Below are 57,671 nucleotides of genomic sequence, written 5' to 3'. Positions count from 1 at the left end.
GATCAGTCTAATGCAGATGATCGACCACAAGTACAATTTTCAAAACGTGCGTGGTCAGCGGCATTAAAGTGGACTGAGGTGCGTCCGGGTTTATCTATTCGAATTGTTGATCCTGCAAACGAAAAAAGTGGTGATTTACGCTCAGAAGACATTGATTTTGCAGCACCGGGAGAGTTGGTGGTTCAAAGTATCCGACTGGGTTTGTTAACTGAGCCACCGAAATCAGCTGGTCATTACATGTTGCTAGAACCTGAGAAGGCAGGCACGGATTATTTTCAGACCATTCCAGCAGCACGCATGATTGTCAGTAAATATGAAGATATGAAGCTTGACAAAGTAATGGTGGCAAGTGGTGTTATTTATAACTCAGCGAGTGCAACCACGGGTGATGTGTATAGTGGTGACATGCGTGAAAATACCGCTAAATCTACCTTTAGTACGGGCATTAACCTTGCAAACTGGGGCATAACCAGCTCATCTATGCAGAGCCAAGAACAACCGCAACTAACCCAAAGTGTTGTTATTCATCATGCGAGTGGTAATTATAGCAATGGTGTACAAAGTCATGGGCTAAGTGGTGGTAATGGTATTTTGACTTTATATGATTCAGTTGGGAATGAATTTAGTCATGAGATTGGCCATCATTATGGTTTAGGGCACTATCCAGGTGAAAAAGATGGAAATTATTTCTGGGCCGCACATCATGCCGATAGTGGTTGGGGTTATATTGCCTTTAGAAATAAAATGCGCGGAAATTTAAATTGGCGAACCACCAATTTGGGTGATGGTACAAATGGTGTGCCCAACTTCCTTGGTAAGTATGCATATGGTTGGGATGCCATGTCGGGTGGTGCGACAGCCAGCTCGATTTCACGTTATACCCACTATACTGGATACAGTACGCAACAAAAAATTCAGCCTGCATTTGATCGTGATGTTTGGGCCGAAGACTCTGCGACGGGTTATAAAAAGTGGAATAAAACAACGCGAATGATGGAAGTGTCGCAGCCTAAAGTACCGACGAAATCGAGTAATGTTTGGTATAACAGTGCGGATGGAAATTATCTAAAGCCGCGTTTATTTAGTGTACCTGTATATACCATTGTGGGTGGATATGATCCCGTCAATCAGTCGGGTTTAATTTATCCTGCGGCACGAGGTAACTGGGGGAATGTATTTGATTTACCGCAAGCCAATACGGGCAGTACAGCTGAAAATTGTTGGTTGAAGGTACAGTCTGTCAGTGGTGTGCAAAATATTGCATTGGCACCTAATCGTATGCAAGGCAATAGTGTTAATAAATTCCATATTAATTTAGCACAAAGTGAGCAACCTCAAGCAGTTGATTTATATTGTCAAAAAGCCAATGAGCAAGCGCTCAAACTTTCAAGTATCGCGATTCCTGTCAGTGCAGACCTTATGTCACCGTATGTGAGTATTGGTCAGGAAGATGGTTATTCCGCTTTAAAACGTGTTGAAATGCCAGAACTGGATCAAGCATTTGTGCAAAATAAGGGTAAGGAAATCGTTAATTTATCGCCGACATTTAGACTATTTTATGATTCTTATCGTCGCTTTAAAGATGAGTTCTCTCCAGATGCTCAAACTGAAATGGTACGTTATACCCAGCAACAAATTAAAATTTACCGTTTGAATCGTTGGGTGAATGTTTATTATAACGACCTCAGTAATGGTAATACTGAAGCATTAGACGAGTTTCATAAATTTGTTGATAGTCTTGGTCTGAAGAATGATATTCCACTTGCCAATGCAAGCATGTTAGTCATGCCAAAAATGGGCAATAGCTGTCTTAAAGTCGAGAAACTTGATACTGGAATATTGAATGTTTATATGAGTGGGAAAAATGGTTGTACAGGTGAAGCATCGACGTTATGGGTGCATGATGCAATTGGTAAAATTCACAGTCAACAATATCCAAACTTATGCTTAACCAACGCTACAACACTGTCTTTATGTAGTAATGATGTACAGGGTCAAATGTGGCAAGCCACTGTAAATGGTGATACACAACAACTGCGTCAAGGGAATAGTTGTTTAGACTTGAGTGGTGGTCATACACCAAGTGCTGATGGGCGCGGTGAAATTATCATGTATGGTTGTGGGGGTGGTAATAACCAGAAATGGAGTATTGTTCCACAAAGTCCTAGTCTAATTTTGGCGATGTCGAATGGTAAAAATTTACCGTTGGTATCGAAAATTTTAGCAAAATAGTCATACTGTAAATTGTTGAGTGAATAAAATAAGCCCTATATAGGGCTTATTTTTATGATATGAATAATGAATAGACACAAAAAAAGCCCTATATAGGGCTTCTTTCATATGCATAAATTAGTTAGCTAAAGCTTTAATTTGTGCATTTAAACGGCTCTTATGACGAGCAGCTTTGTTTTTATGGATGATGCCTTTATCAGCCATACGGTCGATTACTGGTACAGCAGTTTTGTATGCTTCTGAAGCAACAGCATAGTCACCAGCAGCAATAGCAGCTACTGTACGTTTTAAATAAGTACGAACCATTGAACGTAAGCTAGCGTTGTGTTTGCGTGCTTTAACGTTTTGACGGGCACGTTTTTTAGCTTGAGCAGAGTTTGCCACTCGTGCACTCCTTGAAATAGATTGGTCTGGGCGGGCTGAAATTGCAACTGAAAACCTTCATCAGAAGAATTATCACCAGCCCGTAAACAAGTGCCATATTGTGATTAAACTATGACGTTAAGTCAAGTCTTGACTTGCTTTGACAACATTTTAGATGCATAAAAATTCCAAAGAAACCGTTAGATTAGTAATAACCTCTAGAGATTGTTTAAAAAATGACTAAATCAATTAAAAGTGTAATTGTAATTGGAGCAACAGGTTTAGTGGGGCGGGAACTGCTAAAACAACTTAATCAGATTGAGAGTTGTGAGAAAATTACAGCCATTGTTCGACATGAAGATATAGAGCTTAAATCTTTAAAAAAAGTACAACAATTTATTTTAGATGATTTTCTATTGTTGAACGATGAAGATGCGAATGGTTATAGTCATGCATTTAGTTGTTTGGGAACAACGCTGAAAAAAGCAGGATCTAAGCAAAATTTTTATAACGTCGATTATGAAATGAATGCCCATTTTGCCGATTTATTTGAAACGACAGATACTCATTACTTACTCATTAGTGCGATGGGTGCAAATGCGCAGTCAAAAATTTTCTATAATAAGGTGAAGGGTGAACTAGAAAATCATATCCAAAGTTTAAATCTTAAATGTGTGTCCATCTTACGTCCTTCACTGTTATTAGGTGAACGTCAAGAACAACGCGCTTTGGAGGATATGACTCAGAAGTTGTATCGAAAATTTTCGCATTTGGTGCCTAATACATTCAAATATAAGCCAGTGACAGCAGAACAAGTGGCTCATACTATGGTCGATGCAGCGCGAACTCAAACGGATAAGTTTGAAATTTATGATAATTTACGCATACAAACGTGCAAATAAGGGAGATAAAAGTGTCTAATGTAGCATTCGTAACTTGCGATTTATTGGATGATCATCCAGAGAAAGACCTTCAAGTGGTTACACCATCGATGGATGGTAAATGCTTTAAAAGTTATGGGGCGCGTAAAAGTTTTGGCGGGCAGGTGGTGACGGTAAAATGCTTTGAAGACAATTCACGTGTTAAAGAACTATTGGCAACCGATGGTACAGGTAAAGTGCTTGTGGTCGATGGTGGTGCTTCAATGCGCTGTGCTTTAATGGGGGATATGATTGCAGAATCAGCCGTTAAAAATCACTGGAATGGTGTAGTGATTTATGGCTGTGTCCGCGATGTTGATGCGATTGCTGAATTAGATTTAGGTGTGCATGCATTGGCTGCCATTCCTCAAAAAAGTAATCGTAAAGGCATTGGCGAAGTAGATTTAACTTTGTATTTTGGTGGCGTGACCATCAATTCTGGTGATTATCTTTATGCAGATAACAATGGAATCGTGATTGCAAAAGAAAAACTAGTCGATTTATAACGAAAATTATTAAATTAAATAAGGATAAAAATGGTGAATCATCAACTTAAAGTTGTACAAGCTTTAGCTTCAGCATTGACCGCAGGTGGACGTGGCGTGAGTGGCACAGCTTTTCCCAAGCAGCCTGAAAAATCACTTAAACTTTATGAGTTTGAAGGTTCACCATTTTGTCGTCGTGTACGGGAAGTATTAACCTTATTAAATTTAGATTACGAGGTTTATCCATGTCCAAAAGGTGGAGCGAAATATCGTAAAATTGTCAAAGAAAAAGGTGGGAAATTACGCTTTCCATTTTTAATTGATGAAAATACAGAGATCGAGATGTATGAGTCGAAAGACATTATCGATTATCTATTTAAGTATTACGGCAAAAGTGGTAAGACGCCAAAAAAATATTCAGACTATCCTAAATATCCTGTCGTTGCATTTGCGGGTACTTTGATCAATGGCGCACGTGGGGTATGGATTAATCAAAAAATTATTGATCGGGAAGCACCTGAGCAACTTTTAGAATTATGGGGTTTTGAAGCGAGTCCATTTACTCGAGTTGTACGTGGTGTATTAACTGAACTGGAATTACCTTTTAAGTTTCATAATGTGCCCAAAGAGCGCTGGCAAGATATGGGGCCAGCAGTGTTACGTTTAAAACCTGGAAAATATCAACCGTTAAAAGGTGGTAAGCGTGAAAAAGTGATCGAAATTATGGGGCGTGATATTCAGGTTCCGTATTTGGTCGATCCCAATACAGATGTGAAGATGTTTGAGTCTGCAAAAATTGTGAAATATTTAGAAAAACAATATGGTTGAATGATCAGTTTGAAATAAGGAAACAGCGTATTTCGTTGTTTCTTTACAGCGTGATTGGTCTATGAATACATGGACTCACCCCCTCAAACTTTTTATTTTATCGTGCTAAATTGAAATGATAACGCTTAGAAAGACTGCAATATAATTTTAATGGTCAGTAAAACTCCTTGCTTTCAGGGATATGCTTTTCATTGTATTTGTCGTTATATTGAGTGGTCATAAAAGGGGATAGTTTGTGTCAGGATTAGAAACGATTTTACCTGTACCTGTTTTAATTGTTGAGGATGAAGATCTCATTCAAGAACGATTAAGGAAGATCTTGGCAGAATTGGGTTATGACAATGATGGACTCATTTTTGCTAAGAATCTGAAAGAAGCATTTTTACACATCGAACAGCAGCATATTTCCTTGGCATTGGTTGATTTAGGACTGCCTGATGGAAATGGGATCGAATTGATCGAAAAGCTGCGTGCGCAAGATAGTAGCGCCCTTATTTTAGTAATTTCAGCATGGAGTACCCAAGAAAGTTTATTTTCAGCAATTAAGGCGGGTGCAACAGGTTATGTTTTGAAAGAACGTGATGATGCTGAGGTTTTGTTATCTATACGAAGTATTTTGCGTGGGGGCGCGCCTATAGACCCTTTTATTGCACAAGAAATTTTAAAGCAGATCTCAGCTTCTGTCATTACAAGATCAAAGGGTGATAAGTCTTCGGATTCTGAAGTCGCACTTTTAACCAATCGTGAGACAGAAATCCTTGATTTGGTGGCGCAAGGGATGAGCAATAAAGAAATAGCAGAACAGTTGTTTGTCTCTAAATATACGGTTGAAAGTCACATTAAACATATTTATCGAAAATTATCGGTCACGAAAAGAACGAAGGCTGTGAGTACCGCGAGATCCTTAGGGATTTTATGAAACCTTCTGTTTTACATTGTTTTATTCTTTTTTTGCTATGTTTAGTCAGCAGAATCAGTTATGCAGAAATAAAACAAAGTGTTAATAGCCAATGCTCAGTGCATATAAACGCTATCTCTGCCGTAAAAACACCTTCACAGTTGGTTTTACCTAAGTATGGATGGCAGTCGGTACAATTACCAGATAATTGGGCGAAGCATTGGCAAGATTATAGCGGAAGTGCTTGGTATAAGATTCAGTGGAAATTATTATGCCAAGAGAATACAAGGCTTGCGGAACCCATTGCGTTTGCAGTTGATTATATTAATTCTGCGGGTGCCATTTTTTTAAATGGTGATTTACTTTGGCAAGACCAAAACCTGCAAGAACCGTTATCAAAAAGTTGGAACATGCCACGTTATTGGATCTTACCTGCATCAGGATTAAGGTCTGATCAAAATGAAATTTTGATCTATGTAAATGGTCATGCTTTTCAATCTGCGGGGTTGGGCGAAATTTCCTTTAATAATGTGCAACAAAATTATCAGCTGCATCAAAAAAAAATATGGAATTCTAGAACTTTATTTGAAATTAATATTATTTTATCCATCACTTTTGGCATTATCTGTTTTGTTATTTGGTTGTTAAGACCCAAAGAAACGACCTTTGGCTGGTTCGCATTAAGTTCATTGTTATGGGTATTATTTATTTCTAATGTGCTTATTACAGAGACATGGCCCTACTCAAACAGCTTAAGAGCAACCCAAGCCAATTTAGTTTTTTTTATTTTGTATATCTTGAGTTTTTGTATTTATTTACTCAGATTTATCCAAACACATTTTGTTAAAATTGAAAGAGCGATTGCTTTAGGGACTGTGTTTACCATCATTGGTATCTTTCTAACGCCACAGCATGCTGTTCGTTTTATTTTCCCACTGATATTTTTAAGTTATGTTAGTTTGTTTTTTATCACTTATTTGTATTTAAGCTATCAAGCCGTTAAATTGAGAAAAATGGAGTATGTTTTTTTAGCGATTAGCCTAACAGGAATCGTTATTTTTGCTGTACTGGATATTATATTATTATCATCGGAATCCATGTCCAACACCCAATCTTTATTGCCGTATAGTGCCCCGATTATTACTTTCTTTGTGGTGATGATATTGGGGTTGAGGTTGGTTCGCAATATAAAAAAAGTAGAAGCATTTAATGCAGAATTAGAAGTTAAGGTTAAGCAAGTAAGTGATGATTTAAGTTCAAGCTTAAATGAAAAACATCAGTTGGAAATTGAAAATGTAAGGTTACAAGAAAGAATACGCTTATCACATGATCTACATGATGGATTAGGTTCTTCATTGGTTCGTTCCATGATTTTAGTCGATCAAAGCGCACACAATATTCCAAATAAGCAATTTTTATCGATGCTTAAATTACTCAGAGATGATTTAAGGCAAATTATTGATAGTGGATCATCTGTAGATAATAAGATTCCAGTCAGTCCAATTATGTGGGTTGCTCCAGTAAGACACCGTTTTAGTCAGCTGATGGATGAACTAGAGATCTCATCTAAATGGACTTTTCCTCGTGAGTGGCAAGCAGTTCCCACGGCTTTGCAATGTTTAACCTTGATTCGTGTGTTAGAGGAAAGTTTAACCAATATTATTAAGCATAGTCAGGCAAAAAATGTAACAGTATCGATGGTTTATCTTCTAGAAAATCAGTTAAGTTTGCTTGTGCAAGATGATGGCGTGGGTTTTGATACTAATTGTGTGGAACAACAAGGGTTAAGTATTGGTATGCGCAGTATGAAAATGCGTTTAGAGCGAATCAATGCTGGGCTTAAATTGTCGTCTGTTACTGGATGTACCATAATACAAGCGATTGTTCAGCTTAAATGATTTCAGGTTGCTGAAATTAACCTTGCGACATATGGGGTATGATTGGAAAAATAAAATAATTCATAGCCTTTAAAATATGGGCTATTCAGTGCTTTATGTAAAAGAAAAAATATAATTCTAGATTTTAAAAAGTAAATACGCTGGCTAGGGGGCGAAGGGAAATAATGAATAATAATCTAAAATTACATACCAATATTCAGGAACTTAATGATTTAAAACGTTTTAATATTAAAGAGTTGAATCAGCTATTTAAAACAGGCAGATGTCCCAAGCTTGAATCTTTAAATGGTAGTGCAAAAGGTATTGTGATTAAACCCGCTTGGTTTGAGCGTTTAAACCTTTGGCGAGGTAAAGTATTCAATATTTTAGCTACGGGAGAGTTAACTGGTCTTAATCGATTAGGAATTGGAAAAATAGAAACTCAAAGGTATCAATTTAATGCCCATATCGGAAAATCACTTTTTAGTGATCAGGATGTTTTAATTATTAATCATGATTTATCTGTTAATCCAAATTGGGTTAGACGTTATCATGATGAAATAGTGCAGATAGATCCCCATATTTATTTAGCAACATCCCATTATAGAATTGGTAAAAAATTAAAAATTGTAAGTTATTTTGCTTTTGATTTTTCTAAAAAATAAACTTTAATTATTCTAGAGTATAAAAAGGGGAAATCTAATTTCCCCTTATTTTTGTGTTTATTCTTGGTCTGCCGCAGGTAATAGCATCAGAATCGACTCATTTAACAAGTTTACGATGTCTTCTAGCATATCTGGATCATCAAGTTTTTCATCGAGTAATATTGGATTGCCGTCAGCAATTTGTTTTAGAACGGGTGCAAATGCATCTGAAATACAAATACCTTCACCATTGGCCCAGAACAGCAATTGATCTTCGTCTTCGGTGTAGAGTAGACGCGATGCTGGTTCAAGGATGAGTGAATAGCCTAAATCAAGTGCTTCCTCTAAATCACCCGTACCAATTGCTTCAGCGTCTGGAATGTTTTCAGGATATTTCGCTTCTGACATTAGGCTCATGAGCGCATCTTCAAGCACGGTTGGATTTTGCAATTGTGCTAAAAGTTCTGCTTTTAAATACTCAAGTTCAGCCGGACTGATTTGACCAATTGGGCTGATTTTGTCGCGAATAATGTCCGCCAGTGGATTTTTAAGTAATTGATCAACAGCAAATTTATCACTCACGCGATCCATCATTTCAGCCACATTTGGCATACGGAAGCCAAAGGAGTAGGTCAGACATTCATCTTCAGCAACGCCATAGTGTGATAAACTCGGTGGGACATACAGTAAGTCACCTGGTGCAAGTACTTCATCAAAATTGACATCCATCTCTGGTAGTAATTTTAAGGGTTGACCTGCAACAAATTCGCTTTCTGCATCACACATTTGACCCAACTGCCAGCGACGATGACCGTAACCTTGCACTAAAAACACATCGTAAAAATCGAAATGTTTACCGACTGAACCACCTTTTTGGGCATAGGACACCATAATGTCATCACGGCGCCATTGTGGAATAAAAGGGAATTTTTTCCATAGTTCAGCCAAATCAAAAGAGTAATGATCAACAGCTTGAACCAGTAGTGTCCAAAGTTTAGGCATTTTTTGGAAATCGGCTTTTATTAAAGGCGATGATTTCACTGACCATTGGTTTGGATCTTTATCTTTCTGTTTGATTAAACGTGCAGTGATATTTTCATCCAGTGCAAGTTCCATTACATCATTCGGTTCTAACAGTTTTGCAATTTCTGGAAGTGCATTACGTACCAGTAATGGTTTTTTTTGCCAATATTCGGCAAGGAATTGTTCAGCGGTAATTCCGCCTAATATATCTAAAGGTTGAGACATAAATACAGCCTAAAATTAAGGAACTAAAATATTCAATTGACGCAGGATATGGCACAGCTGAATCATTGGCATGCCCATGAGTGTGGTTTGATCTTGCCCACTCATTTGCTCAAATAAGCTGATTCCTAAGCTTTCACATTTGAAACTGCCAGCACACATGAGAGGTTGTTCGACTTCAATATAGCGTTCAATTTCCGCCAGTCCGAGTTTACGAAATTTAACTTTATAGTGTTCAACCAGTGTTTGCTCAAAGCCTGTAGCCAGTTGTTGTACACTTAATGCTGTACTGAAATAAACGATTTTATCGGAGTTGGCTTGTAGTTGTTTGACGGCCTTTTCAACAGTCAAAGGTTTACCAATAAAAATATCAGGTGCACCTTCACGCCATGCCACTTGATCTGATCCAATGACGATGGCTTCAGGATGCTGTTCTGAAATCACTTTGGCTTTTTCAAAAGCCAGCCGTTTGGCTAAATGGTCAGCATGATTTTCACCGCGTGGAGATTCATCAATATCAGGCACAATGCTTTGATAATCGATGCGAAGACGATTCATTAAGTCTTTACGGGTTTGACTGCTGGAAGCCAAAATAATTTGAGATGTATTCATTACACTGCATATTCCATAAGAACATCAAGCGGAACATAAGAGAGCACAGCTTGATGGCAAGCTTGAATTTTAATAGGGGGAGCAATACCAGCTTGGTAAGCATCTACCCAGCGAGTCACACAAATACACCAAAAATCACCCGGTTCTAAACCCGGAAAATCGACTTCTGGTAACGGCGTGATCAAGTCATTACCTACTTTTTGCGAAAAATTAAGAAACTCAGCGGTCATTTGTGCACATATTGTATGCTGACCTAGATCTATTGTCGCTGTATGACAAAAACCGTTACGAAAATATCCCGTAATAGGAGAGTAGCAACAACTTGCCAATGGTTCGCCTAAAACATTTAAGCGATTGATATTTGGATCTGGATGAATAGACATGCGTTCCGAATCATTATGTGACTTTTGACTATCATAATCAAAACTTTGTCTTTCGACAGCTTTTATGCAAAAGAAGCTAACCTTTTTCTGCATAATCATTTAAAATCGGGCGATTTTTATATCTATCAAGAGAGCTATACATGAATTTTCAGCGTATGACTGACCTCGATTTAACAGGTAAACGCGTTCTTATTCGTGAAGATTTAAACGTGCCTGTCAAAAATGGTGAGATTACAAGTGATGCACGTCTACGCGCTGCACTTCCTACTATTAAAGCAGCGATTGAAAAAGGCGCTGCGGTAATGGTTTGTTCTCACCTTGGTCGTCCCGTTGAAGGTGAAGCTAAACCAGAACAGTCTTTAGCCCCAGTTGCTGCTTATTTGACTCAAGCTTTGGGTCAGGACGTGCAATTATTGACAGATTATTTAGCGGGTGTTGACGTTGCAGCGGGTCAAGTTGTATTGCTTGAAAATGTGCGTTTCAATCATGGTGAAAAGAAAAATAACCCTGAACTGGCACAAAAATATGCAGCACTTTGTGATGTGTTTGTTATGGACGCTTTTGGTACAGCACATCGTGCAGAAGCTTCAACTGAAGGTGTGGCTCGTTTAGCGCCAGTTGCAGCAGCAGGGCCTTTACTTGCTGCTGAATTAGACGCACTTGGTCGTGCGCTTAAAACACCTGAGTCTCCAATGGTTGCCATTGTTGCCGGTTCTAAAGTTTCAACTAAACTTGATGTACTGACTTCGCTTTCTACAATTTGTGATCAAATTATTGTTGGTGGTGGTATTGCCAATACCTTCCTTGCTGCGGCTGGTTACAACGTGGGTAAATCACTGTGTGAAACAGATTTGATTGATACAGCTAAAGCGATTGCGGCAAAAGTTTCAGTACCGTTACCAACTGATGTTGTGGTTGCAGATGCAGCTGAAATTGACTTTGCTGATTTCTTGGGTTCATTGGCAAACGCAACCGCCGTCGTTAAGAACGTTGCCGATGTGACTGACAACGATATGATTTTAGACGTTGGCCCAGAAACAGCAAAAGCATTTGCTGAAATGATCAAAACGTCAAAAACAATTCTTTGGAATGGCCCAGTTGGTGTATTTGAGGTTGATCAATTCGGTGAAGGGACTAAAGCATTGTCTTTAGCCATTGCTGACTCGGCAGGTTTTTCTATCGCAGGTGGTGGTGATACTTTAGCTGCAATCGACAAATATGCCGTGGCGGATAGAATTGGTTATATCTCTACAGGTGGCGGTGCTTTCCTTGAATTTGTGGAAGGTAAAACACTTCCAGCCGTTGCAGTATTACTTGAACGTGCATAATTGACAGCAATGTCAGGATGACTGTTTGATGAAAAGGTTGATCTCATGATCAGCCTTTTTTGTTTTTGATTCATTTTTTCGTCATTAAAATGAAATATAACTGCAATAAAATCATGTTCATTAAATCTCCCGCGGTAGGAAAATCGGATGAACTTAAAACTAACACTTGCAGCATTACTGATTGCACCTTTAGCTTTAACTGCTTGTGCGAAGAAAGATGAAGCCCCTAAAAATGAGACAGCTGAAACTGTAGCAGTAGAAGAAAAAGTCACACCAGAACAGCAAGCAGTCATTGATTCAATTGATCAACCTGTTTTGGATGAAAAAAATACAGATATACCGGCGGCAGTCTCGAATGTCGATGCAGATGCAGAGACCCCTGTGGTTGAAGAAGCGGCTTCGAACGCAACAACGCATTAAGTTTGTCATTTTTTATTTAAAAGTCCCTGCATTTGCAGGGACTTTTTTTGAAATAGTGTTTTTTCTTGCTGAATTGAAAGCAATCAGCATGTAGAATATGGGGCATTACCTGGGAGGACATTATGGCTCTTATTTCATTGCGCCAGCTCTTGGATCACGCCGGTGAACACAACTACGGCGTACCAGCATTTAACGTAAACAATTTAGAACAAATGCGCGCAATTATGTTAGCCGCAGATGAAACGAATTCACCTGTTATTGTTCAAGCATCTGCGGGTGCTCGTAAATATGCAGGCGCTCCGTTCTTACGTCATTTAATTTTGGCTGCAATTGAAGAATGGCCGCATATTCCAGTGGTGATGCATCAAGACCATGGTACAGATCCTGATGTATGTCAGCGTTCTATCCAATTGGGCTTTTCATCAGTGATGATGGACGGTTCACTCGGTGCAGATGGTAAAACACCAACTTCATACGAATATAACGTAGATGTAACTCGTCGCACTGTTGCGATGGCTCATGCATGTGGCGTTTCAGTTGAAGGTGAGATTGGCTGCTTGGGTAGCCTTGAAACTGGTATGGCTGGTGAAGAAGATGGTGTAGGCGCAGAAGGCGTACTTGACCATTCACAGCTATTAACTTCAGTTGAAGAAGCAACTCAATTTGTTGCAGATACCAATGTAGATGCTTTGGCAATTGCAGTAGGTACTTCACATGGTGCGTACAAATTCACCCGTCCACCTACAGGTGATATTTTAGCCATTGACCGTATTAAAGAAATTCATGCGGCATTGCCAAATACACATCTTGTAATGCACGGTTCAAGCTCTGTGCCACAAGAATGGTTGGCTGTGATCAATGAATTTGGCGGTGACATCAAAGAAACTTATGGTGTTCCTGTAGAGCAATTGGTTGAAGCAATCAAACACGGTGTGCGTAAAATTAATATCGACACTGACTTACGTTTGGCTTCTACGGGTGCAATGCGCCGTATGATGGCTGAAAAACCAAGCGAATTCGATCCACGTAAATTCTTTGCTGAAACTGTTGTTGCAATGAAACAAATTTGTGTAGATCGTTATACTGCATTTGGTACAGCAGGTCATGCAGACAAGATTCGTCCAATTTCTTTAGAGAAAATGGTCAATCGTTATAAATAATCACTAAAGATTATCTATAATCAAAAGCCCACATTTATTGTGGGCTTTTTTGTATTTAACCCTCAACCATTATAAATAAGCAAAATAAGGCAAAAGATGGAACTTATATTGGCAGCAGCATGCTGTAGCGTCATTGTCTCAATTCTTTTAAAGCTCGCTAAAGCGCAAGGTTTTGATGCATTACACATGATTGTATGGAACTACGCTTCTGCAAGTGTATTGTGCTTTCTCTGGTTTAAGCCAGATTTACAGCATGTTTCAATCATCAATACGCCGTGGTGGCTAATTATTGCTTTGGGTATTTTGCTGCCGAGTGTTTTTTTATGTTTAGCGAAGTCTTTGCAATATGCAGGTATTGTGAAAACTGAAATTGCCCAGCGTTTATCCGTGGTCTTGTCTTTATTGGCTGCATTTTTTATTTTTCAGGAACAGTTCAATACGCTAAAAATAATCGGTATTGTTTTAGGGGTTTTAGCTGTATTAAGTCTTTTATTTTCCCATCAGCAAGACAAGACAGGGCAGTCATCGACAAAGCAAGCCATGCTGTATCTTGCATTGGTCTGGTTTGGCTATGCTTTCATTGATGTTTTGTTGAAGTATACGACTGGATTAGGGGTTCAGTTTGCCGTTGCACTGAATTTAATGTTTATTTGTGCTTTTATTTTGTCATTGGCTTATATTGCCATGACCACCAAGACTGTTGGTAACAGAAAAAATATACTGGCTGGAATGGGATTGGGTCTGTTAAATTTTGCCAATATTGCACTTTACGTTAAAGCACATATGCTCTTGAAAGACACACCTGCAATTGTCTTTGCAGGTATGAATATTCTTGTGGTGGTATTGGGTGCATTCAGTGGTTTAATCATCTTTAAGGAAAAATTAACACCAATGACTGCATTAGGTTTGGCGTTGGGTTTAGCCAGTGTTATTTGTTTAGCTTATGCGATATCTGTTTAAGTAAATTTTTTGCGAAAGTACTTGGGTATTTAATGAGATCTGTGATTTCGGCGGTGCCTAGAAGCAAACCCGCCTTTTTGCAATCAGGGCAGTCAGGATAAAAAGCAAGAGCATCTATTCGATATGGATGCATATAAATTTTATTACAGTTTGTACATTCGAATTTTATTGGCATTTTAGTGGCAACTAGCATAAAGATGTCCGACCGTTTAATTTTTGTGCAAATATACCTGAATAATGTTTAAAAAATAAGTCCTGAAATGACATAAAAGAGGAATATATCCCCTTTTATTGTAATTAATTTTTAATTAAAGCTGAGTGAAGATTTCTTCTTTACTTAAACGAGATTTTGGCAATCTTGCATTAAAATCATTTTCGCTACGATAACCCAGTGTCAGTAATACAGACGGTATTAAACCTTTTTCGGTTAACTGCAATTCATCATTAATGATTTGTTCATCAAAACCACCAATTGGTGTTGCATCAATGCCTTCAATCCCTGCCGCTAACAAAATTTGACCCAGTGCAATAAAGGTTTGATTTTCAGCCCAACGCTGAATATCACCTTTTTCATTGCGGTAGTAATTGACATAGCCTGCACGGCTATCTTTTTGTCCTTGTTTCGCGTTTGAATCTTTAAAGCGACCACTGATATCATCCTGAGTTAACAGGTTGTCTAAATGTTGTTCGCTGATATCTGCTTTGGTACAAAATAAAATAGTGTGTGATGACTCTAAAACTTTAGGTGCATTATAGGCATACTTTCCAACCAACGCTTTTGCGATACGCTCTTTAGCCACCGGATTGTCAGCAATAAAGAAATGCCAAGGTTGAATGTTGATAGAAGATGGCGTTAAACGTAAAATTTCTAATAAACGGTTAATTTGTTCTTGCGGAATTTTTCGAATCGGATCATAGGCTTTTGTTGTATAACGAGTTTTTGATATATTTAATAAATCCATGATTAAAACCAAATTAAGTGATTATGTATTTAATAATAGCAAATAATGTATTCATAACTAATAATTTAAAATAAGGAAGCGTATGGCAAAATATCAAATATTGTTACCAGATGATATTGATGAAATAGAATGGTTGATTGAAGCAAAAGGTTGTTTTAGATTAGATGTTGAAATTGAAACAGAAATTTATGAATTTAACTTTTATGATTCTGTAAGATTGATTCAAACAATGAATGATGGTTTAGCGTGTAATACATATTTTTTTGAGCAAAATCTCGTGGTCTTACCGATGGTGAATATCGTAAATATGCGGGCATTTATTGAACAGATAATTGATACAGTTGAAATCAATTCTTTTGTGGTGAATAAAAAATAATCATACTGTTAAAGTATTTTAAATTGAATGAATTGCCATTCCGCATTTTCATTCATTTCCAAAATCATTGCTTCAGATGTTTTTTCACGCCAATCACCTAAAACAATACGAGTCTTGCCAAATTCATGGTGAATTTTAGGGCGATGCGTATGTCCATGAATCAGTAAATCCACCGATTGAAGGGATTGTTCAACCGCAAGTTGATTTACATCCATAATGGCATAGGATTTTACTTGTTTGGTTTCTGCACTTTTTTTACGGAAGCCATTAGCCAACTTCTGACGGAAACTGAGTGGCATACTTTTAAGAAAGCCCAAAAGCAGTGGATTGCGAATAATCTTACGAAATTTTTGATAGGACACATCATCGGTACACAGTAAATCGCCATGCTCGAGGCGTATTTGAATGTGACCTATTTTTAATGTATCGACATCGGGCAATAAAATGCCGTTAAATTGTTTTAGAAATCGCTTACCTAAAGCAAAATCACGATTGCCAACTTGGAAATAAACTTGATTGCCAGCTTGATTGAACTGTTTTAGAGCATGAGTAACGTCATCTAACCATGGGGCAGTGTAGTCATCGCCAATCCACGCATTAAACCAATCACCTAAAATATAGAGTTGGGTATTTTTGTCTTGATAGTGTGTCAATAAATCCAAAAAACCCCGAACGAGTCGAGGGTGTTCAGGTGACAAATGTAAATCAGCGATAAACAGATAGGTCACTTATTTTTCCTTTTAAATCTCCCTAAATCCCTCTTTGAGAAAGAGGGACTTTCCAACTTTTATATTAAAGGAATAAACCTTTATTTTATGGAGGAAAGTTCCTCCCTTTTTAAAGGGAGGTTAGGAGGGATTTTTATTCAGCAATAATTTTAGCAGATTCGATCACAACATTTTCTAAAGGAACGTCAGCATGGTAACCACGGTTGCCAGTGCGAACACCTTTAATTTCGTTAACGATGTCTAGACCTTCAGTAACTTTACCAAATACAGCATAACCCCAACCTTGTGCAGTTTTGCCAGAGTGGTTAAGGAACGCGTTGTTACCAACGTTAATGAAGAATTGAGCAGATGCAGAATGTGGAGCTTGAGTACGCGCCATTGCAATGGTGCCTAAGTCATTTTTTAAGCCATTGTCAGCTTCATTTTCAATAGAATCACGAGTCGCTTTTTCTTTGAAATTTTCATCCATGCCGCCACCTTGGACCATGAAACCGTCAATCACACGGTGGAAAATTACGCCATCATAAAAACCATCACGAACGTATTCTAAAAAGTTAGCAACAGTTTTTGGTGCTTTTTCTGAGTTAAGTTCAAGAACAATACGTCCTTTATTGGTGTTTAATTCGACTTGAGGAAAACTCATTTTATAATCTCCTGATCATGGACAAAAAAGCCATGGGTTTTTGGTTGAGAGAAGCATAAGCAAACTGTAAACTACAAGGCAAGCAAAAACGCGACTTTCTTTGTTAAAAAACGAGAATCGCGTTTTAATTATCCTATTTTATCTTATAGAAGTGATTTATCAACTATGAAGCCGAATGATGTTGTTTCATCCCTGCCAAATAACCCGACAACTAATACTCAATCTGTCGATGCTGCGCAGCAAGAACAACAGCCGGGCTTAGACTTTGTACGCCAAGTCATTACCGAAGATCTAGCAGCGGGTCGTACAAAGCAGGTGGTGACGCGTTTCCCACCAGAACCAAATGGCTATTTACATATTGGTCATGTCAAAGCTATTTGTTTGAACTTTGGTATTGCACAAGAGTTTGATGGCGTATGTAACCTGCGTTTTGACGATACCAATCCCGATGCAGAAGAACAAGAATATGTCGATGGGATTGCCAACGATGTAAAATGGTTAGGTTTTGATTGGAATGGCGAACCACGCTATGCATCAAGCTATTTTGACCAACTGCATACGTGGGCGATTCAATTGATCAATCAAGGTGATGCTTATGTCGATTTGCAATCGCCTGAAGAAATTCGTTTAAACCGCGGTAATTTTGTTGAACTGGGGAAAAACTCACCTTATCGTGATGTGAGTGTGGAAGAAAATCTTGCACGTTTTACTCAAATGAATAATGGCGAGTTGGGTGAAGGTCAAGCGGTGCTACGTGCCAAAATTGATATGGCTTCTCCAAACGTGCATATGCGTGACCCGATTTTATATCGTGTATTGCATTCTGAGCATCATCAAACAGGTGATACATGGAAAATGTATCCAATGTATGACTACGCTCATCCATTATCTGATGCGATTGAAGGCATTACCCATTCACTGTGTACCCTTGAATTCCAAGATCACCGTCCATTCTATGATTGGGTTGTAGAGAAAGTTAAATCTGAAGCTGTTCCACGTCAGTACGAATCGAGTCGTTTAAATATTGATTACACCATTACCTCTAAGCGTAAGCTTCGTAAGCTGGTAGAAGGTGGTCATGTCAATGGTTGGGATGATCCACGTATGCCAACCGTTGTCGGTATGCGCCGTCGTGGTTTTACTGCGGAAGGATTGCGTGATTTCTGTAAGCGTGTAGGCGTGTCTAAAACAGATGGTATTGTCGATGTGGCAATGCTTGAGTTCTGTATTCGTCAATCACTGGAAAATACCGCTGCACGTGGTATGGCGGTATTAAACCCGCTTAAAGTGACTTTAACCAATCTTCCTGAAGATATGGATTTAACCCATTCACGTCATCCAAATGTCGACATGGGCGAGCGTATTATTCCTTTATCGAAAGAAATTTATATTGATCGTAAAGATTTCGAAGAAGTGCCACCAAAAGGCTTTAAACGTTTAATTCCTGAAGGTGAAGTACGTTTACGTCATGCTTATGTAATTAAGTGCGATGAAGTGATTAAAGATGCAAACGGTGAAGTGATTGAGCTGAAATGTTCAATTGACCCTGAAACTTTAGGTAAAAACCCTGAAGGGCGTAAAGTGAAAGGAGTAGTGCATTGGGTTTCTGCAACTCAAGGTATTGCTGCGGAAGTCCGTGTTTACGACCGTTTATTTACTGAAGCCGCACCAGATGTCGATGATGATTTCTTGGCGCACTTAAACCCAGATTCTTTAACGGTACTTCAAGCCGTGATTGAACCTGCATTGGCACAAGCGCAACCTGAAGATCGTTTCCAGTTTGAACGTGAAGGTTATTTCGTTGCGGATCAATATGATCATACCAGCGACAAACCTGTGTTTAACCGTATTTTGGATTTAAAAGATAGTTTTAAACCAGGCAAATAACGAAAGCAGGATATTTTTAGTAAAAGATTGGCATTCAAGCTGAATGTCACTATGCTGAAATAAGCCATAAAAGCTCAACTTAGGTTGGGCTTTTTTATGCAGATCAATAAGGACTTGCCATGATTATTCGAGATAAAACCAATAGTTTTGCACTACTGTTTGCTTGGCACGGCACAATTTTGCCTAAAGTTTTTCCTGCACTGATGGTGGTGGTACTGATCTCGACGACTTTGGTTTATTTGTCGAAGCAACATTATGTTTTAGTGCCAGAAGTTCCTGCGATAGGTTTTACTGTTTTTGGGGTGATCTTATCGATCTTTCTAAGCTTTAGAAATACTGCGTGTTATGAGCGTTGGTGGGAAGGGCGCAAGTTGTGGGGTGCTTTAATTGCCAATTCACGACATATGATACGAGATAGCTATGTGTTAGATGATCAACCGCGTGAAGTATTGATGTACCGTATCATGCTGTTTACTCATTTGTTACGTGATCGGCTCCGCAAACAGACGCATTCATTTGAACATTATCAGCTACATGTACAATTGACAGAACCGCAATGGCAGATGCTGAGTGGTCATATGAACCCACCGCAATATGTATTGGAAATCATGCAAAAAGATTTAGTGGCTATTTATAAACGCGCTGAAATTACAGATATTATTTATAGTACCTTAACCAAACATACGGTTGCGATTGGTGATATTCATGCAGGTTGTGAACGAATTTCATCGACACCGCTGCCATTTTCATATTCTGTGCTGCTACATCGTGCGGTATATTCATTTTGCTTTATTTTGCCCTTTAGTCTTGAGTCAAGTTTAGGGGTTTGGACACCTGTCATTGTCGCGCTGATTGCTTACTTATTTTTAGGTTTAGATGCCTTAAGTGCAGAGCTGGAAGAACCATTTGGCATTCAGGAAAATGATTTGGCTTTAGATTCTATGGTACGCAACATAGAGCGGGAAATGCTGTGTTCATTGGGTGAAGAGTTACCGCCCGTGATTGTTGCTCATAAAGCGAATTTGATTTAAAAATTTACCTCTGCTAGAACTTAAATTACGGGTTTTTATGCTTATCATCTTTTAAAAATAAATAATCTATATTTTTATGCTTGGCTTTATCGCGTAATTTCTTTTTGATATACAAAACCAATGCAAAACAGGTGGTGGTGACCGTCAATAGCATACTGTTCATATAACTCATAATTGAACTGACATAGCCAATGGTGGTGAGTCGATTCATCATACGGATCACTTGCGGGCTGCTTTCCACCCCTGTAATGGCCCAAGTGCATAAATGTTCACAGTTATTAATAATTAGATGATAGCTGTTTTCATTCATGCGTGAGCGCATACGGCGAACCACTTTACGACCGACAAATTTTGGCTGAGCATAGCTTTGAACAATAATGGTTTTGCCAAAACTGAATTTTTCCAGTGATGTAATTTCAATCGGACGTTTTTTGAATAAATGTGCAAAACCTGAATAATGAATGACTCGACCACGACCTGCATAAATGCCATGGTGAGAGTATCCCCAATGCTTGACGATCAGATGTGTCCCTAAAGGAAATCGTGTTTTATGCTGCCGCATCGTACGCTTAGCCCATAAAGTTACAAGTGTATATTGTTGATGTAGTTTACTGTTTCTGTATGAAAGAATCGAATATTTCATTCAGCTAATATGTTTGTTATGCTTTTATTAAAAATAAGCGCCATATTGCTTCTTCAATAGCTTGTATAAAAAGCAATCGCCTTTGTGGTTGGTTAGAGTAATGTTTTTAATAAAAGACTCAAGATGAGTTCAATTCATTTGAGGTAAAAATGGGTAACTCAGAAAGAAATGAGGGGGCAATAAAGCTTAAGGATCTATCTATTGGATAAGCAAATAAAAAAGCATTTAGATGATCTAAATGCTTTTTAGTCAGATTCTACTACTGGAGTGGTAGATGCTGTAGTTCATTTAACTCTTTACGGCTATAACCTCGCGAAGCTAGAACCTTTTTAATTCCAATGATCACTTCTTCATCTGTCGCTTTTGCTAAAGCTTGAATCAGTTGTTCATTCGATTTACAAGAGCAATCATTTTCGACACAAGAAATTTGATTCTTCTGTTCGTTTTGCTGTTGATTAGCAGAAAACAGCTTTTGCCAAAAACTCATAGAGCCTTCATACATAACTTAATATAGTTCGAAATATAGCCAATATAATAAATAAAACAAGCCTACTAAAGCGATAAAAGCAGCAATTGAACAGTAAATTTTCCGATAGTAGCAGAAGAGTTTAACGATATTATGACATTTACAAATGGTATTTCATTATAAGTTATTGATTTTTATTTTAATAAAAAATGAAGCTCAATTGAGCTCCATTAGACTGTAAGAAATTAGGTTTTTTACAACGAAATAAATTGTTTAAATTTTTTCGAGCAGTACGCCTGATTCTACATGATGGGTATATGGGAATTGGTCAAACATCGCAAATTTAGTAATCTTATGCGTGGTTGCTAAAGTCTTTAAGTTGTCTTGTAACGTATCAGGATTACATGAAATATAAATGATGCGTTCAAAGCGTTGGATCAACTTTAAGGTTTCATCATCAATGCCTGCACGTGGCGGATCAACAAAAACAGTGTCGAAATCATAGCTTGAGATGTCAATATTTGCTTCTTGTAAACGACGGAATTCACGTTCACCATTATAGGCTTGAGTGAACTCTTCCGCCGATAGACGTGCAACTTGAATATTGTCAATTTGATTTTGTTCAATATTCCACTGTGCAGCATAAACCGATGATTTAGCCAGTTCTGTCGCCAGTACACGCTTGAACTTGGTTGCAAGCGGTAGGGTGAAATTACCATTACCACAGTACAGCTCAAGTAAGTCTTTCTCTGACTGTTCAGCAGCATTACATGCCCATTCCAGCATTTTTTGGCACACTTGTGCATTGGGCTGTGTGAAGCTACTTTCGATTTGTTTGTATTGATAAGTCCGGTCAAAAACTTGGAGTTCTTCAACCACATACTCATCAGACAAGACAAATTTTACACCGCGACTACGACCAATCAATTTAATGTTGAGTTGTTCGGCTAAAGCTTTGGCAGCAACTTCCCACTCTTGTTCAAGTTTACGGTGGTAAATGAGTGAAACAAGCACTTCACCACTTAACGTGGCCAGAAAATGTGCTTCAAATAAACGTGCTTCCAAAATAGGATTTGCTTTTAACGCTGCCAATAATTTTGGCATTAAATCATTAATGCTTTGATCTGCAATTGGGAATTCATCTATACGAATAACGGTTTTTTGATTGTCGTCTTCATTGCGTTCAAACATGGCATAGAACATATCATCTTCAGTATGCCAAATACGAAATTCTGCACGCATACGGAAGTTTTGTTCAGGCGACTGAAACACTTCTAAAGAAGGGGGATTAAATTCGGCAAATTGAGCAGAAATACGTGCAATCTTGGCATCAAGTTGTAACTGATAAGCTGAAGTCATATGCAGTAAAAATCACAAACACATTGAAAACAGGGATGGTAACAAAGTTTGAATAAGATGACTAAACTTATTCCCAATTAAGCAGTAGAAATATAGGGTGAATAGGTCTTTTATGTGGATCTGCTGTTGATCTTATTTATTGCCGTTAAAAGTGTTCTTGCAATAGGTGTATCAAAATCAGCTGAGTAATGATGGATCAATTTATAAAAAAATAGCCAAGTCAACAGGATTAGGGAGTCGTTGACTTGGCTGAAAAGGAAAAGATATTTTGTTATAGGGGAGCTAAATGTTGGTTTTTAGCTTTACGTTAGTGTCATTAGGCTGGCATTTCCTCCTGCTGCCGCAGTATTAATACTAATGGCACGCTCAATGACTAGACGCTCAACAGGAATCTCTTGTTCAGCAGGTTGCAAGTGTGTGATTCCCACAATTGCACCTTGACGCTGTGCAATCGTGTTTTGTAACTCAAGCAATTGTGCTGTCGTACCGTGATGGAGTACCGCATCAAAATTACCTGTTGCAATGCTTTGAATAATTTTGAATTGTTGTGCTACTACCTTTGGCATAGAAGACATGTATTTCAGAGCAAATATATTGTCTGCTAAAACCGCAGCTTTGCTACCCACGGCAAAAATTGCATTGAGTTGAGTCAATTGATCCTGTTCTTGTTCAGCAAGCGACAATACGCAGTGACGTGCAACAATCGTATATTGGTTGCTTTCTCCTGTAGGGCCATTTAATTCATAGACCTGACCAGAAGCAAGTGCAGGCAATTGAGGCAATTTAACTTGTGTGAACTGTTGTTTTACCCAAGCACTGAATTGCTCATACACCACATTTTGTGGCGCTTGCTGTAACACTTTGCCTGTCGCAAATGGTGTGCTTAATTGTTTGGCACTACATTCTTGCATTAAGCGATAGAGGTATAATGGACCACCCGCTTTAGGGCCAGTACCTGATAAACCTTCACCACCAAAGGGTTGAACGCCTACAACAGCACCAACGATGTTGCGGTTGATATACAAGTTACCCACTTCAGAATGGCTAATCACAGTTTGAATTGTTTCATCAATACGTGTGTGAAGACCCATGGTTAAGCCGTAACCTTTTGCGTTGATTTGATCTACTACAGCTTTTACATTACCTTGAGGATAGCGGATTACGTGTAATACAGGACCAAAGACTTCACGTTCAAGATCATTTAAGTTTGGTAATTCAATCAACGTAGGTGGAATGAATGTACCTTGAGTCAGGTTCATATCTGCATTGTCGTTATGCATGAATTGATGAACGGCATATCCTTTGGCACGCATTTTTTCAATGTGGTTTTGGATATTGGTTTTTGCTTCTAGATCAATTACAGGGCCAATGTCAGTTTTTAATAATGCAGGATTGCCTACATTCAACTGTTGCATTGCACCTTTGAGCATATGAATAACGCTTTCGGCATTGTCTTCTTGTACGCAAAGAATACGTAAGGCCGAACAACGTTGACCAGCACTGTCATAAGCCGAGCTGACAACATCTAAAACCACTTGTTCGGTTAATGCAGATGAGTCGACAATCATCGCATTTTGACCACCCGTTTCCGCAATTAACGGAATAGGTTGACCAGATGTGCTTAGGCGTTTAGCGACTGTTTTCTGAAGAATTTTTGCGACTTCAGTCGAACCTGTAAACATAATGCCTTGGATACGAGAGTCGGCACTTAATTGTGCACCCACAGTTTCACCACGACCCGGAATTAACTGTACCACAGCTTCTGGAACACCCGCTTCCCAAAGCATTTGAATTGCAAGGGCAGCAATAAGCGGAGTTTGCTCAGCAGGTTTTGCAATAACGGTGTTACCCGCAACCAATGCTGCTGAAATTTGACCGCTAAAAATAGCCAGTGGGAAGTTCCATGGGCTAATACACAATACTGTACCTAATGACTCAATTTGTGCAGTTGTTGGTAAGTTAATGCCCTGAGCAGCGTAATAACGTAAGAAATCAACTGCTTCACGCACTTCAGCAATCGCGTTGGCATAGGTTTTACCACTTTCACGACATAGCAAGACCATAAGCTCTTGGATACGACTTTCCATAAGGTCGGCAGCACGATTTAGGCATGCAGCACGTTCATTTTTTGGTGTATTTATCCAAGCTGCTTGTGCATTTGTAGCATTGGTCAAGGCTTGATTGACCTGTTCAGCTGAAGCTTCTTTTACTGTACCTACAACATTGTTGTGTTGAGCAGGATTGTTTACCGTCAGTTCCGTAGCAGCAGTAATGTCAGCTAAGTTTGGACCCATTGGCTGAGCAGTCCATTGCTGTTGCAATAAATTTTGTACTGTTGTGTCTAAATTAATTAGATCACTGTCATTTGCTAAATCTACGCCTAATGAGTTTGGGCGTAATGCACCATATAAATTCTGTGGTAACGGAATCGCAGGGTGTTTTAAGCCAACAGATTGTTCTTGCTTCGCAGATGTTAGAATCGTTTCGCGTGGATTTTCGATTAAATCTTGAATCTGTAGGGTTTTATCAGCAATACGGTTTACGAATGATGTATTGGCACCATTTTCTAATAAACGACGGACTAAGTAAGCCAATAAAGTTTCATGAGTACCTACTGGTGCGTAAATACGGCAAGGAATATCCAATTTTTTTTCAGACTTCGGACCGACCACTTGTTCATAAAGTGGCTCACCCATACCGTGTAAGCATTGGAATTCGTATTGACCTACATAATATTTCTCAGGGTTTGCCAATTGATAAATTGTGGCAACAGTCTGAGCATTATGTGTCGCAAATTGTGGGTAAATTTGATCTGGTGCAGCCAACAGCTTTTTCGCACATGCAATATATGACAAGTCTGTATGCACTTTACGTGTAAATACAGGGTAGTCACTCATACCTTCAATTTGTGCTTTCTTGATTTCGCTGTCCCAGTATGCACCTTTTACTAGACGAATCATCAGGCGTTTTTGGCTACGTTTTGCTAAATCAACCACATAGTCGACCACGTAGAAACAGCGTTTTTGGTAGGCCTGAATGACAAAACCAATGCCTTTCCAATCAGCAAGTGTCGGTTCAAAACATAGGCGCTCTAGAAGTTCTAAAGAAATTTCTAAACGCTCAGATTCTTCAGCATCAATGTTTAGCCCAATGTTGTAGCCTTTAGCCAAGCGCGCTAACTCAAGTACTTTGCCATAAAGTTCGTTGTGAACACGTTCTACTTGTGAACGTTGGTAACGTGGGTGTAAAGCAGAAAGTTTGATGGAGATACCAGGGCCGTTGTAAACATCTTTGTCTTTTGATGCTTTACCAATGGCATGAATGGCATCGCTATAATCTTGATAATAACGTTCAGCATCATGTTCAGTCAGTGCGGCTTCACCCAGCATGTCGTATGAATAACGGAAACCTTTGTCTTCTAGACGTTCTGCATTGCCTAGAGCTTCTTTGATGGTTTCGCCAGTAACAAACTGTTCACCCATCATACGCATAGCCACGTCAACAGCTTTACGGATTACACCGCGACCACTACGTGCTAATAAGCCAGTCAATAAGCTTGATAAACTGGTTTGCTTTGGTGTTTCCATCAGCATACCTGTTAACATTAAGCCCCAAGCTGCGGCATTGACAAACATCAGGTTACTTTGACCGAGGTGTTCTTTCCAGTTGCCTTGATTAATTTTGTCACGAATGAGCAAGTCACGCGTTGCACTATCTGGAATCCGCAGCAAGGCTTCAGCCAAGCACATCAGTGCAATACCTTCTTGCGAAGATAAAGAGAACTCTTGCAATAAGCCTTGTACAATACCTGCTTTACCTGAAGAACTTTTACGTTCACGTAAAGTATGTGCAAGGTTAAAAGCCAAATCTTGAATACGCGTATTTAATTCATCTGGAATTTTGCTATGCTCAAGTAGATTCTCAACACATTCGGATTCGGCACGACGCCAAGCAGTGTTTATCTCTGATTCATAAGCACTTTTTTCTTTGAAAAGCGTAATATATTCGTAGTGAGGTTTTGCCTCATCATGAAGGGGAGAGGTTTCTATTGTATTCATGCCAACGTCCTGTACCGAGCAAATTTTTTGTTGAGTGAAATACCTAATATAATTTATGATTACAGAAATAAGACCGAATAACTCACTATAATCTTTATTCATTTTAGAGAATAATTCAGATGACGAGCCCGATTTTTACCTTGGACAGAACGGATATCAAAATTTTAGATATTCTGCAAAATGATGGTCGAATTTCAAATATAAAACTGGCTGAAACGGTTAATTTGTCAGCGACTGCTGCTTTGGCACGGGTGCAGAAATTGACGAAAGATGGCTTTGTTTTGGGTTATGAAGCAAAGCTAAATCCTGAAATGCTGAATGCCAGTTTTGTGGTTTTTGTGGAAATTTTATTGGATAAAACCACACCGAATGTTTTGGAGGAATTTTCTGATGCCGTGATGCAATATCCAGAAATTGTGGAATGTCATATGATTAGTGGCGGCTTTGATTTTGTGGTGAAAATTCGCTGTGCCAATATGGAAGAGTTCCGCAGAATTTCGGGACAGGTATTGTGGCGACTTCCTGGGGTAAAAGAAACCCGAAGTTATCCAGTCATGGAAGTCATAAAAGAAAGTTCTAAATTAAATCTTAAAATCAAAAAACAAAGATAAAAAATAAAGGGGCGATAAGCCCCTTTATTTATACGATAGTGAAGCCCAAATTATTTGCTCTTCAAGGAAGCCATTTCTCGTTTGTAAATAGCATCTGCTTGTTCAAAACGCTCAACTACATCTTTTTCAGGTGCTTTGCCAAGGAGGCTCACAACAATGATACTGATGAATGACAAGATAAAGCCTGGAATAATTTCATATAGTCCAGTACTCGCCATCGTGTTTTTCCACAAAATAACGGTTACAGCACCGACAAGAATTCCGACAATCGCGCCGTTTAAAGTCATACGCTTCCAGAACAAAGATAGGATGATGAGTGGGCCAAATGCAGCACCGAAACCTGCCCATGCATAGGAGACTAAGCCTAAAACCTTACTGTTCGGATTGCTTGCAATCATAATTGCCAAGATGGCAATACATGCAACCATTAAACGACCGATCCAAACTAATTCTTTTTGAGACGCGTTTTTACGGATAAATCCTTTGTACAAGTCTTCAGTTAAAGTACTAGAACAGACTAGAAGTTGACAGCTTAACGTACTCATCACGGCTGCAAGAATTGCCGCAAGAATAATACCTGCCACCCATGGGTTGAATAAAAGTTTAGTCAATTCTATGAAGATGGTTTCAGGATTTTGAGAAATAGCTGATGCAAATTCAGGGTGTTGCTGGAAGTATGCAATCCCAATGAAGCCTGCAGCAACCGCGCCACCAAGACATAAGATCATCCATGTCATACCAATGCGACGTGCGGCAGGAATCGTTTTAACGGAGTCTGCTGCCATAAAGCGCACAAGGATATGTGGTTGACCAAAATAGCCTAAACCCCATGCCATTGAAGATAAAATTGCAACAGTACTTAAACCCTCAAGCATGTTCATCGCTTGTGGGCGAGCAGCCTCAAGCAATAAGCCAAATTGTTGGTTATGATCATCAATTGCTAAATAAGTGATGACTGGTGTCAGCAACAAAGCAAAGATCATTAAGCCTGCTTGGAATGTATCTGTCCAACTGATTGCAAGGAAGCCACCGATACAAACATAAGAGATTGTAGCGATTGCACCAATCCAAAGTGCAGTTGTGTAATCCCATCCGAAAAGGCTTTCGAATAAACGTGCACCAGCAACCATGCCTGAAGCACAATAAATGGCAAAGAAGATTAAAATAACAAATGCAGAAATAATACGTAGCACACGTTTCTTATCACCAAAACGACCAGTGAAATAATCTGGTAACGTTAGTGCATTATTTTGAATTTCGGTATGAACACGTAAACGTCCAGCTACCAAAAGCCAGTTTAACCATGCGCCAATAATTAGACCAATGGCAATCCATGCCTCAGATAAGCCCGAAAGATAAATCGCTCCTGGTAAGCCCATAAGCAACCAGCCGCTCATGTCAGAAGCACCTGCAGAAAGTGCTGTCACTACGCTTCCAAGACTACGTCCACCGAGAATGTAATCTGAGAAATCCGTTGTAGCCTTGTAGGCATATAAGCCAATACCGACCATTGCGACAATGTAAAAAATAAAGGTGATTAATGTGGGGTTCACTTGACTCATATGCCCATCCTTTGTCCTGAAATCATCAATCCGAGATGATTTTTTGAGCTGCAATAGCGAGGAGCTGATTCAATCATAAAATCAAAATTACTTACTGTTACATTTCTAGAGTAATTATAGTGATTTTATGTAGCGAAATGTATTTCCAGATACAATTGGAGAAAAGATTATAAAATGAAAAGATTATAAACATGATGCTAAATGCCATTCCTCTTTTGGGTATATTTAATTACTGTAAATTTAGAATCAGTCTAAAAAGATTTCTGAGTTTCATTTTTAATGAGAAAAATTTGAATATAACCAACAATATTACAAGTTGTTACAGTCGCTACAAAATGAATGTACTTGATTATTGAGTATTGCTTAATAGATATCTTTTTACTGTATTCAAAATAAAGCAAAGGTTTAGAGTTTCTTATATTGCACAATTCTAGTGCATAAAATGTGAGTATATTTAAAGTGTCTACGGTTCAACTCGATCATACAAGAATAGAGCGTGATTTATTAGGAGCGAAAGAAGTTCCTGTAGCATGCTATTACGGTATTCATACTTTACGTGCTTTAGAGAATTTTCAAATCTCTAATCAAAAAGTAGGAACTCATCCTCATTTTATTCGTGCTCTGGCGCAAGTCAAAAAGGCTTCAGCACAAACCAATTTGAAATTTACCAAAATTTCTGAACAAGTGAGCCAAGCCATACAGTTTGCGTGTAATGAATTAATTGAGTTTCCAGAGAAATGGAGTACTGCTTTTCCCCTAGATGTTTATCAAGGGGGTGCAGGAACATCAATTAATATGAACAGCAATGAAGTGTTGGCGAATATTGCTTTAGAACATTTAGGTTTTCAGAAAGGTCAATATGAACATATTCATCCCAATGATCATGTGAATAAATCGCAATCGACCAATGACGTCTATCCGACGGCTTTGCGTTTAGCGACCTATTATAGTTTGGATGATCTGTTAAGTCAGATCCAAAAATTGATTGATACATTACATATAAAGGTTGCAGAATTTCAATTTGTTTTAAAAATGGGGCGAACTCAATTACAAGATGCCGTTCCAATGACACTGGGGCAAGAGTTTCGTGCTTTTGCGACCTTATTAAAAGAAGATATACGTTTGATTCAACGTACACGTGAGCTTTTATTAGAAGTGAATTTAGGTGCGACAGCCATTGGTACAGGCATAAATACACCTAAGGGTTATGCGTATGAAGCCGTTCAAGCTTTAAATAAAATTACGGGTTTGAATTTAATTGGCGCAGAAGACTATGTTGAAGCGACCAGTGACTGTGGTGTGTTTATTATTTTATCCAGTACGCTGAAACGACTTGCAGTTAAACTTTCAAAAATCTGTAATGATTTACGCCTATTAAGTTCTGGGCCGCGTACGGGTTTAGCTGAAATACGTTTACCTGAATTACAAGCAGGCTCATCCATTATGCCTGCAAAAATTAATCCAGTGATTCCTGAAGTGGTTAACCAAATTGCATATCGAGTGATTGGCAATGATTTAACGGTAACACTGGCTGCGGAAGCAGGACAATTACAGTTAAATGTCATGGAACCCGTCATTGCTATTGCAATTAATGAATCAATTGAATTACTCACACAAGCGGTTAAAAGCTTAGATGATAAATGTATTCAAGGCATTCAAGCCAACGAACAAGTCTGTTATGACGCGGTCATGCGGAGTGTTGGTATTGTCACTTTATTGGATCCTATTTTAGGTCATGCTAAATGTGATGAAATTGGTAAGCAATGTATTGCTGAAAATAAAACTATTCAACAAGTGGTTTTAGAGCAAGCGTTACTGACTCAAGAGCAGTTAGATGAAATATTTTCATTTAGTAATTTGGTTTCAGAAGTTACAACAGTACAAGAGTCTTTAGCACAGGTAAGCTAAGTTTTGGGTGCAAAATTAATCCTGAAGTCGTGATTGAGTGGTGATAAAGGGGGAGTGGCTTAAGTTACTCCCTTTTTGATGGAAAATAGTCGTGCATAGACCTTAGCTCAGGTTAAAATAGGTTGGATTTTTAATATTTGTAATGCTTATGTTGAATAAACTCGCTGGACTGTTTAAAAGTTCAAAAGAATCTGCTGAACAACTGTTTTTAAAAGAACATCATATCCAGTTTGATCAAGTGCAGGGCTATATCATCGATGGTATTGTGGTCAATGAACTTTCAGAACGCTTGGCTTATTTTTCAAATCGGAAATTAAGTCATTTTAACGATTTAAAAAAACTGTATTTCACTGCGATGATTATCAATGAAAAAATTGATCTTGAAATTGCCAATCAACGCTTTGTAGCACGTTTAGGTAATACTGAAGAAAATTTATTGCAGCTGAAGCAGATGATTAAAAAGTTAAATGACTATTATCGAATTTTTTTGCGCGACAAATAATAAAAAATAGAATTTGAGTCATTAGACTTCTTTTATAAGTCGTTTTTTAATCAATACAAATTGTTTGAAAGCCAAAATTTAAAAACAAATTCTAGGAAGTATTGGATTCATGAGTGTGGCATGGATGCCACACGTTTCCCATCCTTGCGCTGCATTTTAAAGCAGTGCCTTAAAACTGGCTCAGGATGTCGTGTATGGGAAACAAAAGGTTTTTCTTGCGGACTCAAAATATATTTTGAGATCCTCATTTTGACCTTTCAAAAGTAGAGATAATGCCTACGCAAAAGCATAAAAATTGAAGTACTCAAAATGAGGCAGTGCAAATTTCAAATAATCGAATATTGAATTTTTTTTGATTTATGCAAGTTATCTAATGAGATCTTAAACATCTAAAAGGATTTGGGTAAAAAATTGCATCGAATATAAAAATAACTCAACCGAAAAATTACACATGCTAATATATTGCTTATGTGATTTAGACCAAAAGCTATATACATGTTCCAACAAGAAATTTCCCAACTAAATCTGCAACAATTAAAAGCAGGCGAGAAACGCTGGGTCGGTAATTTACAAGGCTCATCTGCATCTTTGTTGTTCAAAGAAATTGCGACGCAAAGTAAGCAATTATTTATTGTTGTTGCCAAAAATAATCAGCACTTAGGGCAGTTGGAAAGTGAATTAGAGTTTTATGGCATAAAACCGACTATTTTCCCAGACTGGGAAATTTTACCGTATGACCGTTTATCTCCACATCAAGATATTGTGTCAGAACGGTTGTCGATTTTATCGAATATGCCACAATCGGGTGTGTTGCTTTTGTCTGCATCGACCTTAGTGCAACGGGTCGCACCAACGTCGTGGGTGTTGGGTGAACATTTTGATATTAAAGTCGGTCAAAAATTTGAATTAGAACAACAAAAACTTCGCTTGGTGCAAGCGGGCTATCATTTGGTTGATACCGTTTATGATCATGGTGAGTTTGCTGTACGCGGCAGCATTATGGACATCTATGCATCTGGGCAAAGTGCACCTATTCGAATAGATTTATTTGATGATGAAATTGAGAGTTTAAAGTTCTTTGATCCTGAAACACAAAGAACGACGCAAAACTTAACCCAGTTTTCAGTATTACCCGCCAAAGAATTTCCACTTAAAGAAGGGCGTGCGATTTTTCGTGATCGTTATGCAGAAAGTTTTCCGACTGCAAATCCAAAGAAAAATCCAGTTTATCAAGATGTTTTAGAGGGTATTGCATCTCCCGGGCTTGAGTTTTATTTTCCTTTATTCTTTAGTAAACAAGCCATGGCAGCACAAAGTACGCTTATGGCGTACTTACCAAAGAATGGCATTGTCATTACAGATAAGTATTTAGATGAAGGATTAAGCAGCTTCTGGCAGGATATCATGCGACGTTATGAAGATCGTCGTCATAATGTTGATCATCCTATTTTATCGCCAGAGGAAATTTTCTTACAACCCAATCAGGTCTTAGAACAACTCAACCACTTTGCTAGAGTGATTGCATCATCAGAAGAATTTGTAGAAAAAACAGGTGTTCTGAATCTGAACACTGAATTGCCTCCACGTTTGCCTGTTGATCCAAAACAAGAAAAACCTTTTTCAGCGGTTAAAAAGTATATTGATGCTGCCAATCACCCCGTTCTTTTGGTTGCTGAAAGTGCTGGCCGCCGTGAAACTTTAAAAGATGCGTTACGACCAACGCTTGGGGATATCCCCAATGTGGAAAATTTTGCTGACTTTAGAAAATCATTACATGCTATTGCAATTACCAGTGCACCACTGGATCGTGGTTTAGTAATTCCTAATTACCTCACGGTAATTTCTGAAAATCAGCTGTATGAACATCGTGTGGTACAACGCCGTCGTAAACGTCAGCAGGAAGTCTCCGAAGAGTTTTTAATCCGTAGTTTAACGGAGCTGAGTATTGGTGCACCTGTGGTGCATATTGATTATGGCGTGGGGCGTTATGCGGGTTTGGTCACCTTAAGTATTGATGATCAAGACCATGAGTTTTTACAGCTTGATTACGCTGATGCAGCCAAAGTATATGTTCCAGTTACCAATTTACATCTGATTAGTCGTTATAGTGGAGGTGATCCTGATTTAGCGCCTTTACATAAATTAGGTACGGATACTTGGAATAAAGCAAAGCGTAAAGCCTTGGAACAAATTCATGATGTCGCGGCTGAACTATTACATATTCAAGCGCGTCGTCAAGCCAAACCCGGTTTTGCTTTTGAACTTGAACAAAGTCCATATATGCAATTTGCCAGTGGTTTTGCTTATGAAGAAACCTTAGATCAAGCCAATGCTATTGATGCAACATTACACGATATGCAACTGGCAAAACCCATGGATCGCCTTGTCTGTGGTGATGTGGGTTTTGGTAAGACTGAAGTTGCCATGCGGGCTGCATTTTTAGCGGTGCAAAACAATAAACAAGTGGCAGTTTTAGTACCGACCACTTTACTTGCGCAGCAGCATTATGAATCGTTTAAAGACCGTTTTGCGGATTGGCCAATTCGGATTGAAGTGCTATCTCGTTTTGGTTCCAACAAATCGCATGTAAAAACGATTGAAGACTTAGCAGATGGTAAAGTTGATATTGTGATTGGAACACACAAAATTTTGCAGGAAAGTATTCAATTTAAAAACTTAGGTTTAATGATTGTCGATGAGGAACATCGCTTTGGTGTGCGTGACAAAGAACGTATTAAAGCCATGCGTGCAGATGTCGATATGCTTACACTGACTGCAACACCAATTCCGCGTACCTTAAATATGGCATTTAGTGGGATGCGTGATTTGTCTATTATTGCCACACCACCCGCACGTCGTTTAGCAGTAAAAACCTTTGTGCAAGAACATAGCAGTGAATCGATTAAGGAAGCCGTTCTACGTGAATTACTTCGTGGCGGTCAGGTTTATTTTTTACATAATGAAGTCGATACTATTGAGCGTGCCGCAGAAAGTATTCGTCAATTGGTGCCGGAAGCACGTGTAGCCGTGGCACATGGACAAATGCGTGAACGTGAGTTAGAGCAGGTCATGCAGCAGTTCTATCACAAAGAATATAATGTTTTGGTGTGCTCAACGATTATTGAAACAGGGATTGATGTTCCAAATGCCAATACCATTTTAATTGAACGTGCGGATAAATTGGGTCTAGCACAATTGCATCAATTGCGTGGTCGTGTTGGTCGTTCACATCATCAAGCCTATGCTTACTTGCTTGTGCCTTCGATTAAAGGCTTAAAAGGGGATGCAGAAAAACGTCTGGATGCTATTCAGCGTGCATCAAATTTAGGTGCAGGCTTTATGCTTGCTACGGAAGATTTGGAAATTCGTGGTGCAGGTGAACTGTTGGGCGAACAACAAAGTGGTTCAATGCAGGCCATTGGTTATAGTTTGTATATGGAAATGCTGGAGAAGGCGACTAAAGCCATTCAAAAAGGTAAAACGCCAAACTTTGATGCGCCACTTTCTTTAACGGCTGAAATTAATCTGCATATGCCAGCATTGATTCCAGATGATTATCTGGGTGATGTACACCAACGCTTATTATTTTATAAACGTATTAGTAATACCGATAGCCAAGACAAGCTTGATAACATCCGCATGGAATTGATTGATCGTTTTGGTGTGCCACCACAACCAGTGAAGCAATTATTTGCTGTGCATCAGATTCGTTTGAAAGCAGAGCAGTTGGGAATGACCAAAGTCGATATCAGTTCGCATGGCGGTTATATTGAATTTTCCCCTGATACTCCAGTACAAGCCATCAGCATTATTCAAATGATGCAAAAACATCCGACTTTTTTCCGTATGGATGGTGGGCAACGTTTAAAAGTGATGGTGATGTTGGAAGATTATCAAAAAAGAATTCAATTTATTTCTGATTTATTGGTCAGTTTATTAAAAGAAATTCACTAAAGAGAATGTGAGTGCGTAAATATTATGCACTCACATTTGAAATTGATCATAATTTCAAAAAAGCTCGCAAGAAATGCTTGATTTTTTAAAGAAATTTACTACATTCGTAGGGGTTAAGGTGCTCAATATAAATAGTGGTTTATTTGTAATGAAACACATTGCATAGAATATTCACGTCTCATTGGATGTGATAGTATTAGCCATCATTCTAATTTTGCATAATTTATAAAGATATGTTTAGTTTGCATCCACAACTTGCTCAAGATACTTTTTTTGTAGGCGACTTTCCACTGTCAACATGTCGTTTAATGAATGATATGCAATTTCCGTGGCTCATATTAATTCCGCGTGTACCGGGTATTACTGAGTTATATGAATTAAGTCAGGCCGATCAAGAACAATTCCTACGTGAATCTAGTTGGTTATCAAGCCAACTGGCACGTGTATTCCGTGCAGACAAAATGAATGTTGCAGCTTTAGGCAATATGGTGCCACAGTTGCATTTTCATCATGTCGTGCGTTACCAAAATGATGTCGCTTGGCCAAAACCAGTTTGGGGGACACCTGCGGTTCCTTATACCAATGAAGTCCTTGCGCATATGCGTCAAACTTTAATGCTCGCACTTCGTGGTCAAGGTGATATGCCATTTGATTGGCGTATGGACTAATTCATAACCATTTAAAACCATAAAGGAATATATGGTGTGAATACTCGGACTAGGAGTGCTTGAGTGCCGTTAGACGACTGGATTAGAAAAGAGCCTAGACAATTTGAATATTTCCATCGCTTGATGGGGTATGTGATGTTGTCTTTGCTCATGATTGTCTATCACTACACTTCATCCGATACCAAATATCAGATTTATGTTCCTTTATTCTTACTGTTTACTTTACTGATTACACCCAAGTTATCGAATTGGCTGCTATACCGTTATAATTCCAAAATAAAACGCAGTGTCTTGTTTATTATCGATATTGTTATTATTTCAGTTCTTTTGTCGGCTATTCATTTAAATCTGGTTCTGACTTTTCTTTCATTTTTCGCAATTTTATATACTGCAATCAGTAATAAAATTTCATTCCTTATGGTGTCACTGGCAAGTTTAATTGGCATTGCCATTTTTTATCTGTGCAATATTTTTATTTTTGGTTTTGGTGAGTATTTTGAGCAAACCACTGGGGAGTTAACTGTCCTTGGTTTTATTTGCTTAATTACTTATTTTGGCGTGGGGAGTTTTTACCAACGTAGTCAAATCCAGCATATTACCGATCGTAAAGCTTATTATTATGAGCAAATGAATCGTTATATGGAGTTTGCAAACCAACTTAGCCGTTATGCACCGGTCCAATTGTGGCAATCGATTATGAAGGGTGAGTCTGAAGCTAAAATTGAATATAAACGAAAAAAAATGACAATTTTCTTTTCAGATATTCAAGGGTTTACCGAGCTTTCTGAAACACTTATTCCAGATGACTTGGCATTTTTACTCAATGACTATCTTAGCCATATGACTGAAATTGCAAAGCAATATGAAGCAACTGTCGATAAATTTATGGGCGATGCCATTTTAATTTTCTTTGGTGATCCTATTTCTCAAGGTGTTGAACAAGATGCAAAAACTTGTTTAGACATGGCGATTGATATGCGTCAGCAAATGAAATTATTAAGAGAAAGATGGATTAAAATGGGTTATCCCGCTTTGCATATTCGTATGGGGATTAGTACAGGTTATTGCCACGTAGGGAATTATGGTGCAGCTCATCGTATGGCGTATACCATTGTTGGGCGTGATGCAAATTTGGCCGCGCGTTTACAAAGTGCTGCTGCGGTGGATGAAATTTTAATTTCTGATGAAACCTATAATTTAATTAAAAATGATTATCTGTGTGCGCCTAAAGCACCGATTACCCTTAAAGGTATTCAAGGGCCAGTAAATACTTGGCAGGTGATGGAAAAATATACTTCACGTAAATCGGATTATCAGCGATGGTTTGATTATGAGTATAAGGGCTTTCATTTATTGTTGAATCTGGATGAAGTTCAAAATTATGAATATCCAGAACTGCTTAATGTTTTAGAAAAAATGATTAAGCGCATACAAAAACAGCAAAAAATGACCAACTCTCAAGGGATTGTAAAATTGAACTTAGAGGATGAAGTGATAGAAGAAAAAGATCAACAATATCACTAAAATCATGCGTTTTCGGCTGCATTTGGATAGAAAAAACCACGCTATAGCGTGGTTTTTTATTGCCTATAAAATCAATTAATGATTTTCAGAAGCATGGTTGATTGTATATTTAGGTATTTCAATTTCTAAGTCTTCATCAACCAGTTTCACTTGGCAAGATAGACGAGAATCAGGTTCTAAGCCCCAAGCACGATCAAGCAAGTCTGCTTCAACATCATTCATTTCATCTAAACTGTCAAAGCCTTTACGTACGACAACATGACATGTTGTGCATGCAGCAGACATATCGCAAGCGTGTTCAATTTTAATGCCATTTTTCAATAAGCTTTCGCAAAGATTAGCATTTTGTTCAACTTCAAACTCAGCACCATTCGGGCAAATTTGCGCATGTGGAAGAACTTTAATACGTGGCATGATTTTTACCTATTTATTTGTGTGAGTTTGACCAGTCATCGAGTTGGGTGCCTTTAAGTGCGGAATCAATATGTTGATTCATGCGTGCTGCAGCAAAAGCATCACTATGTATTTTAAGTTGTTGTACAGCTTCTTCAATAGCTTCGATGTTGGTTGTCGATAATTGCTGTTCGAGTTCAACTTTTGTTTGCTCTAAAGCCACCAATTGTTCAGCACTCAGTAAGTTTGCATCAACTTTTAAGGCTTGTGTAAGTGCTTCCAATTCACGCTGTGCTTCAACTTTAGTTTCTTGTAAGTGACGAAGATTTTTATCTTCTTCAGCAAATTTAAAACCGTCAATCAATAAGCGCTCAGTATCAGAATCGGATAAACCATACGATGGTTTAATGTCAATTTGTGCATGCACACCAGATGTTGTTTCTTTAGCAGAAACGGTCAGTAAACCATCCGCATCGACTTGGAAGGTAACTTCAATGCGTGCTTGACCCGCAGTCATCGGTGGAATGCCATGTAAGACAAAGCGACCTAAACTACGACAGTGCTCAACCAGATCACGTTCACCTTGTACCACATGAATCAACATCGCAGTTTGACCATCTTGATAGGTCGTAAACTCTTGACGACGTGCGACTGGAATTGCGGTGTTGCGTGAAATCAGGCGCTCAACCAAGCCACCCATGGTCTCTAAGCCCAAAGAGAGCGGGGTAACATCAAGCAGTAATGAACCATCTTTGCTGTTGCCAATCAGTTGATCTGCGGTAATGGCTGCGCCAATAGCGACCACTTCATCAGGATTAATTGTGCACAGTGGTTCTTGATTAAATACGTCACGAACTGCTTTTTGTACCGCATAAGAGCGAGTAGAACCGCCCACTAAAACCACATTTTGAATGTCATTTAGCTCAAGTTTGGCATCACGCATTACACGCTTACAGACACTAATGGTTTTGTCTAAAGCAACTTTAATAATGTCTTCAAATGTTGCACGATCTAAAGTTAAAACTTGATCTAAGGCATGAAGCTCTACCGATTCGGCATCGGTTAATGCTTCTTTGGCCTTGCGTGCAGCAACGATAAGATGGACATGTTGTGAATTATCTAGCGTTTCAATATTGAGTTGTTTTTTAGCCCATTTAACAATTAAACGGTCTAAATCATCGCCACCCAGTGCAGTATGACCACCCGTTGCGAGGACTTCGAACACACCTTGGGTAAAACGCAAGATAGAAACGTCAAAAGTACCACCACCTAAATCATAGATGACATAGTTATGATCAGAAGCTAAGTTGCTTTCTTGGTCTAAACCATAAGCGACCGCAGCAGCAGTGGGTTCATTGAGTAAGCGTAATACGTTTAAACCCGCCAATTGAGCCGCATCACGTGTTGCTTGGCGTTGAGCTTCATCAAAATAAGCAGGAACAGTAATCACTGCACCATTAATTGGATTTTGTAGACTTGATTCTGCACGTTCTTTTAAGTGTTTTAATATTTCAGCTGAAATTTCAACAGGTGTTTTACGTCCGTGATTGGTTTCAAAAGCTGGCATCTGGTGGTCTTCACCCACCAGTGTATATGGGTGTTGAAATTTAATATCCGCTTTTGAACGACCCATAAAGCGCTTAACAGAAACGATGGTGTTTTTTGGGTCACTGATCATGAACGCTTTTGCTTCATCACCATATTGAGTTGCTTGATCCGCATAGTGCACAATCGATGGGAGTAACACGCGACCTTGTTCATCGTTAAGAACTTTGGCTTTGCCTGATAGAACCGTAGCCACTAAAGAGTGCGTAGTACCTAAGTCGATACCAATAGCAATACGGTGTTCATGGGGCGCACTTGATTGACCAGGTTCTGCAATTTGCAAGAGAGCCATTGTGTTACATCCTTTGAACGTCTAAAAGTAAAAATAAATTAAAAATCATCATCAAGATCGAAAGAGTCATCATCTAAAAAACGATCTTCAGCTTTGTCAATATCAGCCATGACTTTTTGAAAAAAGCGTAATTTTCGCACTGTATCGCGCGCTTCAGCCCAATCTTCTTCAGTATAGTCAATTTTAAATTCACGCACTAAGCTGTCAATCCATTGTTGGACTTCTTCTTTAAGTGAAATTAAATCGTCAGCAGAGTGAGCTTCATCAAGCTGTTCACGAATTTCTAGTGCAGATTGTAAGAATTCAAAATCGCTGATGGATTGATCAAGGAGGTGATCTTGTTTTTTTAACGAAAGCAGATATCCCGCACGACTATCAACTTGAGATAGAACTTTAAAAGCTTGATTGATCTCGCTAGATTTAATGAGCGCTTGATCTTTATCTTCGGCTTTGTCGGGGTGATATTGTTGCTGCAATTTTAAAAATTCATTTTTTAAAACTGCTAAATCAATATCGAGTTCTACTGGAAGATTGAACAACTCAAAATGATTCATGGGAGATTTGATCCGCGAAAGTTCTATAAAATAATTGAAAATTAAATGCAATTAAAACAGTGTATTGTACACTGTTTTAATGCTTAAAAAGGGAATATAAGAGGTTGATTAAACAGTGAAAGATTCACCACAACCACATTCACCTTTTTTATTGGGGTTATTAAATTCGAAGCCTTCATTTAGACCATTTTTTACATAGTCCATTTCTAAGCCTTCTAAATAGACACCGCTTTTAGGGTCAACGAAAACTTTAACACCAAACTGTTCAAAAACTTGATCATGTGTATCAACTTCATCTACGAATTCGAGTACATAGGCCAAACCAGAACAGCCTGAAGTTTTCACGCCAACGCGAATGCCTTCACCCTTACCGCGATTTTCTAAGTAATTGCTGATATGAGTTGCAGCATTTTCAGTTAAATGAATCATGAAAACTCCATTATTCCTTATTCAAAACTTAAAAATAATTAAGCTTTAGCTTTTTTGCTGCGGTAGTCTTCAACAGCAGCTTTAATTGCATCTTCAGCAAGTACAGAACAGTGTACTTTTACTGGAGGAAGCGCAAGTTCAGTGGCAATATCAATGTTTTTGATTGCTTGCGCTTGGTCTAAAGTTTTACCTTTAAGCCATTCAGTAACAAGCGAACTTGATGCAATAGCCGATCCACAACCATAGGTTTTGAAACGTGCTTGTTCAATGACACCATTGTCATCCACTTGGATTTGAAGGCGCATAACATCACCACAAGCGGGTGCACCGACCATACCTGTACCAACATTTTCAGCATTTTTGTCTAAAACGCCAACATTACGAGGGTTTTCGTAATGATCAATTACTTTTTCACTATAAGCCATGATGCGTCTCCAAAACTCGGGGTCAGCCTAATAAGATTTAATATGAGGGCATCTGCATGGAATTTCCATGCGATGCCATGAATAAATTAGTGTTCAGCCCATTCTACTGTAGAGAGATCGATACCTTCTTTGTACATATCCCAAAGAGGAGAAAGATCACGTAATTTATCTACAGCTGCTTTGGTGATTTCAAGGACATGGTCGATGTCTTCTTCAGTCGTATATGTACCGAAGCTGAAACGAATCGAGCTGTGAGCAAGTTCATCAGACAAACCTAATGCACGAAGTACATAAGATGGTTCAAGTGTTGCAGATGTGCATGCAGAACCAGATGAAACAGCAGCATCTTTCAATGCCATCATCAATGATTCGCCTTCTACAAAGTTAAAACTTACGTTTAAGTAATTTGCAACATTGTATTCAGGATGACCGTTTAAGAACACTTGTTCTAAACCTTGTAAGCCGTTCCAAAGTTTGTCACGTAATACACGAATACGTTTTTGTTCAGACTCTAGGTTTTTGCCTGCAAGTTCAAATGCTTCACCCATGCCGACAATTTGATGCGTTGCCAATGTACCTGAACGCATACCACGCTCATGACCACCACCATGCATTTGCGCTTTTAGGCGGACACGTGGGCTACGACGTACAAAAAGTGCGCCCATGCCTTTAGGGCCATAAATTTTATGTGCTGAAAAACTCATCAAATCAACTTTCATGGTTGAAAGATCAATTTCAACTTTACCCGCAGCTTGAGCAGCATCAACATGGAAATAAGTTTTATTTGCACGTGTGATTTCGCCAATTGCGGCTACATCAGTCACAGTACCAATTTCGTTGTTGACCATCATCAGTGAAACAAGCACGGTATCTGGACGAATGGCTGCTTTCACCATTTCAGCTGTGATCAAACCTGTCTTTGGCTCTGGCTCAAGATAGGTGATTTCAAAGCCTTCTGCTTCAAGTTCACGACAAGTGTCTAAAATTGCTTTATGTTCAATTTTACTGGTAATGATGTGTTTGCCTTTAGAGGCATAAAATTGAGCAACACCTTTTAATGCAAGGTTGTCAGATTCAGTTGCACCTGAAGTCCACACGATTTCACGCGGGTCGGCTTTAATTAAATTAGCGACTTGTTCACGTGCATATTCGACTTTTTCTTCTGCCTGCCAACCGTAAGCATGGGAACGAGATGCTGCATTACCGAAAATACCGTCGAAAGTTAGGCATTCCATCATACGTTCTGCGACTTGAGGGTCTACAGGAGTTGTTGCTGCATAATCAAGATAAATCGGACGTTTCATGTCAAATACCTGTAACCGATAAAAGGGCTGAATCAAATGATGGTGTATTTTGGCGAATCGCAACGGTTTGCACGTTGTCTCTTGCTACAAGGTCTGCCAGCGTGATTTTTGCTAAATAATCGGCGATGTGGTGGGAGAGTTCTTGCCATAAATCATGAGTTAAGCACATTGCACCATTTTGGCAGTTACCTTTATGGTCACAACGTGTTGCGTCAACGGTTTCGTTTACAGCTTCAATAATTTCTAACACAGTGATTTCTTCAGCGCTACGAGCGAGATGGTAACCACCGTTGGCACCACGAACACTAGAAACTAAGCCGTGACGCTTTAATTTCGCAAATAACTGCTCAAGATAAGCCACAGAAATAGTTTGACGGGCTGCTATTTCAGCAAGCGTGATCGTTTGTTCGGTTGGCTGCAAAGCTAAATCAAGTAGAGCAGTCACTGCGTAGCGACCGCGAGTAGTAAGACGCATGATTCGATACACATATTAAGACTAGATGTGTCGATTTTAAGAATCCTGACTAAAATAGTCAAGTTTTTTTATGAGGCTTTAATTTGTTTTATTTTATAAGAAAAATTATATATTTATGCAAGCCATAAATTATACACTAATAATGCAATTAAAAGGGCGGTGGTTACAATAAATGCAATGTTAGTTCTTTTCTGTTTTTGCTCCAGACGACGAATACGGTTCTTATATTGTTTTACTTCCACATGTAAACTATTAATGGTTGAGCGTTGTTGGTCAATTTTTTCTAACAGGGGTGCAATACGTTTTTTTGAGGAAATGATATCTTGTTCATCAGTTGGTTCGGTTAACCATTGTTTCCAGTCAGATAAAACTTTTGGCAAACTAAACAATAAAGCTAAATCGCGAAATTCATCTTTTAAAGTGATATCACCATCAATCCGCATTTTTTTAATACTGCGGCGATTCGCCAAAACAAAGACTTTAATTAAGTCCATCAGCGTGGTACGGATATCAAGATCTACAACTTGCTCTGGCGCTTTGGTGTCAAACAAAATGCCATGTTCAGTAAATTGAACATAAAAATCAAAATAAGGTAAATAGCTATTAATTTTGATGGAAACTTTTTGCTCTATAAACTTTTTAGCTTGTAAACCGACCACACGATCATGTTTCAAAATGAAGGTAAAAATTGTTTCCAAAACAATCATCGTCATTGTAAGCAACAAATGTGGTTGATTTTGACTTTGTTGCGATTCACTCATAAAACTTAATCCTTCCCTGAAATAGAGCATCCTAGCTTGTAAAAATACTTCAGGACTTTAATCAAATACATAATAATCTTGCTTTGTAGAACAGTTTAGCAAATCGATCAAGTATTTAATTTGCTATTATGAGGCTATTTTATGGGTAAATATATTAAGCGGTATAAAAAATAATCGGGAGAATGGGGAAAATGGATAAACAAATAAAAGATCAAAATGTTGATCAAGAAAAACAGGAAAATTCCGATAAAACAAAGAATAAGCTACGTTCAGGTCGCAAGTCGAGTCTGGATTTTCGTAAATATACTCAGCAAATTTGGCTTGCTGGATTGGGTGCTTTTTCACGTGCTGAGGAAGAGGGAAATAAATTATTTGACTCCTTAGTCAAGGTCGGTGAAGAGTTAGAATCGAAAACGACGGAAATTGCTGATCAAACGGTTGAAAAAGTGTCGGAGAAAGCAAAAGACTCGGTTACCGATACCAAAGATAAAGTCGAAAAATTACTTGATCAAAGTGTTAATCATTCACTAAACCGAATTGGTTTAGTCACAGTAAAAGATATTCAGTACTTAGAAAGTCTCATATTACAGTTACATAGTAAGGTTGATTTTTTGGTTGAAGAAAATAAACTTTTAAAAGAGCAAATTGTAAAAAAATGAAACAATTTTACTTTTTCTTCATTTTTCAACAATTTTTTTCACATTTATTTTGCAGAAATGCAGATCGATAGTATTGCCTTTTGCCCCAAAGCATTGCTATAAAGATGTCATGGAATCCTTAGACCTTAAATAAACGATATTAAGAGGACGTAATCTTCATGAATAAATCAGAATTAATCGATGCAATTGCAGAGAAAGGGGGATTGTCTAAGACTGATGCAGGTAAAGCCTTAGATGCGACAATTGCTTCTATTACTGAAGCGCTTAAATCTGGTGATACTGTTACACTTGTTGGTTTTGGTACATTCAACGTTAAAGAACGTGCAGCGCGTACTGGTCGTAACCCACAAACGGGTGCAGCTTTAGAAATTAAAGCAAGTAAAGTGCCTAGCTTTAAAGCTGGTAAAGGTTTGAAAGATTCTGTAGCTTAATCTTTTCTAAAGCCGATAAACGCGCCGAATAAGGCGCGTTTTTTTATTAATAATGCCGATTTACAGTTTGAACTCATTCATTCGTTGTGGGTTTTCGGGTAAAATCCCTGACAAATAAAATATTGGAATACTTATGGAATCTTTTCGTAAAGTTATTAAGGGTTGGTTGGGCAAAGTTCTGCTCATTTTGTTTTTGACCCCTTTAGCACTTGTAGGTATTGAAGGATATTTTAGTGGTGGGAAGTCAGAAGACTCAGCAAAATTAGTCAATGGCCAAGAAATTTCTAAGAAAGAGTTAGAAGCACTGACCAAAACATTTAAAGAACAGTACTTGGCTTATGCCAAGGGCGACGAAACTTTATTGAATCAATCCTATATTCAAAATAAAGCAATGGATAGCCTTGTTGCTCGTACCTTGTTATTACAACAAGCAGAAAAATTGGGTATTTCATTAAGTGATGCGCAGATTGAACAAATGGTTGCTCAGCAACCGAGCTTTCAAGAAAATGGTAAATTTTCTGAAACCTTGTATTCAAATTATCTGCGTTCAGTCGGTATGACCAGTCAAGCTTTAATTGTGAATTTACGTCAAGACCATGCTTTAAAAATGTTGACTTCAACATTTATGGATTATGCGTTGGTGAGTAAACTTGATATTCAACAAATTGCGAATTTGCAAACTGAACAACGTACTTTGCATTTGGCCAGTATTAAGCTTGATGAATATAAGAAAAATATAAAAGTTACCCCTCAAGAGATAGCGACTTATTACGACAAACATAAAGATTCATTTAAGCAAGTTGCCAGTGTAGATGTGGATTATGTTGTATTGACACCTGCAAATGTTGCACCAGCGAATACCCAAGTCACAGATGCTGAATTGCAGCAAGCCTATGCCACATTTGTAGATGCGCAAAAGAAAAATATTAAACCTGTGGTAAAGCATATCTTAATTGCTGCAGACACTCGTTCAGATGCTGAAGCGAAGAAACTGGCAAATGAAGTGGCTGCGAAAATTAAAGCAGGGATGACTTTTGCTCAAGCAGCTGCGCAATATTCAGATGATACTGAGTCTAAAGCTAAGGGTGGTGTGGTTGAAGCATATGAAAAAGGGGTATTTGGTGATGCGTTTGATCAAGCAGTTGCTGCTTTAAAATCAGCTCAAGTATCAGCACCAATTAAAACCCAATATGGTTATCATTTAATTGAAACACAAGCAGCTATGGTTAAGCTTCCTTCTTTTGAAGCTGAAAAACCACGTTTGATGGCTGAGTTGCAAAAGAACAAATCTGCCAATGTTTTTGCAGATACGGTAAATAGTCTGAATGAGTTGGTGGTGGGAAGTGATGCACTCGATGTTGTTGCACAAGAAGTTAAAGGTGTGACGGTTCAATCTGTGAAGGGTATGACATTATCTACACAACATGCAGTACTGAGCGATGCCAATGTAAAAGTTAAATTGTTTAATGATGATGTGAAAAATGGTGACCGTAATGCTTCAAGCAGTATTCAGTTAGGTAACGGTGATACTGTTTGGGTGAAAGTACGCAATTATCATGCTGCTGGTGTACAAAGTTTGGCTGAGGCGACTCCACGTATCAAAGCCAAATTAATTGAACAAAAAGCAACTGATGCTGCGCAAGCAAAAATTCAAGCGTCATTAAATAGTTTTAAATCACAACCTGCGGCAACTGTTGTAGCACAAAGTAAAATTGCATTTGAAAGTGCGGGCGTGTTTACACGTTCACAAGGCTTGAAACGTGAAGTTGAACGTGCAGCATTTAGTGTGCCAGCACCAAAAGCAGGTATGTGGTCAGTGGCAACGGCATCATTGCCAAATGAGTTGGTTGTTGTGGCTGTCTCTGATGTGAATAAGACCACATCAAGTGCGTTAACGGATGAACAATTAAATGAATTGTCTAAGTTGTACCAACAACTTCGTGGTCAACAAGAATTGGATGATTACACTCAATATTTAAAATCAAAAGCAAAAATTAAATAATTTTTGCTGAAATAAAAAACCTGCGTTTACGCAGGTTTTTTAATGGATGAGATAAAGTTTTATTCAGCACGTAGCTTAAGTTGATAACCTGAGTATTTGCGAATATTAATCACTCCAGTATCTAAAATTAGATATTGACCTTTAATGCCTTGCAAGATACCGCGAATAATCGGTGTTTTGTCTAGATTATGAGATTTTACTTTTTCAGGATATTGTTCTACGGGATAGATAAACTCATGCGGAAGTTCATTTTCCATCAGTTCAACGGTTTCATTGAATTCAAGGTTTTGACTAAATTCATCACGAATCGTTTGAATTTTTGGTGCAAATTCGGCTACCAATTGCTCGCGAACTTCAAGTAAATTTAAGGGTTCAGCTTCACCTTTGAGTAATTTGCGCCAATCAGTTTTATCAGCCACTTGTGTTCCAAACATAATTTCAAGTTGACCAGATAAGCGACGTGAACCTACTTTCATAATAGGCAAGGCTTGTGTTGCACCCTGATCCAACCAGCGTGTTGGCATTTGTCCTAGTCGTGTGATGCCTACTTTGAGTGCACTGGAGTTGGCAAGGTATACAATATGCGGTTGGAAGCAAACTTCATGGGCAAAACTATCCTCACGACAAGTACCTAAATGATAGTGACAAGTCTCTGGCTTCATGATGCACATATCGCATGAAGCTTTGGTTTTAAAACATTTGAAACAGTGACCTTGTGAATATGATTTTGGTGTTTTACTTCCGCAAGAAACACAGTAGATATTACCTGTCCATTCAATTTCAATTTCTTGACCTAAACGAAATGGAAGGTTAACTTCTGAGCGATCCAGAACGAATTTATACTCTACATTTGCCTTACGCGTCTGTTGATCAGTTACACTAAGGTTCTTTAAACCTGCATGCATTTTATGGCAAATGCCTTGTAGTTCCATGGAAAACTCTCTTAATAATAAGGATGCAGTTATGGCTGAACAAAATGTCATCACTTCAATGCTAGACGATTTATTCAAAGAACAGCCGATTCAAACTGCATTGTGCATTGGTCAAAATCTTGAGCAATACGACAATAATCAATCAATTCAATGGCACCATTTTAGCGTAACTGAATTTTTAAATCTGCCTTTTACCCAGCGATATGACGTGGGTTTTGTGTTGCTTGATTCTCAAGAGTTGTTGGCTATTTCAAATATTCAAAAATCACAATTACTTGTAAAATTGCGAGATTTGATGGCAAAACGAATTGTTGTGGTTAGCCAGTTACAAGATGAAAAACTATTGCGTTCTTTAGGGTTTACTCAGCTGATTGATAAAACCCTACATGATCGTGATTTTGCTTTATGGCAATTTAATATCCTGACGTATAAGCATGTACCCGATTGGTTTAATTCGAAGTTTTGGGCTAACCCTGAAAATTGGAATAAATTCCGTTGGTAAGTGATTTATCTATACGGTTTTTATGATTATAAGTTTTAACACTTTGTTTTTATTGATTGGTTTGAAAGTATTGTATTCCTTTATTTTAGGACAATACGATGATCAATTTAAGTACTCAGCACGCTTTTGGTGGAAATCCTAATGGTGATTTCCTGTGGTAAATAGGCTATTGGGTTTAGATGTTTTCTTAGCAATATAGTGTGATTTTTTTAAACGAATTAAAATGATCTGAGATTGAAATTCGAGCTCACCAAATTCTGGCTCAACTTGTACATAATGTAGTTGACCAAATTCATCACGAACACGTGCTTGTGCTGAGAAGCCTGGGCGTGCATTGCCACTGGAAATCGTTGCGAGTCGTCCGAGTAAGCTGACTTGTTGTTTTGTTTCTACTGGTTTAATCACTTGATCTAGGCAATGGATCATAAAAACTGTAAAGAAAATTGCAATAATCAGTGCTGGAATAATTAAGTAATAAGCAGGAAGAAATTTTTGTTGCTGAGCATAAACACAAAGTTGAAGGAAATAGCCTGAAAAGCTAAAGTTCATCAATAAGAACACCACAATTAGTGTTTTAGAGAACTTAACATTGAGAAGCGGTGATTCAGAGAGTTTCTTTGGCGATAGACTTTTTAGATATTGAGTGGGACGAATATTAAAGTAATAGCCGATGGTTTCGACCATGCTGAGCAAAATTAAAGCCAATAAACTTAAATGAAAGGGGATTAAGTTATAGTTCTGCAAAAATTCAAGCATGGTCAAATTCCATTGATTTTATTCTTCCGTGAGGTAAATTCCACCATCAGAATGCACGTTGATTGTTACTTTTTCAAGTGATTGACCTAAGCAAGGGCCAGAAATACATTCACCTGTTTCAACCAAAAAAAGCGCACCATGGGTTGAGCATTGAATATATTCACCGTCTTGATCTAAAAACTGATTTTCTAAAAATTCCAATTCAGTTTGTAGGTGAGGGCAAAGATTATTGTAAGCATAGTAAGCCCCATCACGTTGAGTGATAAAAATGGTTCTACCATCGTCTGTGTCAAAAGCACGTGCTTCGCGTTCAGGAATTTCTTCCGTCATGGCAATTCTCATCATTATGCACATTCCTTTTGGAAGTTGTTTAATAATTCCGCATAGCTTTCAACACTAAGGCGTGGGCCGAACTGTGAAACCACTTCACTTGAAATTAGAATCGCCAATTCAGCAGCCATTTGAAGACTTAAACCTGCATTTAATGCATAAAGGAATGCACCAGCAAACGCATCACCAGCACCATTTGCATCGACAGCGGTTACAGTACGACCAGGAACTTTAAGTGTTTGTTCTGAATCAGAAATTAAAGCACCTTCTGCGGATAATGTAATGACAGTGTATTTGCTTTTTAATTGCAATTGAGCAAGTGCTGCTTCTACAGAATCGGTTTCTGTATACATCATCGCTTCTTGTTGATTGCAGAAAATTAAATCTACACCATCATCTAATAGCTCATCTAAGCCTTGACGTGCATATTGCACCATCGCGGGATCAGATAAAGTGAGTGCAATTTTAACCCCATGTGCCTTGGCAATTTGACGAGCTTGTTTTACCGCAAGGCAGGCAGAACTGCTGGTCGATAAATAACCTTCAATATAAAGCCATTTTGCTGTTTTTAAGGGTTCAAAATTGATTTGATTTGCACTTAGTTCCGCAGTAATACCAAGGTAAGTATGCATTGTGCGTTCAGAATCTGGGCTGACCAATACCATACAAGTACCCGTTTCACCTTCACTCACAGAATGTTCTGTGGTTTGGATGCCAGCTTCATTTAGACCTTTTAAGTAAATACGGCCTAATTCATCATTACCTACACGACATCCGTAAAATGCTTTGCTGCCTAATGCACTAAACGCAACAGTCGTATTTGCAGCAGAACCACCAGATGCTTGACCTTTATAGATTTGTGTTTCTTTTAAATTATTATATAAATTTGCTTGTGTTTCACCATCAGTCAACTGCATAGTGCCTTTTTGCAAATTTTGTTGAATAAGGAAGTCATCAGAGACTTTAAATTCTTGGTCAATTAATGCATTACCAATTGCAAAAAGATCAACAGTTGCCATGTTTTTCATTCACACTTTAAATTAAAGCGCTAAGTTTACACCAATGCTCATGATAGCTGTAGATTGATGAATAAAATTCAAGATGTGGCGCATTTATTCGGTCAAAATGCAATATAGGAAAGGATGAGGAAGGTTAGATGAATATCACGATTGATAAAGCTGAACAATTACCAACACAAATTCAGGAATTGGCGAAGCAAGCACAGAAAGAAGGATTTCAGTTTGTTGATCGATTGATTGAAGAGTATGAAAGTGGAAAAAATAGGTTCAATCAACCAGGGGAGTTTCTTCTTTTTGTTTATGACGATGAAAAGCTGATTGCCTGTGGGGGGTTAAATCAGCAGTGGAATGAAAACGAAATTGATAACAGAATTGGTCGCGTACGTCGTTTTTATGTATTGCCCAAATACCGTAAGCATGGTGTAGGTAAGCAGTTGTTACAACATTTGGAAAAAAATGCTCGGGAAAATTTTTCAGCACTTTGCTTAAATACAGATACTAAATCTGCGGCTCATTTTTACCAGAAGCAAAATTATGTTTTTGTGGAAAATCACCCGAATTATAGTTATTTCAAATATTTACTCTAGTATTGGATGGCTTTAGATTATGATAGCTGCTTAGCTTGGTTTTTATACTGGGTAGCATCATAATAATGGCTGTTGTTGATTTTTTTTGAAATTTTAATTAGCGCAATATCTTTTTAAAATTGATAAAAAATAAGCGTGGTTCAAGTCATTTAAGTGGTTTTTTATGGGTAATACCCTTGATTTAAAAGCTTAAATGACGCAAAAAATTATATCGGAAATTATACCAATTTTAATATTGAATTAAGTGCTTGGCTTGAACATATCAGTAAAGATTGTTATTGAGTTTAGCTGATGAACCAAACACAGAGTCTTGTCTCTTCCTTATCCAAATCCAAAGTGCCAGAAATAACAGCGCTCTTTTGGGTCACGAAAATATTTGCCACAACTTTTGGTGAAACAGCGGGTGACGCTGTATCTATGTCGCTGAATTGGGGATATTTAATGAGTACAGCTATTTTTGCTGTGCTATTCATTTTACTGCTCTATTTTCAGGTGAGTGCAAAAGCATATCGACCTTATTTATATTGGTTCACCATTATTGCCAGTACCACAGTGGGTACAACCATGGCCGATTTTGTTGATCGCTCTTTAGGGATTGGTTATATCGGTGGTAGTGCGTTGTTACTGAGCTTGGTGCTCCTTTCTCTTTTGGTTTGGTATAAATCGGAAGGCAGTATTTCCCCGCATAGTGTGAACTATCCTCGTGCAGAAATTTTCTATTGGTTGACCATTACCTTTTCACAAACACTAGGAACGGCTTTGGGAGATTGGTCGGCAGATACCGCGGGTTTGGGTTATAGCGGTGGTATTGTTTTGTATGTTGGTTTTATTGCATTGATTGCTGGATTGTATTTTTTGAGTCGAATTTCTCGAACAGTGTTGTTTTGGAGTGCTTTTGTTTTAACTCGACCTTTAGGTGCAGTTGTTGGCGATTTTTTGGATAAACCGCTGGCTTCTGGTGGTTTGGATTTAAGTCGCTTTGGTGCCTCTGCGGCAATTTTGATTGCTATCGTGATATGTATTTATTGTGCTTATCGACCAGTGACGAAAAATATTTAATCTTTAGGGCATATTGCATTATTTTTTAACCAAAAATTAAAAATGTTGATAACGAACTTAGGAGAATAAAAAATCTATACTGAAATACACGGAAATTAGTGTTTGCACCAATCCATAGTCATGAAAGATTCAGGTATAATCGGAATAACTTATAAAATTGTATCTGATTTGGAGATCACATGACTGTAGATGTTACTGAAACCATTACTCAAACTGTTCATCCTGCGTTTCAGTTGATACGTCAACACCATGTTGAAGCCTTAGACGTTTTTATTTCTGAATATAAACACAAAGTGACGGGCGCAACGCATTATCATTTGGCAAGTGACCTTGATGAAAATGTCTTTTTAGTCGCATTTCGTACCCAGCCTATGGATTCAAAAGGCGCAGCGCATATTTTGGAACATACTGCATTGTGTGGTTCGGAAAAATTTCCAGTGCGTGACCCATTTTTCTTGATGATTCGTCGTTCACTAAATACTTTTATGAATGCGTTTACTTCAGCTGATTGGACAGCCTATCCATTTGCAACACAAAATAAAAAAGATTTTCAAAACTTGTTAGAAGTTTATTTGGATGCTGCATTTGCTGCAAATTTAAATGAACTTGATTTTGCTCAAGAAGGTATTCGGATTGAGTTAGAAGAAGGTCAACCTGTTTATAAAGGTGTGGTTTTTAATGAAATGAAAGGAGCAATGAGTTCTCCTTCAGATCAGCTTTATCATCAATTGGCACATCATTTATTCCCTAAAACTACTTATCATTACAACTCAGGTGGTGATCCTAAAGATATTCCAGATTTAACCTATTCAGAATTGGTAGATTTCTATAAGTCGCATTATCATCCAAGTAATGCTGTATTTATGACCTTTGGTGATGAATCTGCCTACCACTTACAAGAACAGTTTGAAACTTTAGCCCTGTCTAAATTTAAACAAGGTCAAACACTGTATTCAACACCTGAAACACGTTTAGCTGCTCCGGTTGAAGTGACAGAAACCTATGCAGTTGATGCTGAAGATTTAACCGATAAAACCTATCACATTATTTCATGGTTATTACCTGAAGCCAGTGATATTAAATTACGTTTAGGGATGCGTTTGGTTGAAGGTATTTTACTGGAAGATTCGGCTTCACCATTACGTCATTATTTAGAAACGTGTGGTTATGCACAATCTACTGGTCCAATTATGGGCGTAGATGATTCAAACTTTGAAATGACGTTTTTCTGTGGTGTGCAAGGTTCAAATCCAGAACATGCTGAAGAATTTAAAAACGGTGTGTTTAAGATTCTTGAAGATGTTGCATCAAAACCTGTCGACACAGATATGGTGGATGCAATTTTACATCAAATTGAATTGCATCAACGTGAAATCAATGGCGATGGTATGCCATATGGTTTAAGCCTGATCTTAAATGGTTTAAGCAGTGTGATTCATCACAGTGACCCCATTCATGTTTGGGATGTTGACAGTGCGATGGAGCAAGTCAAAGAAGAACTCAAAGATCCAATGTGGTTGTCGAATCTGATTAAAACCTATTTGATTGATAATGCACATCGTGTACAAATGACTTTGGTGCCAGATGCCAACAAGTCAGCCGCTGAAGCAGAAGCAGAAAAAGCACGTTTGGCTGAAATTGGTGCCAAACTGACTGAAGAACAAAAAGCAGAAATTATTGCGCAGACGGAAGCATTAAAAGTTCGTCAAGATACACCAGATGACCTGAACTTATTGCCAAAAGTTGGTTTAGAAGATGTACCTGCTGATTTACATATCGTACAAGGTCAATTGCGCGAAATTATCAGCAACGGTTTAGATACTCCGCTGAATTTGTACCATGCGGGAACCAATGGTATTTACTACCAACAAGTGACGGTTAAAATTCCTGATGAGGTTGTACAGTCACCATATTTCAATTTATTGTCAGTTTTGTTGGGTGAAGTGGGTGCTGGAGAATATGATTATCTCGAGTTACAACAACTGCAAACTGCGGTCAGTGGTGGTGTGGGGATGGGGGCATCTTTACGTTCAAAAGTGAATGACAAAAACAAAATTAGTGCATGGTTAACGCTCACGACGAAATCGTTGGTAAATAATTTTGAAGCTATTCGTTTGTTGAAGTTGGCATTTGAACAACTCCGTTTTGATGAAAAAGACCGTATCATTGAATTATTACAACAGCGTAAAACCCGTTGGCAGTCGCGTTTGTCAGGTTCGGGTCATAGTTATGCAATGCAGATTGCATCACGTAACTGTGGTGCTTTAGCACAACGTGATTATCAAAATACGGGCTTGGGCGCGCTGAATTGGTTGGGTGACTTGGTTGCTAAAATTGAAAATGATGAAGCGGCTTATGATGCTTTAATTGTGGAACTAAAAGCAATTCACCGTCTACTTTTACAAGCACCAAAACAATTTTTATTGGTCTCTGAAGAACATCAATCTGATGCTTTAGTTGAAGAAATCCAAGTTGTTTGGGATAAGTTAGCTGTAGATAAAACCCCTGTAGAATTGTCAGCAATTAGCACGGAAAATAGTACGAAAGATGAGGCTTGGTTAATTCAAGCGAATGTTCAATTCTGTGCTTTAGCTTATCCTGCTGTCGAAGTTTCTCATCCTGATGCAGCGCCTTTAATGGTGTTGGCTGCTTACTTACGCAATGGTTTCTTGCATAGTGCTATTCGTGAAAAAGGTGGTGCTTACGGTGGTGGTGCGAGCTATGATGGCAATGCATGTTCATTCCGTTTTTATAGTTATCGTGATCCGCGTTTGGCAGAAACATTTAAAGACTTTGAAGCAAGTATTGTTTGGTTGTTGAATACCGAACATCAACCGCATCAACTTGAAGAAGCGATTTTAGGCTTAATTGCGAGTATGGATAAGCCCGGTTCTCCTGCGGGTGAGGCAATTAGTGCTTGTTATGCTTTATTGCATGCACGTACACCAGCAGTGAGAAAGCAATTGCGTGCACGGTTACTTGCTGTTCATTTGGATGATTTGAAACGCGTGGCGCAGCACTATCTTGTTCAGCAAATACCAACAAGAGCAGTTGTGGCACCCGTGGCTAAACGTGATACTTTGTTAGAGTTGGGTTTTGACATTAAACAAGTAAATTAAAAATAATAGGGTAGGTTAATATGGCGTTCAAAACAATTGAACGCACTACTTTGCAACTGAGCATGATTATGCTCAGTTCATTGTATGTGGCGAATGTACATGCTGTAAATCCAGAGTCTTTGATTGCGCCAGCAAGCCCAGAAGCATGCGTAGCATTAGAGTCTAATGCCGATCGTTTGGTTTGTTACGATACTTTGTTTAAAGTGCCTGAGGCAAAAAAAACAGCACTTCTTTCTGAACGTCAAGCCGCAAATGAACTGGCTCCTGAACCGACCCAACCAGAAACACTAAAAGAAAAAATTAGTCATGGTGTGAGTAATGTCTTTGCTGCTGAAGGTCCAGCAATTAACCCGAATACGTCTTTGCTAGATAAGCGTTGGGAGTTGTCAACTGCCAGTAAACTTGGAACATGGAATATTCGTGCGCATCAGCCCGTTTATCTGATGCCAGGATTTTGGACTTCTGATAAAAATGAACGTCCATCGAGTCCGAATGAAAACAATACGGTGCCAGCTGGTGAGGAACTCAATTTAACCTCTATGGAAGCCAAGTTTCAGTTGTCGTTAAAAACCAAAGCGCTTGAAAATTTATTTGGTGATAATGGGGATGTTTGGCTGGGCTATACACAATCATCGCGTTGGCAAGTTTATAATGGTGATGAATCACGTCCTTTTCGTGAAACCAACTATGAGCCTGAAGCAAGCTTAGTCTTTCGAACCAATTATGAAATATTGGGTTTAAATGCGCGTTTATTGGGTTTAACCTTTAATCATCAATCGAATGGTCGAGCAGATCCATTATCACGTAGTTGGAACCGCATCATGTTCAATGTTGGTTTTGAACGGGATAATTTTGCCTTGATGCTACGTCCTTGGTATCGTATTGAAGAAGATGCGAAAGATGATAACAATCCAGATATTAAAAACTATATTGGTCGTGGTGATTTAACCGCATTCTATCGTTGGAATGATCATGATTTTTCATTGATGCTGCGTCACTCCTTAAAAGGTGGTGAGGATGCACATGGAGCAGCGCAATTTGATTGGGCATTTCCCATTAGTGGTAAATTGCGTGGCTATGTACAATTGTTTGATGGTTATGGGGAAAGTTTGATTGATTATAACCATCGTGCGACTTATGTCGGTGTGGGTGTATCACTGATGAATTGGTACTAATCAATACCTGAAAAAACCACTCTATTGTGTTAATGCTGATCAATTAAGGGGTTTTGTACTTAACTCCTTAGCTTTTTAGTTATTCACGACGGAGTCTTGTGTTTTTAAATCAAACCCTTGGAGCTCGTTAGTTCTTTTGTTATGCCAAAAGAACCAAAAGCATTTGTCATCCGCAAAACTCGTCAAATACCTTTTATTGATCAATTAATCGCAGAAACTGTACCTTTTTAAAGTAGTTTTGCCTCGAACAGTTGCGGATGACGTTTCCGCGTATCGAATAGCATTATGAATTTAAAAAATAAAATGCCAGTCAGTTTCTTAACTGACAGGTATTACTCAATAGAGTGGTTTTTTTGCTTAAAGTAAATGTGATTTAACCAATTTGAATATCGGTGGGTGGGTGCTTTAAACGACTCTTTTTGGGCGTAGCAATAAGATAAGCCAAAGTCAGCGGTCCTAAACGACCAGCAAACATGAGTAAGATTAATGCGATTAAACTCGCAGGTTGAAGTTCACTGGTGATGCCGCGCGATAAACCTACGGTACAAGCAGCAGAAACGGCTTCAAATAATAAATCTAAGAATTCTTTATTTGGCTCTAAAATAAGCAGAGTAAATAGCCCTAAAAAGATGAGTATTCCTGTAATTGAAACAACAGCGAAGGCTTTAAATGACGTCACTTTTGACACTGAATGGTTAAACACACGGAGTTCTTCAGAGCGACGTAAAAAAGTAATCACACTGAGAATAACAATAATAAAAGTGCCGACTTTAATTCCACCCGCAGTACTGAGTGAACCTCCACCAATAAACATCAATACCATGGTCACTAAGGTTGAAGCATCACTCATACTCGCCATATCTAAGCTGTTAAAACCAGAGGAGCGTGGGACAGTCGCATGAAACCAAGCGTTCACCGCTTGATCACCTAGACTCATACCCGCAAGCGTTAGGGGATTACTCGCTTCTAACGCCCAAATGACAATAAAGGCGGCAAGGTTTAATCCTACAATTGTTGAAAGTATTAATTTACTGTTTGGACTCAGCTTTTTCCAACGATGCGCGCGTTTAATATCCATCAGGACAACAAAGCCGATTCCGCCAATAATGTAGAGCATACTAATGGTAAAAGTAATGAAATAATGCTCGGAAAAGCTCATTAGACTATTTGGGAAAAGGGAAAAACCACCGTTATTAAATGCGGAAACACTATAAAAAGCGGCATAGAAAAAGGCATGAGCAAAATCGTATTCTTGCATCCAAGCAATGGTTAAAATGACAGTGCCAAGCGCTTCAAAAAATAATGAGTATAAAAGAACACCTTTAATGGTAAAAGACACTTTAGATAGGCTGGTTTGACCAATAGTCTCTTGTGCCATCACTTGCTGTTTTAAGCCAATATTAGATGATAGGCTCAGTGCTGCAAGAATGGCAAAGGTCATAAAGCCCAAACCACCACATTGTAGCAACAACATAATAATCACCTTACCAAAGGTGGTGTAGGCTTCACCGACATTCACCACTGAAAGACCAGTAATAGTGACAGCAGAGGTCGCGGTAAATAGTGCGTTAATCCAAGATAATTCACCATAATGAGCAATCGGTAGTTTGAGTAATAAAGTACCG

General features: G+C 38.4%; 53 protein-coding genes (2 of these 53 running past the window's edge). 28 read left to right on the top strand and 25 right to left on the bottom strand.

Annotated elements, in window-relative coordinates; all coding sequences use genetic code 11:
• Positions 1-2,232, top strand: the 3' portion of a protein-coding gene (locus BLV99_RS03635; protein WP_092687824.1) for a M66 family metalloprotease. It extends 636 nt beyond the left edge of the window; the window shows 2,232 of its 2,868 coding nt (coding positions 637-2,868); the start codon falls outside the window, past its left edge; the stop codon is at positions 2,230-2,232.
• Between the two features lie 117 nt (positions 2,233-2,349).
• Here the strand turns inward: BLV99_RS03635 and rpsT are convergent, their stop codons facing one another.
• Positions 2,350-2,616: a 30S ribosomal protein S20 gene (rpsT, locus tag BLV99_RS03630; RefSeq protein WP_053580135.1), complete on the bottom strand. Its 267-nt coding sequence runs from the start codon at positions 2,614-2,616 to the stop codon at positions 2,350-2,352.
• Positions 2,617-2,831: 215 nt separating this feature from the next.
• Between rpsT and BLV99_RS03625 the strand changes: the two genes are divergently transcribed.
• The 6 genes from BLV99_RS03625 to BLV99_RS03600 all read left to right on the top strand — a co-directional run bounded on the left by BLV99_RS03625 (position 2,832) and on the right by BLV99_RS03600 (position 8,268).
• Complete coding sequence (locus BLV99_RS03625; protein WP_086183346.1) at positions 2,832-3,497, top strand: Rossmann-fold NAD(P)-binding domain-containing protein; 666 nt, start codon at positions 2,832-2,834, stop codon at positions 3,495-3,497.
• Positions 3,498-3,508: 11 nt separating this feature from the next.
• Positions 3,509-4,021, top strand: coding sequence for a ribonuclease E activity regulator RraA (gene rraA, locus BLV99_RS03620; RefSeq protein WP_092687821.1), 513 nt, complete (start codon positions 3,509-3,511; stop codon positions 4,019-4,021).
• Between the two features lie 30 nt (positions 4,022-4,051).
• Complete coding sequence (locus BLV99_RS03615) at positions 4,052-4,828, top strand: glutathione S-transferase N-terminal domain-containing protein (protein ID WP_092687818.1); 777 nt, start codon at positions 4,052-4,054, stop codon at positions 4,826-4,828.
• A gap of 235 nt (positions 4,829-5,063) precedes the next feature.
• Positions 5,064-5,747 carry a response regulator gene (locus BLV99_RS03610; RefSeq protein ID WP_086183344.1) on the top strand — a complete coding sequence of 228 codons (684 nt, stop codon included), beginning with the start codon at positions 5,064-5,066 and terminating at the stop codon, positions 5,745-5,747.
• On the top strand, positions 5,744-7,624 hold the full coding sequence (locus BLV99_RS03605) for a sensor histidine kinase (protein ID WP_092687815.1): 1,881 nt from the start codon (positions 5,744-5,746) through the stop codon (positions 7,622-7,624). The genes BLV99_RS03610 and BLV99_RS03605 overlap by 4 nt, the downstream gene beginning before the upstream one ends.
• Positions 7,625-7,788: 164 nt before the next feature.
• Positions 7,789-8,268 (top strand): hypothetical protein, encoded by a 480-nt coding sequence (locus BLV99_RS03600; protein WP_092687812.1) that lies wholly within the window; start codon positions 7,789-7,791, stop codon positions 8,266-8,268.
• A 57-nt stretch (positions 8,269-8,325) separates the two neighbouring features.
• Here the strand turns inward: BLV99_RS03600 and BLV99_RS03595 are convergent, their stop codons facing one another.
• Genes BLV99_RS03595 through BLV99_RS03585 form a run of 3 tightly spaced genes read right to left on the bottom strand, consistent with a single transcriptional unit; the run spans position 8,326 to position 10,487 of the window.
• A complete protein-coding gene (locus BLV99_RS03595; RefSeq protein WP_092687809.1) occupies positions 8,326-9,495 on the bottom strand; it encodes a ribosomal protein uL16 3-hydroxylase in 1,170 nt (389 codons plus the stop codon).
• A gap of 15 nt (positions 9,496-9,510) precedes the next feature.
• Positions 9,511-10,104, bottom strand: coding sequence for a Maf family protein (locus BLV99_RS03590; RefSeq protein ID WP_074944664.1), 594 nt, complete (start codon positions 10,102-10,104; stop codon positions 9,511-9,513).
• Complete coding sequence (locus BLV99_RS03585; RefSeq protein ID WP_092688051.1) at positions 10,104-10,487, bottom strand: DUF2237 family protein; 384 nt, start codon at positions 10,485-10,487, stop codon at positions 10,104-10,106. The genes BLV99_RS03590 and BLV99_RS03585 overlap by 1 nt, the downstream gene beginning before the upstream one ends.
• Positions 10,488-10,627: 140 nt before the next feature.
• Between BLV99_RS03585 and BLV99_RS03580 the strand changes: the two genes are divergently transcribed.
• The 4 genes from BLV99_RS03580 (at position 10,628) to BLV99_RS03565 (ending at position 14,355) form a co-directional block, all read left to right on the top strand.
• The gene (locus BLV99_RS03580) at positions 10,628-11,815 is read left to right on the top strand and encodes a phosphoglycerate kinase (RefSeq protein ID WP_092687806.1); all 1,188 of its coding nucleotides are present in this window, start codon (positions 10,628-10,630) and stop codon (positions 11,813-11,815) included.
• Positions 11,816-11,962: 147 nt separating this feature from the next.
• A complete protein-coding gene (locus tag BLV99_RS03575; RefSeq protein WP_092687803.1) occupies positions 11,963-12,235 on the top strand; it encodes a hypothetical protein in 273 nt (90 codons plus the stop codon).
• Positions 12,236-12,357: 122 nt separating this feature from the next.
• Positions 12,358-13,395 carry a class II fructose-bisphosphate aldolase gene (fba, locus tag BLV99_RS03570; protein WP_086183338.1) on the top strand — a complete coding sequence of 346 codons (1,038 nt, stop codon included), beginning with the start codon at positions 12,358-12,360 and terminating at the stop codon, positions 13,393-13,395.
• Between the two features lie 96 nt (positions 13,396-13,491).
• Positions 13,492-14,355, top strand: coding sequence for a DMT family transporter (locus BLV99_RS03565; RefSeq protein WP_092687800.1), 864 nt, complete (start codon positions 13,492-13,494; stop codon positions 14,353-14,355).
• Between the two features lie 308 nt (positions 14,356-14,663).
• On the opposite strand, the gene nfsB is transcribed toward BLV99_RS03565, so the two are convergent.
• Complete coding sequence (gene nfsB, locus BLV99_RS03555) at positions 14,664-15,317, bottom strand: oxygen-insensitive NAD(P)H nitroreductase (RefSeq protein WP_092687794.1); 654 nt, start codon at positions 15,315-15,317, stop codon at positions 14,664-14,666.
• Between the two features lie 82 nt (positions 15,318-15,399).
• Between nfsB and BLV99_RS03550 the strand changes: the two genes are divergently transcribed.
• On the top strand, positions 15,400-15,693 hold the full coding sequence (locus tag BLV99_RS03550; RefSeq protein ID WP_092687791.1) for a hypothetical protein: 294 nt from the start codon (positions 15,400-15,402) through the stop codon (positions 15,691-15,693).
• 8 nt (positions 15,694-15,701) lie between these two features.
• Here BLV99_RS03550 and BLV99_RS03545 read toward each other — a convergent pair whose 3' ends face one another.
• Together BLV99_RS03545 and BLV99_RS03540 are read right to left on the bottom strand one after the other, a co-directional pair.
• Entirely contained in the window at positions 15,702-16,421 is a 720-nt protein-coding gene (locus BLV99_RS03545; RefSeq protein WP_092687786.1) for a UDP-2,3-diacylglucosamine diphosphatase, read from the bottom strand.
• A 133-nt stretch (positions 16,422-16,554) separates the two neighbouring features.
• Positions 16,555-17,064, bottom strand: coding sequence for a peptidylprolyl isomerase (locus BLV99_RS03540; protein WP_086183332.1), 510 nt, complete (start codon positions 17,062-17,064; stop codon positions 16,555-16,557).
• A gap of 165 nt (positions 17,065-17,229) precedes the next feature.
• On the opposite strand from BLV99_RS03540, the gene BLV99_RS03535 reads away from it, so the two are divergent.
• Complete coding sequence (locus BLV99_RS03535; RefSeq protein ID WP_092687783.1) at positions 17,230-18,951, top strand: glutamine--tRNA ligase/YqeY domain fusion protein; 1,722 nt, start codon at positions 17,230-17,232, stop codon at positions 18,949-18,951.
• Positions 18,952-19,070: 119 nt separating this feature from the next.
• On the top strand, positions 19,071-19,982 hold the full coding sequence (locus tag BLV99_RS03530) for a bestrophin family protein (protein WP_092687780.1): 912 nt from the start codon (positions 19,071-19,073) through the stop codon (positions 19,980-19,982).
• Positions 19,983-20,007: 25 nt separating this feature from the next.
• Here the strand turns inward: BLV99_RS03530 and BLV99_RS03525 are convergent, their stop codons facing one another.
• The 4 genes from BLV99_RS03525 to putA all read right to left on the bottom strand — a co-directional run bounded on the left by BLV99_RS03525 (position 20,008) and on the right by putA (position 26,508).
• Positions 20,008-20,544 carry a lecithin retinol acyltransferase family protein gene (locus tag BLV99_RS03525; protein WP_092687777.1) on the bottom strand — a complete coding sequence of 179 codons (537 nt, stop codon included), beginning with the start codon at positions 20,542-20,544 and terminating at the stop codon, positions 20,008-20,010.
• 340 nt (positions 20,545-20,884) lie between these two features.
• Positions 20,885-21,112 carry a hypothetical protein gene (locus BLV99_RS03520; RefSeq protein ID WP_004651770.1) on the bottom strand — a complete coding sequence of 76 codons (228 nt, stop codon included), beginning with the start codon at positions 21,110-21,112 and terminating at the stop codon, positions 20,885-20,887.
• A 252-nt stretch (positions 21,113-21,364) separates the two neighbouring features.
• Positions 21,365-22,450: a tRNA (uridine(54)-C5)-methyltransferase TrmA gene (gene trmA / locus BLV99_RS03515; RefSeq protein ID WP_086183328.1), complete on the bottom strand. Its 1,086-nt coding sequence runs from the start codon at positions 22,448-22,450 to the stop codon at positions 21,365-21,367.
• Between the two features lie 302 nt (positions 22,451-22,752).
• Positions 22,753-26,508, bottom strand: a complete 3,756-nt coding sequence (gene putA, locus BLV99_RS03510; protein ID WP_086183327.1) for a trifunctional transcriptional regulator/proline dehydrogenase/L-glutamate gamma-semialdehyde dehydrogenase — start codon at positions 26,506-26,508, stop codon at positions 22,753-22,755.
• A 119-nt stretch (positions 26,509-26,627) separates the two neighbouring features.
• Here putA and BLV99_RS03505 point away from each other — a divergent pair, with 119 nt between their 5' ends.
• On the top strand, positions 26,628-27,119 hold the full coding sequence (locus BLV99_RS03505) for an Lrp/AsnC ligand binding domain-containing protein (RefSeq protein ID WP_086183326.1): 492 nt from the start codon (positions 26,628-26,630) through the stop codon (positions 27,117-27,119).
• A 50-nt stretch (positions 27,120-27,169) separates the two neighbouring features.
• Here the strand turns inward: BLV99_RS03505 and putP are convergent, their stop codons facing one another.
• A complete protein-coding gene (putP, locus tag BLV99_RS03500) occupies positions 27,170-28,681 on the bottom strand; it encodes a sodium/proline symporter PutP (RefSeq protein ID WP_092687773.1) in 1,512 nt (503 codons plus the stop codon).
• Between the two features lie 459 nt (positions 28,682-29,140).
• Between putP and aspA the strand changes: the two genes are divergently transcribed.
• From aspA to BLV99_RS03475, 5 genes are all read left to right on the top strand, one after another.
• On the top strand, positions 29,141-30,589 hold the full coding sequence (gene aspA / locus BLV99_RS03495) for an aspartate ammonia-lyase (protein WP_092687770.1): 1,449 nt from the start codon (positions 29,141-29,143) through the stop codon (positions 30,587-30,589).
• A gap of 148 nt (positions 30,590-30,737) precedes the next feature.
• Positions 30,738-31,091, top strand: coding sequence for a hypothetical protein (locus BLV99_RS03490; protein ID WP_092687767.1), 354 nt, complete (start codon positions 30,738-30,740; stop codon positions 31,089-31,091).
• A gap of 495 nt (positions 31,092-31,586) precedes the next feature.
• On the top strand, positions 31,587-35,045 hold the full coding sequence (gene mfd, locus BLV99_RS03485) for a transcription-repair coupling factor (RefSeq protein ID WP_092687764.1): 3,459 nt from the start codon (positions 31,587-31,589) through the stop codon (positions 35,043-35,045).
• 233 nt (positions 35,046-35,278) lie between these two features.
• Positions 35,279-35,713 carry an HIT domain-containing protein gene (locus BLV99_RS03480; protein WP_086163996.1) on the top strand — a complete coding sequence of 145 codons (435 nt, stop codon included), beginning with the start codon at positions 35,279-35,281 and terminating at the stop codon, positions 35,711-35,713.
• Between the two features lie 63 nt (positions 35,714-35,776).
• Positions 35,777-37,237 carry an adenylate/guanylate cyclase domain-containing protein gene (locus tag BLV99_RS03475; protein ID WP_086163995.1) on the top strand — a complete coding sequence of 487 codons (1,461 nt, stop codon included), beginning with the start codon at positions 35,777-35,779 and terminating at the stop codon, positions 37,235-37,237.
• A 75-nt stretch (positions 37,238-37,312) separates the two neighbouring features.
• Here the strand turns inward: BLV99_RS03475 and fdx are convergent, their stop codons facing one another.
• From fdx to BLV99_RS03435, 8 genes are all read right to left on the bottom strand, one after another.
• Complete coding sequence (gene fdx / locus BLV99_RS03470; protein WP_074944718.1) at positions 37,313-37,651, bottom strand: ISC system 2Fe-2S type ferredoxin; 339 nt, start codon at positions 37,649-37,651, stop codon at positions 37,313-37,315.
• 13 nt (positions 37,652-37,664) lie between these two features.
• A complete protein-coding gene (gene hscA / locus BLV99_RS03465; protein WP_092687759.1) occupies positions 37,665-39,527 on the bottom strand; it encodes a Fe-S protein assembly chaperone HscA in 1,863 nt (620 codons plus the stop codon).
• A 38-nt stretch (positions 39,528-39,565) separates the two neighbouring features.
• Complete coding sequence (gene hscB / locus BLV99_RS03460; RefSeq protein ID WP_092687755.1) at positions 39,566-40,081, bottom strand: Fe-S protein assembly co-chaperone HscB; 516 nt, start codon at positions 40,079-40,081, stop codon at positions 39,566-39,568.
• Between the two features lie 108 nt (positions 40,082-40,189).
• Complete coding sequence (gene iscA / locus BLV99_RS03455; protein WP_086188739.1) at positions 40,190-40,510, bottom strand: iron-sulfur cluster assembly protein IscA; 321 nt, start codon at positions 40,508-40,510, stop codon at positions 40,190-40,192.
• A gap of 38 nt (positions 40,511-40,548) precedes the next feature.
• A complete protein-coding gene (gene iscU, locus BLV99_RS03450; RefSeq protein WP_004651785.1) occupies positions 40,549-40,935 on the bottom strand; it encodes a Fe-S cluster assembly scaffold IscU in 387 nt (128 codons plus the stop codon).
• Positions 40,936-41,021: 86 nt separating this feature from the next.
• Complete coding sequence (locus BLV99_RS03445) at positions 41,022-42,239, bottom strand: IscS subfamily cysteine desulfurase (protein ID WP_086163992.1); 1,218 nt, start codon at positions 42,237-42,239, stop codon at positions 41,022-41,024.
• 1 nt (position 42,240) lies between these two features.
• Complete coding sequence (locus tag BLV99_RS03440) at positions 42,241-42,714, bottom strand: Rrf2 family transcriptional regulator (RefSeq protein WP_004651787.1); 474 nt, start codon at positions 42,712-42,714, stop codon at positions 42,241-42,243.
• 113 nt (positions 42,715-42,827) lie between these two features.
• On the bottom strand, positions 42,828-43,475 hold the full coding sequence (locus BLV99_RS03435; protein WP_086183318.1) for a hypothetical protein: 648 nt from the start codon (positions 43,473-43,475) through the stop codon (positions 42,828-42,830).
• Between the two features lie 191 nt (positions 43,476-43,666).
• Here BLV99_RS03435 and BLV99_RS03430 point away from each other — a divergent pair, with 191 nt between their 5' ends.
• The 3 genes from BLV99_RS03430 (at position 43,667) to BLV99_RS03420 (ending at position 46,567) form a co-directional block, all read left to right on the top strand.
• Positions 43,667-44,134 (top strand): phasin family protein, encoded by a 468-nt coding sequence (locus BLV99_RS03430; RefSeq protein ID WP_413772544.1) that lies wholly within the window; start codon positions 43,667-43,669, stop codon positions 44,132-44,134.
• Positions 44,135-44,292: 158 nt separating this feature from the next.
• A complete protein-coding gene (locus tag BLV99_RS03425; protein ID WP_004651791.1) occupies positions 44,293-44,565 on the top strand; it encodes an HU family DNA-binding protein in 273 nt (90 codons plus the stop codon).
• Between the two features lie 133 nt (positions 44,566-44,698).
• Entirely contained in the window at positions 44,699-46,567 is a 1,869-nt protein-coding gene (locus BLV99_RS03420) for a SurA N-terminal domain-containing protein (RefSeq protein WP_092687749.1), read from the top strand.
• A 59-nt stretch (positions 46,568-46,626) separates the two neighbouring features.
• Here the strand turns inward: BLV99_RS03420 and BLV99_RS03415 are convergent, their stop codons facing one another.
• On the bottom strand, positions 46,627-47,499 hold the full coding sequence (locus BLV99_RS03415) for a DUF2797 domain-containing protein (protein ID WP_086183316.1): 873 nt from the start codon (positions 47,497-47,499) through the stop codon (positions 46,627-46,629).
• A 31-nt stretch (positions 47,500-47,530) separates the two neighbouring features.
• Between BLV99_RS03415 and BLV99_RS03410 the strand changes: the two genes are divergently transcribed.
• On the top strand, positions 47,531-48,001 hold the full coding sequence (locus BLV99_RS03410; RefSeq protein ID WP_092687746.1) for a DUF6231 family protein: 471 nt from the start codon (positions 47,531-47,533) through the stop codon (positions 47,999-48,001).
• A 138-nt stretch (positions 48,002-48,139) separates the two neighbouring features.
• On the opposite strand, the gene BLV99_RS03405 is transcribed toward BLV99_RS03410, so the two are convergent.
• The 3 genes from BLV99_RS03405 to BLV99_RS03395 are packed head-to-tail and all read right to left on the bottom strand — an operon-like array spanning position 48,140 to position 50,106.
• The gene (locus BLV99_RS03405) at positions 48,140-48,757 is read right to left on the bottom strand and encodes an OB-fold-containig protein (RefSeq protein ID WP_086183314.1); all 618 of its coding nucleotides are present in this window, start codon (positions 48,755-48,757) and stop codon (positions 48,140-48,142) included.
• An 18-nt stretch (positions 48,758-48,775) separates the two neighbouring features.
• Complete coding sequence (locus BLV99_RS03400) at positions 48,776-49,087, bottom strand: Rieske (2Fe-2S) protein (protein ID WP_167356295.1); 312 nt, start codon at positions 49,085-49,087, stop codon at positions 48,776-48,778.
• Between the two features lie 14 nt (positions 49,088-49,101).
• On the bottom strand, positions 49,102-50,106 hold the full coding sequence (locus tag BLV99_RS03395) for an adenosine kinase (protein ID WP_092687743.1): 1,005 nt from the start codon (positions 50,104-50,106) through the stop codon (positions 49,102-49,104).
• Between the two features lie 137 nt (positions 50,107-50,243).
• On the opposite strand from BLV99_RS03395, the gene BLV99_RS03390 reads away from it, so the two are divergent.
• The 4 genes from BLV99_RS03390 (at position 50,244) to BLV99_RS03375 (ending at position 56,046) form a co-directional block, all read left to right on the top strand.
• Positions 50,244-50,693: a GNAT family N-acetyltransferase gene (locus tag BLV99_RS03390; protein ID WP_086163984.1), complete on the top strand. Its 450-nt coding sequence runs from the start codon at positions 50,244-50,246 to the stop codon at positions 50,691-50,693.
• A gap of 291 nt (positions 50,694-50,984) precedes the next feature.
• Entirely contained in the window at positions 50,985-51,752 is a 768-nt protein-coding gene (locus BLV99_RS03385) for a COG4705 family protein (RefSeq protein ID WP_092687740.1), read from the top strand.
• Between the two features lie 179 nt (positions 51,753-51,931).
• Positions 51,932-54,871 (top strand): insulinase family protein, encoded by a 2,940-nt coding sequence (locus tag BLV99_RS03380; RefSeq protein WP_092687737.1) that lies wholly within the window; start codon positions 51,932-51,934, stop codon positions 54,869-54,871.
• Positions 54,872-54,891: 20 nt separating this feature from the next.
• Positions 54,892-56,046, top strand: a complete 1,155-nt coding sequence (locus tag BLV99_RS03375) for a phospholipase A (protein WP_092687734.1) — start codon at positions 54,892-54,894, stop codon at positions 56,044-56,046.
• A gap of 373 nt (positions 56,047-56,419) precedes the next feature.
• On the opposite strand, the gene BLV99_RS03370 is transcribed toward BLV99_RS03375, so the two are convergent.
• On the bottom strand, positions 56,420-57,671 hold the 3' portion of the coding sequence (locus tag BLV99_RS03370) for a TrkH family potassium uptake protein (RefSeq protein ID WP_086183310.1). Its footprint extends 89 nt past the window's final position; only the last 1,252 of its 1,341 coding nucleotides appear in the window; its start codon lies off the right edge, out of view — the gene reads right to left on this strand; the stop codon is at positions 56,420-56,422.

It is taken from the genome of Acinetobacter kyonggiensis (assembly GCF_900107285.1).
GTDB lineage: Bacteria > Pseudomonadota > Gammaproteobacteria > Pseudomonadales > Moraxellaceae > Acinetobacter > Acinetobacter kyonggiensis.
This window is presented reverse-complemented; position numbering and strand designations above follow the sequence as displayed.

What these genes read in the sequence shown, in the direction of transcription:
- BLV99_RS03490 (WP_092687767.1), top strand. Translation starts at nt 30,738, where the DNA reads ATGTTGAATAAACTCGCTGGACTGTTTAAAAGTTCAAAAGAATCTGCT.
- BLV99_RS03590 (WP_074944664.1), bottom strand. Translation starts at nt 10,104, where the DNA reads ATGAATACATCTCAAATTATTTTGGCTTCCAGCAGTCAAACCCGTAAA.
- BLV99_RS03440 (WP_004651787.1), bottom strand. Translation starts at nt 42,714, where the DNA reads ATGCGTCTTACTACTCGCGGTCGCTACGCAGTGACTGCTCTACTTGAT.
- BLV99_RS03525 (WP_092687777.1), bottom strand. Translation starts at nt 20,544, where the DNA reads ATGCGGCAGCATAAAACACGATTTCCTTTAGGGACACATCTGATCGTC.
- BLV99_RS03575 (WP_092687803.1), top strand. Translation starts at nt 11,963, where the DNA reads ATGAACTTAAAACTAACACTTGCAGCATTACTGATTGCACCTTTAGCT.
- hscB (WP_092687755.1), bottom strand. Translation starts at nt 40,081, where the DNA reads ATGAATCATTTTGAGTTGTTCAATCTTCCAGTAGAACTCGATATTGAT.
- BLV99_RS03425 (WP_004651791.1), top strand. Translation starts at nt 44,293, where the DNA reads ATGAATAAATCAGAATTAATCGATGCAATTGCAGAGAAAGGGGGATTG.
- BLV99_RS03520 (WP_004651770.1), bottom strand. Translation starts at nt 21,112, where the DNA reads ATGAGTTTTTGGCAAAAGCTGTTTTCTGCTAATCAACAGCAAAACGAA.
- putA (WP_086183327.1), bottom strand. Translation starts at nt 26,508, where the DNA reads ATGAATACAATAGAAACCTCTCCCCTTCATGATGAGGCAAAACCTCAC.
- BLV99_RS03535 (WP_092687783.1), top strand. Translation starts at nt 17,230, where the DNA reads ATGAAGCCGAATGATGTTGTTTCATCCCTGCCAAATAACCCGACAACT.
- BLV99_RS03390 (WP_086163984.1), top strand. Translation starts at nt 50,244, where the DNA reads ATGAATATCACGATTGATAAAGCTGAACAATTACCAACACAAATTCAG.
- trmA (WP_086183328.1), bottom strand. Translation starts at nt 22,450, where the DNA reads ATGACTTCAGCTTATCAGTTACAACTTGATGCCAAGATTGCACGTATT.
- BLV99_RS03505 (WP_086183326.1), top strand. Translation starts at nt 26,628, where the DNA reads ATGACGAGCCCGATTTTTACCTTGGACAGAACGGATATCAAAATTTTA.
- BLV99_RS03585 (WP_092688051.1), bottom strand. Translation starts at nt 10,487, where the DNA reads ATGTCTATTCATCCAGATCCAAATATCAATCGCTTAAATGTTTTAGGC.
- BLV99_RS03415 (WP_086183316.1), bottom strand. Translation starts at nt 47,499, where the DNA reads ATGGAACTACAAGGCATTTGCCATAAAATGCATGCAGGTTTAAAGAAC.
- BLV99_RS03565 (WP_092687800.1), top strand. Translation starts at nt 13,492, where the DNA reads ATGGAACTTATATTGGCAGCAGCATGCTGTAGCGTCATTGTCTCAATT.
- BLV99_RS03435 (WP_086183318.1), bottom strand. Translation starts at nt 43,475, where the DNA reads ATGAGTGAATCGCAACAAAGTCAAAATCAACCACATTTGTTGCTTACA.
- iscA (WP_086188739.1), bottom strand. Translation starts at nt 40,510, where the DNA reads ATGATTCATTTAACTGAAAATGCTGCAACTCATATCAGCAATTACTTA.
- BLV99_RS03605 (WP_092687815.1), top strand. Translation starts at nt 5,744, where the DNA reads ATGAAACCTTCTGTTTTACATTGTTTTATTCTTTTTTTGCTATGTTTA.
- BLV99_RS03410 (WP_092687746.1), top strand. Translation starts at nt 47,531, where the DNA reads ATGGCTGAACAAAATGTCATCACTTCAATGCTAGACGATTTATTCAAA.
- BLV99_RS03395 (WP_092687743.1), bottom strand. Translation starts at nt 50,106, where the DNA reads ATGGCAACTGTTGATCTTTTTGCAATTGGTAATGCATTAATTGACCAA.
- BLV99_RS03405 (WP_086183314.1), bottom strand. Translation starts at nt 48,757, where the DNA reads ATGCTTGAATTTTTGCAGAACTATAACTTAATCCCCTTTCATTTAAGT.
- mfd (WP_092687764.1), top strand. Translation starts at nt 31,587, where the DNA reads ATGTTCCAACAAGAAATTTCCCAACTAAATCTGCAACAATTAAAAGCA.
- BLV99_RS03580 (WP_092687806.1), top strand. Translation starts at nt 10,628, where the DNA reads ATGAATTTTCAGCGTATGACTGACCTCGATTTAACAGGTAAACGCGTT.
- BLV99_RS03380 (WP_092687737.1), top strand. Translation starts at nt 51,932, where the DNA reads ATGACTGTAGATGTTACTGAAACCATTACTCAAACTGTTCATCCTGCG.
- BLV99_RS03595 (WP_092687809.1), bottom strand. Translation starts at nt 9,495, where the DNA reads ATGTCTCAACCTTTAGATATATTAGGCGGAATTACCGCTGAACAATTC.
- BLV99_RS03480 (WP_086163996.1), top strand. Translation starts at nt 35,279, where the DNA reads ATGTTTAGTTTGCATCCACAACTTGCTCAAGATACTTTTTTTGTAGGC.
- BLV99_RS03420 (WP_092687749.1), top strand. Translation starts at nt 44,699, where the DNA reads ATGGAATCTTTTCGTAAAGTTATTAAGGGTTGGTTGGGCAAAGTTCTG.
- fdx (WP_074944718.1), bottom strand. Translation starts at nt 37,651, where the DNA reads ATGCCACGTATTAAAGTTCTTCCACATGCGCAAATTTGCCCGAATGGT.
- iscU (WP_004651785.1), bottom strand. Translation starts at nt 40,935, where the DNA reads ATGGCTTATAGTGAAAAAGTAATTGATCATTACGAAAACCCTCGTAAT.
- BLV99_RS03400 (WP_167356295.1), bottom strand. Translation starts at nt 49,087, where the DNA reads ATGACGGAAGAAATTCCTGAACGCGAAGCACGTGCTTTTGACACAGAC.
- BLV99_RS03430 (WP_413772544.1), top strand. Translation starts at nt 43,667, where the DNA reads ATGGATAAACAAATAAAAGATCAAAATGTTGATCAAGAAAAACAGGAA.
- BLV99_RS03530 (WP_092687780.1), top strand. Translation starts at nt 19,071, where the DNA reads ATGATTATTCGAGATAAAACCAATAGTTTTGCACTACTGTTTGCTTGG.
- BLV99_RS03375 (WP_092687734.1), top strand. Translation starts at nt 54,892, where the DNA reads ATGGCGTTCAAAACAATTGAACGCACTACTTTGCAACTGAGCATGATT.
- BLV99_RS03615 (WP_092687818.1), top strand. Translation starts at nt 4,052, where the DNA reads ATGGTGAATCATCAACTTAAAGTTGTACAAGCTTTAGCTTCAGCATTG.
- BLV99_RS03385 (WP_092687740.1), top strand. Translation starts at nt 50,985, where the DNA reads ATGAACCAAACACAGAGTCTTGTCTCTTCCTTATCCAAATCCAAAGTG.
- nfsB (WP_092687794.1), bottom strand. Translation starts at nt 15,317, where the DNA reads ATGGATTTATTAAATATATCAAAAACTCGTTATACAACAAAAGCCTAT.
- BLV99_RS03625 (WP_086183346.1), top strand. Translation starts at nt 2,832, where the DNA reads ATGACTAAATCAATTAAAAGTGTAATTGTAATTGGAGCAACAGGTTTA.
- BLV99_RS03540 (WP_086183332.1), bottom strand. Translation starts at nt 17,064, where the DNA reads ATGAGTTTTCCTCAAGTCGAATTAAACACCAATAAAGGACGTATTGTT.
- BLV99_RS03550 (WP_092687791.1), top strand. Translation starts at nt 15,400, where the DNA reads ATGGCAAAATATCAAATATTGTTACCAGATGATATTGATGAAATAGAA.
- hscA (WP_092687759.1), bottom strand. Translation starts at nt 39,527, where the DNA reads ATGGCTCTCTTGCAAATTGCAGAACCTGGTCAATCAAGTGCGCCCCAT.
- BLV99_RS03445 (WP_086163992.1), bottom strand. Translation starts at nt 42,239, where the DNA reads ATGAAACGTCCGATTTATCTTGATTATGCAGCAACAACTCCTGTAGAC.
- putP (WP_092687773.1), bottom strand. Translation starts at nt 28,681, where the DNA reads ATGAGTCAAGTGAACCCCACATTAATCACCTTTATTTTTTACATTGTC.
- BLV99_RS03600 (WP_092687812.1), top strand. Translation starts at nt 7,789, where the DNA reads ATGAATAATAATCTAAAATTACATACCAATATTCAGGAACTTAATGAT.
- fba (WP_086183338.1), top strand. Translation starts at nt 12,358, where the DNA reads ATGGCTCTTATTTCATTGCGCCAGCTCTTGGATCACGCCGGTGAACAC.